The sequence below is a fragment of the Streptomyces sp. NPDC002817 genome, assembly GCF_053592055.1.
In genome coordinates, this window is the sequence record NZ_JBSFUY010000040.1 from 1 (window position 1) to 56,138 (window position 56,138).

The 56,138-nt window shown below is 71.6% G+C and carries 50 protein-coding genes (1 of these 50 running past the window's edge); 20 read left to right on the forward strand and 30 right to left on the reverse strand.

The window, feature by feature from the left end; genetic code table 11:
• Window positions 1-295: 295 nt before the first annotated feature.
• The 10 genes from ACWD3I_RS42470 to ACWD3I_RS42515 form a co-directional block, all read right to left on the reverse strand.
• Window positions 296-2,524, reverse strand: a complete 2,229-nt coding sequence (locus tag ACWD3I_RS42470; RefSeq protein ID WP_365412868.1) for a glycoside hydrolase family 95 protein — start codon at window positions 2,522-2,524, stop codon at window positions 296-298.
• 208 nt (window positions 2,525-2,732) lie between these two features.
• Entirely contained in the window at window positions 2,733-3,230 is a 498-nt protein-coding gene (locus ACWD3I_RS42475; RefSeq protein ID WP_365412866.1) for a hypothetical protein, read from the reverse strand.
• A gap of 127 nt (window positions 3,231-3,357) precedes the next feature.
• A complete protein-coding gene (locus ACWD3I_RS42480; RefSeq protein WP_365412864.1) occupies window positions 3,358-6,240 on the reverse strand; it encodes a helix-turn-helix transcriptional regulator in 2,883 nt (960 codons plus the stop codon).
• A gap of 172 nt (window positions 6,241-6,412) precedes the next feature.
• On the reverse strand, window positions 6,413-7,012 hold the full coding sequence (locus tag ACWD3I_RS42485; protein WP_365412862.1) for a CGNR zinc finger domain-containing protein: 600 nt from the start codon (window positions 7,010-7,012) through the stop codon (window positions 6,413-6,415).
• Window positions 7,013-7,042: 30 nt separating this feature from the next.
• Complete coding sequence (locus ACWD3I_RS42490; RefSeq protein WP_365412860.1) at window positions 7,043-7,945, reverse strand: universal stress protein; 903 nt, start codon at window positions 7,943-7,945, stop codon at window positions 7,043-7,045.
• Between the two features lie 129 nt (window positions 7,946-8,074).
• Window positions 8,075-8,317: a DUF397 domain-containing protein gene (locus ACWD3I_RS42495; RefSeq protein ID WP_266896638.1), complete on the reverse strand. Its 243-nt coding sequence runs from the start codon at window positions 8,315-8,317 to the stop codon at window positions 8,075-8,077.
• Window positions 8,318-8,423: 106 nt separating this feature from the next.
• Window positions 8,424-9,590 (reverse strand): thiolase domain-containing protein, encoded by a 1,167-nt coding sequence (locus tag ACWD3I_RS42500; RefSeq protein WP_365412858.1) that lies wholly within the window; start codon window positions 9,588-9,590, stop codon window positions 8,424-8,426.
• Window positions 9,587-10,630 (reverse strand): thiolase domain-containing protein, encoded by a 1,044-nt coding sequence (locus ACWD3I_RS42505; RefSeq protein WP_365412856.1) that lies wholly within the window; start codon window positions 10,628-10,630, stop codon window positions 9,587-9,589. The genes ACWD3I_RS42500 and ACWD3I_RS42505 overlap by 4 nt, the downstream gene beginning before the upstream one ends.
• A complete protein-coding gene (locus ACWD3I_RS42510; RefSeq protein ID WP_365412854.1) occupies window positions 10,627-11,568 on the reverse strand; it encodes a Zn-ribbon domain-containing OB-fold protein in 942 nt (313 codons plus the stop codon). The genes ACWD3I_RS42505 and ACWD3I_RS42510 overlap by 4 nt, the downstream gene beginning before the upstream one ends.
• A gap of 115 nt (window positions 11,569-11,683) precedes the next feature.
• Window positions 11,684-12,484, reverse strand: a complete 801-nt coding sequence (locus tag ACWD3I_RS42515) for a crotonase/enoyl-CoA hydratase family protein (protein ID WP_365412852.1) — start codon at window positions 12,482-12,484, stop codon at window positions 11,684-11,686.
• A gap of 165 nt (window positions 12,485-12,649) precedes the next feature.
• On the opposite strand from ACWD3I_RS42515, the gene ACWD3I_RS42520 reads away from it, so the two are divergent.
• Together ACWD3I_RS42520 and ACWD3I_RS42525 are read left to right on the forward strand one after the other, a co-directional pair.
• On the forward strand, window positions 12,650-14,260 hold the full coding sequence (locus ACWD3I_RS42520; RefSeq protein WP_451084341.1) for an acyl-CoA synthetase: 1,611 nt from the start codon (window positions 12,650-12,652) through the stop codon (window positions 14,258-14,260).
• Window positions 14,261-14,406: 146 nt separating this feature from the next.
• Window positions 14,407-16,161, forward strand: a complete 1,755-nt coding sequence (locus ACWD3I_RS42525; protein ID WP_365414171.1) for an alkaline phosphatase family protein — start codon at window positions 14,407-14,409, stop codon at window positions 16,159-16,161.
• Window positions 16,162-16,166: 5 nt separating this feature from the next.
• Here ACWD3I_RS42525 and ACWD3I_RS42530 read toward each other — a convergent pair whose 3' ends face one another.
• Entirely contained in the window at window positions 16,167-17,021 is an 855-nt protein-coding gene (locus tag ACWD3I_RS42530) for an alpha/beta fold hydrolase (protein WP_451084342.1), read from the reverse strand.
• Window positions 17,022-17,218: 197 nt separating this feature from the next.
• On the opposite strand from ACWD3I_RS42530, the gene paaK reads away from it, so the two are divergent.
• Window positions 17,219-18,514: a phenylacetate--CoA ligase PaaK gene (gene paaK / locus ACWD3I_RS42535; protein WP_365413971.1), complete on the forward strand. Its 1,296-nt coding sequence runs from the start codon at window positions 17,219-17,221 to the stop codon at window positions 18,512-18,514.
• Here the strand turns inward: paaK and ACWD3I_RS42540 are convergent.
• Window positions 18,511-20,010: an acyl-CoA synthetase gene (locus ACWD3I_RS42540; RefSeq protein ID WP_365413969.1), complete on the reverse strand. Its 1,500-nt coding sequence runs from the start codon at window positions 20,008-20,010 to the stop codon at window positions 18,511-18,513. The genes paaK and ACWD3I_RS42540 overlap by 4 nt on opposite strands.
• 107 nt (window positions 20,011-20,117) lie before the next feature.
• Here ACWD3I_RS42540 and ACWD3I_RS42545 point away from each other — a divergent pair, with 107 nt between their 5' ends.
• Window positions 20,118-22,511: a penicillin acylase family protein gene (locus ACWD3I_RS42545; RefSeq protein ID WP_451084343.1), complete on the forward strand. Its 2,394-nt coding sequence runs from the start codon at window positions 20,118-20,120 to the stop codon at window positions 22,509-22,511.
• A gap of 101 nt (window positions 22,512-22,612) precedes the next feature.
• On the opposite strand, the gene ACWD3I_RS42550 is transcribed toward ACWD3I_RS42545, so the two are convergent.
• Both ACWD3I_RS42550 and ACWD3I_RS42555 read right to left on the reverse strand, forming a co-directional pair.
• Window positions 22,613-24,166 carry an acyl-CoA synthetase gene (locus ACWD3I_RS42550; protein WP_365409416.1) on the reverse strand — a complete coding sequence of 518 codons (1,554 nt, stop codon included), beginning with the start codon at window positions 24,164-24,166 and terminating at the stop codon, window positions 22,613-22,615.
• Window positions 24,163-25,272, reverse strand: coding sequence for an NAD(P)H-dependent flavin oxidoreductase (locus ACWD3I_RS42555; protein ID WP_365409419.1), 1,110 nt, complete (start codon window positions 25,270-25,272; stop codon window positions 24,163-24,165). The genes ACWD3I_RS42550 and ACWD3I_RS42555 overlap by 4 nt, the downstream gene beginning before the upstream one ends.
• A gap of 85 nt (window positions 25,273-25,357) precedes the next feature.
• Between ACWD3I_RS42555 and ACWD3I_RS42560 the strand changes: the two genes are divergently transcribed.
• The gene (locus ACWD3I_RS42560) at window positions 25,358-27,115 is read left to right on the forward strand and encodes a serine hydrolase (RefSeq protein ID WP_365409422.1); all 1,758 of its coding nucleotides are present in this window, start codon (window positions 25,358-25,360) and stop codon (window positions 27,113-27,115) included.
• Window positions 27,116-27,146: 31 nt separating this feature from the next.
• Here ACWD3I_RS42560 and ACWD3I_RS42565 read toward each other — a convergent pair whose 3' ends face one another.
• A complete protein-coding gene (locus tag ACWD3I_RS42565) occupies window positions 27,147-28,283 on the reverse strand; it encodes an aminotransferase-like domain-containing protein (RefSeq protein ID WP_365409425.1) in 1,137 nt (378 codons plus the stop codon).
• Here ACWD3I_RS42565 and ACWD3I_RS42570 point away from each other — a divergent pair.
• A complete protein-coding gene (locus ACWD3I_RS42570; protein ID WP_365409428.1) occupies window positions 28,254-28,967 on the forward strand; it encodes a HEAT repeat domain-containing protein in 714 nt (237 codons plus the stop codon). The genes ACWD3I_RS42565 and ACWD3I_RS42570 overlap by 30 nt on opposite strands.
• An 11-nt stretch (window positions 28,968-28,978) precedes the next feature.
• Here the strand turns inward: ACWD3I_RS42570 and ACWD3I_RS42575 are convergent, their stop codons facing one another.
• The 6 genes from ACWD3I_RS42575 to ACWD3I_RS42600 all read right to left on the reverse strand — a co-directional run bounded on the left by ACWD3I_RS42575 (window position 28,979) and on the right by ACWD3I_RS42600 (window position 36,082).
• On the reverse strand, window positions 28,979-30,544 hold the full coding sequence (locus ACWD3I_RS42575; RefSeq protein ID WP_365409431.1) for a phytoene desaturase family protein: 1,566 nt from the start codon (window positions 30,542-30,544) through the stop codon (window positions 28,979-28,981).
• 62 nt (window positions 30,545-30,606) lie between these two features.
• Window positions 30,607-32,844 carry a serine/threonine-protein kinase gene (locus tag ACWD3I_RS42580; RefSeq protein WP_365409434.1) on the reverse strand — a complete coding sequence of 746 codons (2,238 nt, stop codon included), beginning with the start codon at window positions 32,842-32,844 and terminating at the stop codon, window positions 30,607-30,609.
• Window positions 32,845-32,901: 57 nt separating this feature from the next.
• Window positions 32,902-33,744 carry an oxygenase MpaB family protein gene (locus ACWD3I_RS42585; RefSeq protein WP_365409437.1) on the reverse strand — a complete coding sequence of 281 codons (843 nt, stop codon included), beginning with the start codon at window positions 33,742-33,744 and terminating at the stop codon, window positions 32,902-32,904.
• Window positions 33,745-33,754: 10 nt separating this feature from the next.
• Window positions 33,755-34,933: an acyl-CoA dehydrogenase family protein gene (locus ACWD3I_RS42590; RefSeq protein WP_365409440.1), complete on the reverse strand. Its 1,179-nt coding sequence runs from the start codon at window positions 34,931-34,933 to the stop codon at window positions 33,755-33,757.
• A 141-nt stretch (window positions 34,934-35,074) separates the two neighbouring features.
• Window positions 35,075-35,836, reverse strand: a complete 762-nt coding sequence (locus ACWD3I_RS42595) for a CbtA family protein (RefSeq protein ID WP_365409443.1) — start codon at window positions 35,834-35,836, stop codon at window positions 35,075-35,077.
• 24 nt (window positions 35,837-35,860) lie between these two features.
• The gene (locus tag ACWD3I_RS42600; RefSeq protein WP_365409446.1) at window positions 35,861-36,082 is read right to left on the reverse strand and encodes a CbtB domain-containing protein; all 222 of its coding nucleotides are present in this window, start codon (window positions 36,080-36,082) and stop codon (window positions 35,861-35,863) included.
• Window positions 36,083-36,369: 287 nt separating this feature from the next.
• Here ACWD3I_RS42600 and ACWD3I_RS42605 point away from each other — a divergent pair, with 287 nt between their 5' ends.
• Window positions 36,370-36,936 (forward strand): histidine phosphatase family protein, encoded by a 567-nt coding sequence (locus tag ACWD3I_RS42605; RefSeq protein WP_365409449.1) that lies wholly within the window; start codon window positions 36,370-36,372, stop codon window positions 36,934-36,936.
• 18 nt (window positions 36,937-36,954) lie between these two features.
• Here ACWD3I_RS42605 and ACWD3I_RS42610 read toward each other — a convergent pair whose 3' ends face one another.
• Window positions 36,955-37,326, reverse strand: a complete 372-nt coding sequence (locus ACWD3I_RS42610; RefSeq protein ID WP_365409452.1) for a ferredoxin — start codon at window positions 37,324-37,326, stop codon at window positions 36,955-36,957.
• 105 nt (window positions 37,327-37,431) lie between these two features.
• On the opposite strand from ACWD3I_RS42610, the gene ACWD3I_RS42615 reads away from it, so the two are divergent.
• The 4 genes from ACWD3I_RS42615 (at window position 37,432) to ACWD3I_RS42630 (ending at window position 39,944) form a co-directional block, all read left to right on the forward strand.
• Window positions 37,432-37,797, forward strand: coding sequence for a DUF6479 family protein (locus ACWD3I_RS42615; protein ID WP_365409455.1), 366 nt, complete (start codon window positions 37,432-37,434; stop codon window positions 37,795-37,797).
• A gap of 106 nt (window positions 37,798-37,903) precedes the next feature.
• A complete protein-coding gene (gene dhaK, locus ACWD3I_RS42620; protein ID WP_365409458.1) occupies window positions 37,904-38,896 on the forward strand; it encodes a dihydroxyacetone kinase subunit DhaK in 993 nt (330 codons plus the stop codon).
• A 45-nt stretch (window positions 38,897-38,941) separates the two neighbouring features.
• Complete coding sequence (gene dhaL, locus ACWD3I_RS42625; RefSeq protein WP_365409461.1) at window positions 38,942-39,541, forward strand: dihydroxyacetone kinase subunit DhaL; 600 nt, start codon at window positions 38,942-38,944, stop codon at window positions 39,539-39,541.
• Entirely contained in the window at window positions 39,534-39,944 is a 411-nt protein-coding gene (locus tag ACWD3I_RS42630) for a PTS-dependent dihydroxyacetone kinase phosphotransferase subunit DhaM (RefSeq protein ID WP_365409464.1), read from the forward strand. Before dhaL ends, ACWD3I_RS42630 begins: the two co-directional genes overlap by 8 nt.
• 58 nt (window positions 39,945-40,002) lie before the next feature.
• On the opposite strand, the gene ACWD3I_RS42635 is transcribed toward ACWD3I_RS42630, so the two are convergent.
• Entirely contained in the window at window positions 40,003-40,641 is a 639-nt protein-coding gene (locus ACWD3I_RS42635; protein ID WP_365409466.1) for a TetR/AcrR family transcriptional regulator, read from the reverse strand.
• Between the two features lie 131 nt (window positions 40,642-40,772).
• Here ACWD3I_RS42635 and ACWD3I_RS42640 point away from each other — a divergent pair, with 131 nt between their 5' ends.
• A complete protein-coding gene (locus ACWD3I_RS42640) occupies window positions 40,773-41,534 on the forward strand; it encodes an SDR family NAD(P)-dependent oxidoreductase (RefSeq protein WP_365409469.1) in 762 nt (253 codons plus the stop codon).
• Between the two features lie 12 nt (window positions 41,535-41,546).
• Here ACWD3I_RS42640 and ACWD3I_RS42645 read toward each other — a convergent pair whose 3' ends face one another.
• Window positions 41,547-42,248 (reverse strand): glycoside hydrolase family 75 protein, encoded by a 702-nt coding sequence (locus ACWD3I_RS42645; protein WP_365409472.1) that lies wholly within the window; start codon window positions 42,246-42,248, stop codon window positions 41,547-41,549.
• A gap of 380 nt (window positions 42,249-42,628) precedes the next feature.
• On the opposite strand from ACWD3I_RS42645, the gene ACWD3I_RS42650 reads away from it, so the two are divergent.
• Together ACWD3I_RS42650 and ACWD3I_RS42655 are read left to right on the forward strand one after the other, a co-directional pair.
• A complete protein-coding gene (locus ACWD3I_RS42650; protein ID WP_365409475.1) occupies window positions 42,629-43,606 on the forward strand; it encodes a fibronectin type III domain-containing protein in 978 nt (325 codons plus the stop codon).
• Window positions 43,607-43,772: 166 nt separating this feature from the next.
• A complete protein-coding gene (locus ACWD3I_RS42655) occupies window positions 43,773-44,297 on the forward strand; it encodes a hypothetical protein (protein WP_365409479.1) in 525 nt (174 codons plus the stop codon).
• On the opposite strand, the gene ACWD3I_RS42660 is transcribed toward ACWD3I_RS42655, so the two are convergent.
• Both ACWD3I_RS42660 and ACWD3I_RS42665 read right to left on the reverse strand, forming a co-directional pair.
• A complete protein-coding gene (locus tag ACWD3I_RS42660) occupies window positions 44,285-44,833 on the reverse strand; it encodes a PadR family transcriptional regulator (RefSeq protein WP_365409482.1) in 549 nt (182 codons plus the stop codon). The two genes, ACWD3I_RS42655 and ACWD3I_RS42660, sit on opposite strands and share 13 nt — an antisense overlap.
• A gap of 23 nt (window positions 44,834-44,856) precedes the next feature.
• Window positions 44,857-46,872, reverse strand: coding sequence for an NADPH-dependent 2,4-dienoyl-CoA reductase (locus ACWD3I_RS42665; protein ID WP_365409485.1), 2,016 nt, complete (start codon window positions 46,870-46,872; stop codon window positions 44,857-44,859).
• A gap of 117 nt (window positions 46,873-46,989) precedes the next feature.
• On the opposite strand from ACWD3I_RS42665, the gene ACWD3I_RS42670 reads away from it, so the two are divergent.
• Window positions 46,990-48,168, forward strand: coding sequence for a M20 family metallopeptidase (locus tag ACWD3I_RS42670; protein ID WP_365409488.1), 1,179 nt, complete (start codon window positions 46,990-46,992; stop codon window positions 48,166-48,168).
• 11 nt (window positions 48,169-48,179) lie between these two features.
• Here the strand turns inward: ACWD3I_RS42670 and ACWD3I_RS42675 are convergent, their stop codons facing one another.
• Complete coding sequence (locus tag ACWD3I_RS42675; protein WP_365409491.1) at window positions 48,180-48,542, reverse strand: hypothetical protein; 363 nt, start codon at window positions 48,540-48,542, stop codon at window positions 48,180-48,182.
• A 524-nt stretch (window positions 48,543-49,066) separates the two neighbouring features.
• Between ACWD3I_RS42675 and ACWD3I_RS42680 the strand changes: the two genes are divergently transcribed.
• The gene (locus tag ACWD3I_RS42680) at window positions 49,067-51,145 is read left to right on the forward strand and encodes a SpoIIE family protein phosphatase (RefSeq protein ID WP_365409494.1); all 2,079 of its coding nucleotides are present in this window, start codon (window positions 49,067-49,069) and stop codon (window positions 51,143-51,145) included.
• A 97-nt stretch (window positions 51,146-51,242) separates the two neighbouring features.
• Window positions 51,243-51,917: a hypothetical protein gene (locus tag ACWD3I_RS42685; RefSeq protein ID WP_365409497.1), complete on the forward strand. Its 675-nt coding sequence runs from the start codon at window positions 51,243-51,245 to the stop codon at window positions 51,915-51,917.
• On the opposite strand, the gene ACWD3I_RS42690 is transcribed toward ACWD3I_RS42685, so the two are convergent.
• Window positions 51,907-52,692, reverse strand: a complete 786-nt coding sequence (locus ACWD3I_RS42690; RefSeq protein ID WP_365409500.1) for a putative protein N(5)-glutamine methyltransferase — start codon at window positions 52,690-52,692, stop codon at window positions 51,907-51,909. The two genes, ACWD3I_RS42685 and ACWD3I_RS42690, sit on opposite strands and share 11 nt — an antisense overlap.
• A 133-nt stretch (window positions 52,693-52,825) precedes the next feature.
• Between ACWD3I_RS42690 and ACWD3I_RS42695 the strand changes: the two genes are divergently transcribed.
• Entirely contained in the window at window positions 52,826-53,221 is a 396-nt protein-coding gene (locus ACWD3I_RS42695; RefSeq protein WP_451084345.1) for a MarR family winged helix-turn-helix transcriptional regulator, read from the forward strand.
• A gap of 3 nt (window positions 53,222-53,224) precedes the next feature.
• Here ACWD3I_RS42695 and ACWD3I_RS42700 read toward each other — a convergent pair whose 3' ends face one another.
• Both ACWD3I_RS42700 and ACWD3I_RS42705 read right to left on the reverse strand, forming a co-directional pair.
• The gene (locus ACWD3I_RS42700; RefSeq protein WP_365409505.1) at window positions 53,225-53,962 is read right to left on the reverse strand and encodes a GNAT family N-acetyltransferase; all 738 of its coding nucleotides are present in this window, start codon (window positions 53,960-53,962) and stop codon (window positions 53,225-53,227) included.
• Entirely contained in the window at window positions 53,959-54,885 is a 927-nt protein-coding gene (locus tag ACWD3I_RS42705; protein WP_365409508.1) for an NADP-dependent oxidoreductase, read from the reverse strand. The genes ACWD3I_RS42700 and ACWD3I_RS42705 overlap by 4 nt, the downstream gene beginning before the upstream one ends.
• 151 nt (window positions 54,886-55,036) lie before the next feature.
• On the opposite strand from ACWD3I_RS42705, the gene ACWD3I_RS42710 reads away from it, so the two are divergent.
• Together ACWD3I_RS42710 and ACWD3I_RS42715 are read left to right on the forward strand one after the other, a co-directional pair.
• Entirely contained in the window at window positions 55,037-55,642 is a 606-nt protein-coding gene (locus ACWD3I_RS42710; protein WP_365409511.1) for a sulfite oxidase-like oxidoreductase, read from the forward strand.
• Window positions 55,643-55,649: 7 nt separating this feature from the next.
• Window positions 55,650-56,138: the 5' portion of a ferredoxin reductase gene (locus tag ACWD3I_RS42715; protein ID WP_365409514.1), read on the forward strand. 270 nt of this gene lie beyond the right edge of the window; 489 of the gene's 759 nt are visible here — the first part of the coding sequence; it begins with the start codon at window positions 55,650-55,652; its stop codon lies off the right edge, out of view.

Here is a 56,138-nt window from a genome sequence, read left to right on the forward strand (position 1 = left end):
CCTCGACCCCGAGTGGACCCCCCAGACCTCCACCAGCCCTTGCCTCCACCCCCGTTGACAACCGGGGATCCGCTCTAACTCCGTGGTCTTGGGGTAATTGTCCGGAGTGGCGAAAGGGGGCTGCCGGACAACTCCCCGCGCCGGAAGACTGAGATCACGGCACCCCGGGACGGCCGTCGCGGCGGACGGTACGGGGGAACCCCGGGTGCCGCCGTGGCGGGTGGGACGACCGTGCCGCGGGCGGGCTCCGGAGGGCCGAGCACGGGGGGCTACGGCCCTCCGGAGTCCACGAGGCTCAGGCCTCCCAGGTGTGTCGACGGCCCGCGACCGCCTTGAACGTCAGCTCCCCGCTTGTGAACAGGTCGCTGCGTAAGGTCAGTTCACGCGTCCGTGACGCCGTCAGCGCGATCCGGGTCGCCCGGCCACCGGCCCACTCGACGTCGACGGTGGCACCGCCGCGGGCACGCAGTCCCCGGACCGAGCCGTCGGGCCAGGCGGCGGGCAGGGCGGGCAGTATCTCGATCACGTCGTGCTGGCTCTGCAGGAGCATCTCCACGATCCCGGACGTGGCACCGAAGTTGCCGTCGATCTGGAACGGCGGGTGGGTGTCCCAGAGGTTGGGCAGGGTGGAGAGCTTGAGTTGTTCGCCGAGCATGAGGTGGGCGTGGTCGCCGTCGCGCAGCCGGGCCCAGAAGTTGACCTTCCACGCCTTGGACCAGCCGGTGCCGCCGTCGCCGCGCGCGGTGAGGGAGACCTTGGCCGCCTCGGCCCACCGGCTGCCGGGCTCGATCTGGCGTCCCGGGTGGAGGGCGAACAGGTGGGAGACATGCCGGTGTTCGTCGGTGGGGTCGTCCAGGTCGGCCTTCCACTCCTGGAGTTGCCCCCAGGAGCCGATGCGCAGGCCGGGGTCGAGCCGCCCGAGCGTCTCTTCCAGACGGCGGCGGAAGTCGGGCGAGTCACCGAGGATCCGCGCCGCTTCGAGGGTGTTGGTGAACAGGTCGTGCACGATCTGCTGCGACATGGCCGCACCGGCCGTGAAGTCCCCGTGCTCCGGCGAGTAGCTGGGCGTGACGACGAGGGTGCCGTCGCGCGGGTCGGTGCGCAGGTTGTCCAGCCAGAACTCGGTGGCCTCCTTCAGCACCGGGTACGCGGTGGTGCGGAGATAGGCCGTGGAGCCGCCGAACCGGTAGTGCTCGTACAGCTGTTGGGTGAGCCAGGCCGCCGCCTCGGGGAACCAGAAAGCGGTCGCCCAGTCGTGCACACCGGTGAAGCCGTACGGATTGGTCTCGTTGTGCACGACCCAGCCGCGCGAGCCGAACATCTCCTGTGCGCTGACGCGTCCCGGAGCGCGCAGCGCCTCGACGAAACGGTCGTAGGGCTCCGTCGTCTCGGCGAGGTTCGCGGCCTCGGCGAGCCAGTAGTTCATCTGCAGGTTGATGTTGACGTGGTAGTCGGCGGACCACGGGGGTGAGGTGCTCTGGTTCCAGACGCCCTGGAGGTTGGCGGGCAGGGAGCCGGGGCGTGAGGAGGCGATGAGGAGGTAGCGGCCGTACTGGAAGAAGAGGGCTTCCAGGGCGCGTTCGGCCGCGGTCGGGCCGGCGGTGTAGGTGGACAGCAGCCGGTCCGTGGGGACGTCCGCGGGCAGTTCCTGGCCGATGTCGAGGGCGACCCGGCGGAACAGGGCACGGTGGTCGCGCAGATGGCGGCGCAGGAGCGCCTGGTGGTCGGCGCCCGCCCGCTGGACGGTGCGGGTGACGACGGCATGCGGGTCCGCGCCTCGGTAGCCGGGGTGGGTGTCGGCGTAGTCGGTGCCCGCGGCCAGGACGAACCAGGCGCTGTCGGCGCCGGTCACGGTGATGGTGCCGTCGGTGTGGGTGCTGAGGGTGCCGCCCTTGCTGTGGACCCGGATCCGCGCCTCGAAGCGCAGACCGTTGTCGGCGAGCGCACCCCGCACCGTCAGGGTTCCGTCGGCCGCGGCGGTGGTGAAGTCGGCGCGCGGTGAGGTGTACCGGAGGGTGAAGGTGACGCTGCCGGGCCGGTCGGCGGTCAGCCGCCCCACGATCGCGCCGTCGGGGTGGGAGGCGAAGAACTCCCTTCGGTGGCGCACCCCTTGATGGGTGTACGTGACGGACGCGACGGCCTTGTCGAGGTCGAGCTCGCGGCGGTAGTCGTCCGGGGTGGTGGCCGGTGCGCCGGGGACGTCGAGGTGGAGGTCGCCGAGGGTCTGGTGGGCGCCGTAGCCGACGCGGCGCTGGCCGAGGCGGGCGGCGACCGCGTCGGGGTCGAGAGCGGTCCGGGCGTCGAGATCGTCCTGGACCGCGGTGACGGCACCGGGGCGGGCGTCGCGCCAGTTGCCGTGGTCGTAGCCCTGGGCCGAGCCGGGGCCGCCGGTCCACAGGGTCTTCTCGTTGAACTGGAGCCGTTCGGAGGCGAGGGTCCCGAAGATCATGGCGCCGAGTGCGCCGTTGCCGATGGGAAGTGCTTCGCGTTCCCAGTCGGCGGCGGGGGTGGCGTACCAGAGCACCAGGGGTTGCACCGATACATCGGAGGAATCGGCAGCCGCTTCGCTAGCACTGGCTCCTGACGCGAGTGCACCGACACCGCTTGCCGCAGCCTTCAACGTCGTTCTTCGAGTGATCTCATACGACATGACCTTGACGCTAGAGGTCCGATGACTTGGCGACAAGGGTCATGACAAGGCGTGCGGAATCCCGAACGGGGGCGGGTCGGGATCAGCCCTGCTGGAAGAGCTCCGCCGGCAGCGGCTTCAGGAGGGCGTACAGATCGTCGGTGATCGGACGGTCCCACGCGGCGATGGTCACCAGAACATTGTCGCTGCGGTCGAACTGCACGCAGGAGATCCGGCCCTCGGAGAGCTTCAGGCGCCGCACGATCAGGAGGTTGTCGCCCTGCATCACCGGCATGTCCTCGGCGCCGACGACGGTCACCTCCTCCTCGTTCTCCAGCGCGATCAGCAGCTGGGCCACCTCGAAGGGAATCTCGCCCTCGGCGAGGTCCCGAGCCGGGGAGCCCTCGGGGAGGTTACCGATGATCATCGCGGGGCCGCGGCCGCCGAACAGGTCGTAGCGCAGGAAGACACCCTGGCAGGTGCCGTCGGGGGCGGGCAGCAGACCGGCGCCGAGGTTGCCGGGCCAGTCGCCCGGGTCCATGGCCAGGACGTCGAAGTCGGGGCCGGCGGGAGTTGCGCTGCGGCGGCGGAGGAACGACATGCGCCAATGGTACGGGGTGCCGTTCGGCGATGGGCACGTGCGGTCCTGGGGTACTGAGGTCGTCGTCCGGGTGCGGGCCGGTGGGGGCTGGTCGCGCAGTTCCCCGCGCCCCTGGGTGGGTGGGTGCCTACGTCGGTTTCAGAGCCTCTGCCAGTCCAGTGTTGTCCGTTCCCATCTTTCTGTAGACCGCCGAGAGCAGACGCGCCACCGTCGGCTCGTCGATGTTCAGTTCCTTGGCGATCTCGCTCTTGGTCCGGCCCTCGACCGACATCGTGGCTGCCGTGCGTTCGCGGGTCGTCAGGGTGTCCGTGTCCGTCGTATGCAGGCGCCGCGGCCGCAGGCCCGCCGCCGCCAGTTCGTCGCGAGCCGCCTCCACCAGTCCGTCCGCTCCGCACTGCACCGCCGCGTCCAGGCCCCGGTAGAGGTGCTCCGCCGCCTCCGTGGGGCGCCCGGTGCGCCGTAGCTCCGTGCCCAGCGCCACCAGCGCACATGCCAGCTCGTACGCGGCCGGGGAGCACTCCAGGTGGGCGACCGACTCCTCCAGGTACTTCACCCGGACCGTGCCCGAGGACACCTCGGCGGCCGTGCGCAGGGCCTGGCCGATGGCGGAGGGGGCGCCGAACTGGCGGGCGCGGGCCACCGCTTCGAGGGCGGTGGTGACCGCGCGTTCGGGGGCGTCGTGGCTCTCGGCGCGGGCGAGGTGCAGCTGCCAGGGGCACCAGGCGGGGTTGCGGATGCCACGGGGGTCGAGACGGCGGCCCGCCGCCGCCAGCTCGGCGGCCGCGTCCTTGGTGAGGCCGCGGGCGAGCAGCAGTTCGCCGTAGACGGTCTGGACGTCGGGGAAGACCACGGCGGCCGGGAAGGGTTCGTTGAAGGAATAGTCCTCGGCGGTCTGCGCGGCCTCCGTGACGCGCCCGCGGGCCAGCAGTACCTCGATCAGGATGCCCACGGCGTACCAGTGGGCGGGGGTGCCCGGCCCGACGCGCTCGGCCAGCCTGAGTCCCGCGCGCACGAAGTCCTCGGCCTCGGCGAGGCGGCCGCGGCGGAAGCGGAGGTAGGCGAGGAGCGTGTAGCCGAAGGAGAGGTGGGCGCCGCGCCAGCCCTGCCGTTCGAAGTCCGCGATCCCGGCGGCGAAGAGCTCTTCCGCACGGCCGGGGCGGTCCGCGTACATGAAGGCCATCGCCACCAGCACGGGCACCTCGAAACCACGGTCGGGTTCGGCCCAGCCGAGGCCGCCGGCCAAGGCGCGTTCGGCGTGGTGGAGGGCGACATGGGCGGGTTCGCCGCGCAGGGTCGCGTCCCAGGCCCGCAGGCCGATGATGTACCGCTCGGTGAGATCGCGGCCTTTGAGGCGGTCGGCGAGTTTGGTGAGACGGCGGGAGCGCGAGGGGTGGTCGGGCTCGTCGGCACGGAAGGCGTCCCACATGAACTGCTCGGCGACCATGCGCAGCTTGACGCGCGCGTCCTCGGTGACGCGGATCTCCCGGGCGAGGGTGTCGGAGGCCTCGGCGAGCCGGTCGCTGTGGGCGAGGACCTGGGAGAGCCGGTAGACGATGTGGTGCCGCAACTGCCGGTCGGCGATGGGCTCCTCCAGCGCGGCGCGCAGGTGGTTCACCGTGGTGGCCGGTTCGGTGAGCAGGGACGCGCTGCCCAGTTCGTACAGCACGGCGGCCCGGTCCTCGAAGAGCGGGGGTTCGCGCAGGGCACGGGCGAGGTAGCTGCGGGCGGCGTCGGGGGCTCCGGAGCGGACCGTCTCGCCGGCGGCGGCACGCAGTTGCTGGACGACCCAGGCGTCGCCGTCGGGGTGGGTCTCCAGGAGGTGGCGGGCTGCCACCGAGGGGCCCTGTCCGTCGTTGATGACGCACCAGGCGGCCTGGCCGTGCAGGGCGACGCGGACCCCCGGGGGGATGGCCCGGTAGACGGCGGTGGCGATGAGCGGGTGGACGAACTCCAGGGTGTCGGCACCGGTGAGGACACGGGCGCCGCGCAGGGCGTCCGCGGCGTCCGCGGCCTCCTCCTGGCCGAGCCCCGCGACGGCGGCGGCCAGCAGGGGGTGGATCTCGGTGCCGAGGACGGCACAGGCCCAGGCGAAGCGGACGGTGGAGGTGCCGAGCCGTTCGAGCCGGGCGATCAGTCCGCTGCCCTTGACCGCGGCGGCGAGGTCGCGCAGCAGATGGGCACCGGCCTCGGTGGGGGTCAGGCCGCGGTCGCGCACCTTGGCCGTGAGCTCGACGGTCTCGAAGGGGTTGCCCGCGGTGACGGCCCAGCACTCGCGGCAGAACGCGTCGTCGGCGTATGTGCCGAGTGCTTCGCGGACGAGACCGGCGACGGCGACCGCGCTGAGCGGCTCCAGGTCGATGGGCCGGCCACCGGCCCGCCCGGGCAGCCCCCGGAACGACTCGGCGTGATCGGGGAGTTCGTCGGGCCGGTACCCGACGACGAGCAGCAGCGGGAGCTCCTCGGCACGCGGTGCGAACGCGGCCAGCCAGCGCAGTGATTCAGGATCCGCCCAGTGGGCGTCGTCGAGGACCAGGACCATCGGGGCACGCTGCACGGCGAGATGGGTGAGCACCCAGTCCAGTCCGTCCCGCAGTCCCTGTTGATCGGGCGGGGCGCCGTCGGTGGGCGCGCACAGCCCGAGGGCCGGGCCCACGATGTCGTACCAACTGCCCAACCGGGCCCGGAGATCGGCCTCCGCCGCTCCGGCGAACTGGGGTTGCAGAAGTTGCCGGGCCACGTGGAAGGCGACGCGCTGCTCCTGGTCACCGCCGCGGGCGGAGAGCACGGTGCAGCCCCGTGCGGCAGCACGCCGACGGACCTCGGCCAGCAGGGTCGTCTTGCCGATCCCGGCCCTTCCGGCGAAGGCGAGCAGAGCACCGCGCGGCCGACCGGCCGACTCCGACCCGTCCGCACGCAAACCAGTGAGCTCACCCAACGCCTCGTCCACGGCGGCGAGTTCACTCTCACGCTCGAAAAGCGTCCTGCTGCTCCTGGTGCTGCGCCGGCCCATGGTGCACCCCCTGCCACGGTGGTACACCCACGCGGGGAGCGGGCGCGCACCGTGACCTACAGGCACCTCAGCGTACGCTTCCGGCGGGCGGTGCGGGCCCGTGTCGGCGGGCCCCGCTCGATTCACCTCGCACGCGTCGACCTCGAACGGTCCGACTCGGCACGGTGCGCGGCTAAGCGCTCCCCTTGTGCCGCTCATGATGCCGAGCCACCCGGGCCCGGTTCCCGCAAGACGGCTTGCACCACTCCTGTCGCGGGTGCTCCTTGATGAAGTACCGCACGCAGCGCGGCGCGTGGCACGCGCGCAACCGCTCCCGGTCCGGGCCGGCGAGGAAGCCGATCGCGGCCTGCGCGAGGACCGCCGTCAGTTCTTCCGCGCCGTGCGCCGCCCGACGCTCCACGGCGGGTTCGGCACCGTCGGCCCATCGCAGGACGGGGACGGTGGGGGTTCGGGCGGCAGCCGTGTTGAGCAGTTCGACGGCCTGCGGTGCGGGCAGCAGCCGCGCGGCATCGGCCGGGCTCGGCTCTCCGGGTCGTACCGCGCGGGCGAACAGGGCTCGGACGGCGGCGCGCAGCTCCCGTACGGCGGTCAGCTCCGGGTCGCCGGCCATGTACGCGGCGGCATTCGGCACGACGTCGGGGTGGGCCCGCACCCATGCGGTGAGCCCGGCGGGCTCACCCAGGTCATCGGCCACGCCCCCGTGTCCGTCATGGCGGATGGTGAGGGCGAGGTCGAGCGCGAGGCGGGTGTCCCTGTGGGTCGAGTCCTGCATGGACCTAATGATAGGCGGCGCTCTCATCCATTAGGCACTCCCGGGTTCCGGCGGTACCACCGCCACCGGGCTCGCCGCGTGGAGCAGGATCGCCTGGGTCACCGAACCCATCATGCGGGCGGGTGCCAGCAGCCGGCGCCGGTGGCGGCCGACGACGACCAGGTCGGCGTCCTTGGACGCGGCGACGAGGTGGCCGGCCGCGTCGCCCGGGGCGATGCAGGGGTCGACCTGCACGTCGGGGTGGTGTTTGCGGTGCGGCACGAGGAAGCCCTCGGTGAGCGTTCGGGTCTCGCTCTCGACGGCGTCCTGGTCGATCATCACCGGCACGAGTTCGCCCGGCATCGCCCAGCTCTGGAGCGGCCACTGGTAGGCGGCGACGACCTGGAGACGGGCGCCGCGCAGGGCGGCTTCGGCGAAGGCGAAGGCGAGCGTCGCCTCGTCCGGCCTGCCGACCTGGAGGCCGACGACCACGCGCGGCCCCGGCTCGGTCCGCATCCCCTCGTCCACCTCGCGCCCCGGCTTCGGTACCACGACGACCACGCACTCCGCGTCCCGTGCGGCGGCCATGCCGTTGGAGCCGAGCAGCAGACCGGCGAAGCCGCCACGGCCACGGGAACCGAGCACCAACAGCTGGGCGGTGGTCCCCAGTTCCGGCAGTACCGCACTGGGCGTGCCCTCCAGCGCGACGTACTCCGTCGTCGGCCGTTCGACGCGTCCCGCCAGATATCGGCGTACTTCGTCGAGGACCGTGTCGTCCTCCGCTTCGGGCCGCCCGGAGGGCAGGACGTCGGGCCCGGCCCAGGCGGGATAGTGGTGCACGTGCACCACCCGCAGTGGCGCCTCGCGCGCCAGCGCGGCCTCGAAGGCCCAGTCCAGTGCGACCAGACTGTCGTCCGAACCGTCGACCGCCGCGATGACCGGCAGGGTGCTCATGGGTTCCTCACCTCCGGAGTACGACCTTCCCCCCGGGAGCCAGCGTCGCTCAGACGCCGGCCCCGGCAGGCTGCTCAAGGTCGCGTGTCCGGAAAAACAGGTGAAACACCGCCGGATCGGCCCGTCACGTCACGTGAGGTCGAACTCCCCTTCCCGCGCGCCCGATACGAACGCGCCCCACTCGGCAGGTGTGAAGATCAGGGAAGGGCTCTCCGGGCGGCCGCTGTTGCGCATCGCGATGAAACCCTCGACAAAGGCGATCTGGACATCCCCCAGGCCACGGCTGCTGGAGTGCCAGTCGGCGCTGCTGAGGTCCAGCTGGGGCTTGTCCCAGCCCATGAGCGGCTGCTGCTGGATGGTGGTCTCGGCCACGTCCGTGCTCCTCCCGATTGCGTCGTCCGCGGTCAGCCTAGCGATCGACTCCGAGTGCCGACAGGCCACGTGAGGGGGACCTTTCGGTGACCTTCAGGGAGGCAATTCACGCATCAGGGGGTTCGGACCCCACGAGCCACATGGAGAAGAACTGGGATCCGCCGCCGTAGGCGTGCCCGAGCACCCGGCGGGCCCCGTCCACCTGGTGTTCCCCGGCCTGTCCGCGCACCTGCAGGGCGGCCTCCGCGAAGCGGATCATGCCGGAGGCGCCGATGGGATTGGTGGACAGGACACCGCCCGACATGTTGACGGGCAGATCGCCGTCCAGCTCCGTCACGCCTGCCTCGGTGAGCTTCCAGCCCTCGCCCTCGTCGGCGAAGCCCAGGTTCTCCAGCCACATGGGCTCGTACCAGGAGAACGGGACGTACATCTCCACGGCGTCGATGTCCCGGCGCGGATCGGCGATGCCCGCCTGCCGGTACACGTCGGCCGCGCAGTCCTTTCCGGCCTGCGGCGAGACGGCGTCCTTGCCCGCGAAGAGGGTCGGCTCGCTGCGCATGGCTCCGCCGAGCATCCAGGCGGGCGGGCGCGGCGCGCGGGCCGCCCCCGCCCGGTCGGTGAGCACCATCGCGCAGGCCCCGTCGGAGGAGGGGCAGGTCTCGGAGTAGCGGATCGGGTCCCAGAGCATGGGCGATGCCTGGACCTTCTCCAGGGTGATGTCGTGCTCGTGGAGATGCGCGTACGGGTTCTTGAGCGCGTTGCGCCGGTCCTTGTACGCCACCAGCGAGCCGACCGTGTCGGGCGCGCCGCTGCGCCGCATGTACGCGCGTACGTGCGGGGCGAAGAAGCCGCCCGCCCCTGCCAGCAGGGGCTGTTGGAAGGGGATCGGCAGGGACAGGCCCCACATGGCGTTGGACTCGGACTGCTTCTCGAAGGCCAGCGTCAGGACGGTGCCGTGCACGCGGGCCGCGACGAGCCCCGCGGCGACCAGTGCCGTCGAACCGCCCACCGAGCCCGCCGTGTGCACCCGCAGCATCGGCTTGCCCACCGCGCCGAGCGCGTCCGCGAGATACAGCTCCGGCATCATGACGCCCTCGAAGAAGTCGGGCGCCTTGCCGATGACGACGGCGTCGATGTCGGCCCAGCCCAACTCGGCGTCGTCGAGGGCCCGTCGCGCCGCCTCCCGGACGAGCCCGGCGATCGAGACGTCCCGCCGGGCCGCGACATGCTTGGTCTGACCGATGCCTGTGACGGCCACGGGCTCCTTGCTCATCGCGGATCTCCTTCCAGTACGGCGACCAGGTTCTGTTGCAGACAGGGACCGGAGGTGGCGTGCGCGAGGGCGCGGTCGGACTCGCCGCGATGGATACGGGCGGCGGCCTCACCGATACGGATCAGCCCGGCGGCCATCATCGGGTTGGCGGCGAGCGCCCCGCCGGACGGGTTGACCCGGACGTCGTCGTCCAGCCTCAGCGCCCTGCGCAGCACGACCTCCTGGGAACTGAACGGGGCATGCAACTCGGCGGTGTCGACGGGCCGTCGGAAGGCGCCCGCCTTCTCGGCGGCGAGGCGGGTGGAGGGCGAGTCGGTCAGGTCGCGGACGCCGAGGGCGTGTGCCTCGATGCGGTGGTCGATGCCGCGGATCCAGGCGGGGCGCGTGCACAGTTCGCGGGCCCGCTCCCCTGCCGCGAGCACCACCGCGGCCGCCCCGTCGCCGATCGGCGGGCAGTCGCCGGTGCGCAACGGCCGCACGACGTAATCCCCTTGCGGGACGGGTCCCTTGAGTTGGGCACGCGGGTTGTCGACCGCACGGCTGCGGGCACCGATCGCGGCCAGCGCCGGTTCGTCGGTGGCGCCCGTGTCGATGAGTGCCTGCGCCTGGAGGGCGGCGAGGGCGACCGAGTCGGGCCACAGGGGCGCGACGTAGTACGGGTCGAGCTGCCGGGTCAGCACATCGCGCAGCGACCCGGGCGAGGACTTGCCGTAGGAGTAGACGAGCGCGGTGTCCGCGTCCCCGGTGAGCAGTTTGGTCCAGGCCTCGTAGAGCGCCCACGCGCCGTCCATCTCGACGTGCGACTCGGAGATCGGCGGCCAGGCGCCGACACCGTCGAGGGCGAGGGTGAAGGAGAAGGCGCGGCCTGCGAGGTAGTCGCTGGAGCCGGAGCAGGTGAAGTCGATGTCCGCGGTCTTCAGGCCGGTCCGGTCGAGGACGTCGTGCAGGACCGGCATGAGCATCTCCACCTCGGACTGTTCCTCGGTGGTGCGCAGGACGTCGGACTGCGCGAACGCTACGACGGCGATGTCCCTGGTCACAGCAGCTCCTTGTACGTCTCGTAGTCCGCGTCGGGCTCTCCCGTGGGCCGGTAGTGGTCGGGGTAGCGGCCCCCTTCCGTCCACACCGGTTCGACGCGCAGGCCCATCCGCACCTGGTCGTACGGGATGCCGCCGATGCGTCCGTGCAGCGCGAGCCCGGCTCCGTCGAGCGCGATGTGGCCGTAGACGTAGGGGACTTCGATGTCGAGGTTCTTCGCCTTGATGTTGACGATGCAGAACGTGGTGACCGTGCCGGCCGGCCCCACCTCCACCTGTTCCGAGGTGGCGAGGCCGCAGGTGGGGCACGCGCCCCTGGGCGGCACGTACACCTTGCGGCAGGACGGGCAGCGTTCGCCGACGTTGCGCCGCTCCGAGAGGGCGTTGATGTAGGCGGTCTGGGCGCGGCCGGGCGAGTAGACGTAGTCGAGGCGGGCGGCCGCGACGATGCCGGTGATCGGGTCCTCGAACTCGCCGCTGTGGCCGGTCGGTTCGGCCGGGTCACCGTCGTACGGCTCGAAGCAGGCGATGTCGGTGATCGCGCCGACGCGGTCCTCGGCCCAGCGGACGCGCACGCGCATGCCGGTGTGCACGGCGTCGGGGCCGGGCGCGTCGAGGGCGTGGAGGAGAGCCGTGTCGGCGCCGTCGAGGCGGACCAGGACCCAGGCGAAGGGCGAGGAGAGGGGCTGGCCGCGGCGGGGTTCGTGGTTCCAGGCCCAGGTGGTGACCGTGCCGGTGGGGGCGACCTCGACGAGGTCGCGGATCTCCTCGGCGGTGACGGGGTCGTACTCGACGGGGGGTACGAGGGTGCGGCCGTCGCCGGTCTTCACACCGAGCACGACACGGTCGCGCAGACCGGTCAGGAACGCGCTCTGGACGGGGCCGAGGGAGCGGGTGAACGGGAACTCGACGATCAGGGGAGCTTTGAGGACTGCGGGCATCGGGGTTGCCTCCTTCGGAGCAAGGTGGGTGGATCGCGCCCGCGAGGGGCGCGAGGAACTGCGCGACCAGCCACTGACGGCCCGCGGTGTCCGAACCGCCGCACCCAGCCGAGCGCTACGCTCGCTTGTAGGTGGGCGGTCGTTTCTCCGCGAAGGCGCGAGCCCCTTCCTTGGCGTCGGCGGTGTCGAAGACGGGCCAGCCGCGCTTGAGTTCGGCGGCGAGGCCGTCGGTCTCGGTCATCTCGGCGGTCTCGTACACCGAGGCCTTGACGGCCTCGACCGCCAACGGGCCGCAGGCATTGATCAGTTCGGCGATCTCCAGGGCCTTGGTCAGTGCCGTGCCGTCGGGGACCACATGTCCGACCAGACCGATGTCCAGGGCCTCTCGGGCGCCGTACGGGCGACCGGTGAGCAGCATCTCCAGGGCATGGGTGCGCGGGATCTGGCGCTGGAGGCGGACCGTGGATCCGCCGATCGGGAACAGTCCGCGTCTGACCTCGAACAGACCGAAGGTCGCCGACTCACCCGCGACCCTGATGTCGGTGCCCTGGAGCATCTCGGTGCCGCCGGCGACGCAGTGTCCTTCCACGGCGGCGATCACCGGCTTGCGGGGGCGATGGTGGCGCAGCATCGCCTTCCAGTGCAGGTCGGGGTCGGCCTTGAGCCGGTCCCGGTACTGCTCTCCCTCCATACCCTTCCCGGCCAGGGCCTTGAGGTCCATGCCGGCGCAGAACGAGCCGCCCGCGCCGGTGAACACGATCGAGCGAACCGAGTCGTCGGCGTCGGCCTCGACCCAGCCGTCGTACAGACCGACGAGCATCGCCAGCGAGAGCGCGTTCTTGGCCTCCGGCCTGTTGAGTGTGAGCACCAGTGTGGCGCCTTCGCGCTGCACAGTGAGGTGTTCCGTCCCACCCATAGCCCATCTCCCCTCTGAAAGAACGAGAACAGGTTGCAGGAGCGGCCCGGGCTCTTCAAGAGTTTTCTGACAGTCAGTCAGATTTCTTCGCGCGGAGCCTTCACAGTTGGGGCGCCCTTTGCTCTGATGACCGGCAACCGGTGCGGAGCGAGGTCAGGAGGAGCGGTGGAGTACAACCTTGCCGACCTGTTCGAGTCGGTCGTCGACGTGGTCCCGGACCGCGAGGCGCTGGTGTACATCGACATCCCCGGCACGGGTGCGGAGCGCCGGCTGACGTACGCGGAGCTGGACGCGGCGGCCAACCGCATCGGTCACCATCTGATCGACAGCGGAATACGGCCGGGTGAGCACGTCGGGCTGCACATGTACAACGGCATCGAGTACCTGCAGGTCGCGCTCGGCTGCCTGAAGGCCCGGGCCGTGCCGGTGAACGTCAACTACCGCTACGTCGAGGACGAGTTGGTCTACCTCTACCGGGACGCCGATCTGGTGGGCCTGGTCTTCGACGCGGAGCTCACCGACCGGGTCGCCGCCGCGCTGCCGCTCACGGAGAAGCTGCGGCACCTGGTGCGCGTGGGTGACGCCGTGCCGGGTGTGGACGCCGTGGCGTTCGCGGACGCCGAGGCCGCCGGGTCCCCCGAGCGCGGGTTCCCGCAGCGCTCCGGCGACGACCAGTTCATCATCTACACCGGCGGCACCACCGGGATGCCCAAGGGTGTGATGTGGCGTCAGGAGGACCTGTTCTTCTCGGGGATGGGTGGCGGGGCGCCGACCGGTGAGCCGGTGAAGAAGCCCGAGGAGCTGGCCGAGCGTGTCGCGGCCGGCGGTTCGGGGATCACCTTCTTCCCCACGCCCCCGCTGATGCACGGCACCTCCACGCTCACCGCGTTCATCGGCTTCAACTTCGGCCAACGGGTCGTGCTGCACCGTAAGTTCTCACCCGAGGACGTACTGCGGACGATCGAGCAGGAGAAGGTCACCAGCATGTCCCTGGTCGGGGACGCGATGCTGCGGCCGCTGATCGACGCCCTCAAGGGCCCCATGAAAGGCACGGACACCTCGTCGATGTTCAGCGTGTCCTCGTCGGGGGCGATCATGTCGGACACCGTGCGGCGGCAGTTCCTGGAGCTCGTCCCGAACGTGATGCTGCTCAACAACTTCGGCTCCTCGGAGTCCGGCTTCAACGGCACGGCCACCGATGACTCCGGCCCCGAGCGCGGCTTCCGGGTGCGGGTCAACTCCCGTACACAGGTGGTCGATCCGGCCACGCACGAGCCGATCGCGGTGGGCGAGGTGGGCCGCGTCGCGCAGTGCGGCCATGTGCCACTGGGCTACTACAACGACCCGCGCAAAACCGCCGAGACCTTCTTCGAGAAGGACGGTGAGCGCTGGGTGCTGCTCGGCGACATGGCGACCGTGGACGAGGAGGGCGTCGTCATCGTCCTCGGCCGGGGCTCCCAGTGCATCAACACCGGCGGCGAGAAGGTGTACCCCGAAGAGGTCGAGCAGGCGCTCAAGTCCCATCCGGACGTGTACGACGCACTGGTGGCCGGGGTACCTGACACCAAGTGGGGCCACCACGTGGCAGCCGTCGTACAGCTCCGGGAGGGCGCACCCCGGCCGTCCCTCGACGACATCCGGACACACTGCCGCACCCAGCTGGCGGGCTACAAGATCCCGCGTCAGCTGGTGATCGAGGACTCCATCCAGCGGTCCCCCAGTGGGAAGGCCGACTACCGGTGGGCACGGGAGGTGGCGGTGCGGGCGGACGGGTGATTTCCCGGCCCCCTTCCTCGACTTTTCCTCGGTTTCGGCCCCGTGGGATTGAACCGAAGGTGACGTGCGGACGTACTGGTGGTGGCAGGCTCGGTCACAGGGCCCTGTTGGCATGCCATCGCAAGACCGTACGGAAGGACCGCCGGGTGTCGCTCTTCACACCTCGCTCTCGTCAGCTGCCGGAAGCCGCCGAGGGCGGTGCGGAGACGGACGACCAGGAGACGGGACAGGAGACGGTCGAGGAGGTCAGGGAGAAGTCCGGCTGGTTCGGCTGGCGGACCCGCTTCCCCCGTACCGCACGCGGCGTGACCATCGGCACGACCGTCCTCGCCGCCGCCCTTGTACTCGGCGCGCTGCTCATGCCCAACCGCCTCGACCGGATGAACCTCCAGGCGTTCCTGCGCCTGCCCGTGGAGGCGATCCTCCTCGCGGGCCTGCTCCTCGCGCTGCCGAGGCGGGGGCGGCGCATCACGGCCGTCGTCTCGGGCGTGCTCATCGGGCTGTTCACGATCGTCAAGTTCCTCGACATGGGGTTCCGCCAGACCCTTGCCCGACCCTTCGACCTGGTCTTCGACTGGATCCTGCTGGACGACGCGGCGGATTTCGTCAGGGAGTCGTTCGGCCGCTCGGGGCAGGTGCTCGCGGTGACCGGGGTGATCGTCCTGGCCATCACGGTTCTCGCGGTGTGCACGCTCGCGGTGGTGCGGCTGACGAACCTCCTGGTCCGGCACCGTCCGGTGGCTCTGCGCAGCACGCTCGTCCTCGGCATCGTGTGGATCGTCTGCTTCACGCTGGGCGTGCAGTTCGGCGGGGTCCCCTTCGCCACCAAGGGCAACACGCAGTTCGTCGCCAACCGGGTGCAGCAGGTGCGCGACGGCATCTTCGACGCCCAGGAGTTCGAGAAGCAGGCCGCCGTCGACGCCTTCGCCAAGACCCCGCCCGACCAGCTGCTGAACGGGCTGCGTGGCAAGGACGTCCTGTTCACCTTCATCGAGAGCTACGGCCGGGTGGCCATCGACGACCCGGCGATGGCCCCGCAGATCGACGCGGCCCTCCAGGAGGGCAACAGCAGGCTCAAGGCCGCGGGCTTCGCCTCGCGCAGCGCCTGGCTCCGCTCGCCCGTCACGGGCGCCGGCAGCTGGCTCGCCCACTCGACGTTCCTGTCCGGCCTGTGGGTCAAGAACCAGCAGCGCTACCGGAGCCTGACCGGTGGCGACCGCGCGACCCTGACCAGCTACTTCCAGAAGACCGGCGCCTGGCGCACGGTCGGCATCGTGCCGGGGGTGCGCAAGGCCTGGCCCGAGGGCAAGTACTTCGGTCTCGACCACATCTACGACTCCACACACCTCGGTTACAACGGCCCCTACTTCAGCTGGACGCCGGTGCCCGACCAGTTCAGCCTGGAGGCCTTCGAGCGCCTGGAGCACGGCAAGGAGAACCGCGACCCGATCATGGCGGAGATCATCCTGGCCTCCAGCCACAACCCCTGGTCCCCCATCGCCCGCATGGTCGACTGGGACCAGCTCGGTGACGGCTCGGTCTTCGAGCAGATCAAGAAGGAGGGCACGGACCCCGGGGAGGTCTGGAAGAGCTCCAAGTCCGTGCGCACCGAGTACCGCAAGGCGATCGAGTACTCGTTGCAGAGCCTGACCGAGTGGGTCGAGCGCTACGGCGACGACGACACGGTCCTCGTCTTCCTCGGCGACCACCAGCCCGTCCCGACCGTCACCGGGGGCGACACCAGCAAGGACGTGCCCATCACCATCGTGGCCCGCGACCCGAAGGTCCTCGACCGGATCGCCGACTGGGGCTGGACGGACGGGCTCAAGCCTGCCGGGAACGCGCCCGAGTGGGGCATGGACAAGTTCCGCGACCGGTTCATGACGGCGTACGCGAAGTAGCGTCCCTACCCTGCCGAGGGCAGCGGCGCCCCGAGGAACGTGACGATCCGTCGTACGAACCACTCCGGGTCGTCCAGCCACGGATAGTGCCCGGCACCGGGCTGCACCACGAGCTCGGCGTGCGGGAACACGTCCGCGGCGCGGCGGGCGTGCTCGGGCCGGGGGGCGTTGTCGACCTCCCCCGCGAGCACGAGCACCGGACGATCCAGCCGCCCGAGCGCCTCCCGGGTCGCGGGCGGGTCATAGGCGCCCGTCGATCCGTAGGCGTCCCCCGCCTCGTCGTTGAACTCCTCGTCCCCGCGTGCGTCGTGCGCCGCGGCGGCCTCGTCCCAGCGGCCGTAGAAGAGGGGCGCGAACACGGGGTCGTAACCGCCGGTCCCGTCGAGCGAGGCCGCGAACGCGGGGAACGCCTCCTCGAACCACGGCTCGTCCTTCCGCAGCACAGCCGCCGCCAGCCGGTCCTCGTCCGTCACCGGCATGCCCAGCGCCCAGGGAATGGCCGTGACCAGCGCCAGCCGCCGCACCCGCGCCGGGTACCGGGCGGCGTACAGCATGGCGAGACTGCCGCCGGCCGAGTGCGCGAGCAGATCCGTCTCCGCCAGCCCCAGGTGGACCCGCAGCGCCTCCACGTCGTCCACGAGCCGGTCGCAGCGGTACGTCGCCGGATCGGCCGGTGTCGCGGAGGCTCCCGTGCCCCGCAGATCGAGCAGGACGAGCTGCCGGTGGGCGCCGAGGCCGCCCAGGTCCCCGAGGTAGGCGGAGGCGCGCATGGGTCCGCCGGGCAGGACGACGAGCGGCGGCCCCTCACCCTTCAGGTGGTAGGCGAGTTCGGTCCCGTCGTACGAGGTGAAGGTCGGCATGGCGCCGATCCTCACCGTCATGCGCCCCCGTCGCAACGGAGTTCCCTCCGGGAGCCCGGTCGGTGTGGAACCGACGCGTCGAGAAAGTGCGGGCCGACCCCTTGCTTGATCGCCAGTGGCCTGGATTACTGATCCTCAGCACCTCGACCGAATGATCGGTCGCCCGTATTGCCTTGGTTGGTGAAGGAGACGTTCCGGTGGTGGACGCGACGGAGCTGTGGGACGCGGGGGAACGGCTCGACGAGGAGGGGCTGAGGGCGCTCCAGCTGGAGCGGCTGCGGAAGTCCCTGCGGCACGCGTACGACCATGTGCCGTTCTATCGGGAGTCCTTCGACAAGGCGGGGGTCGGCCCGGACGACTGCCGGTCCCTCGGCGATCTCGCCCGCTTCCCCTTCACCACCAAGGCGGACCTGCGCGAGAACTACCCGTACGGGATGTTCGCCGTGCCGCAGGACCGCATCCGCCGCATCCACGCGTCGAGCGGCACCACCGGACGCCCGACGGTCGTCGGCTACACGGACGGCGACCTCTCCCTGTGGTCCGACATGGTGGCCCGCTCCCTCCGGGCGGCGGGCGGCCGGCCGGGCGACATCGTCCATGTCGCCTACGGCTACGGCCTGTTCACCGGCGGTCTCGGCGCCCACTACGGCGCCGAACGGCTCGGCTGTACGGTCATCCCCGCGTCCGGCGGTATGACGGCCCGTCAAGTCCAGCTGATCCAGGACCTGAAGCCCGGCATCATCATGGTGACCCCGTCGTACATGCTGACGATCCTGGACGAGTTCGAACGCCAGGGCGTCGACCCGCGCGGCACCTCGCTCCGCGTCGGCGTCTTCGGTGCCGAGCCCTGGACGGAGCAGATGCGCCGGGAGATCGAGGAGCGGTTCGCGATCGACGCGGTCGACATATACGGGCTGTCCGAGGTGATCGGTCCGGGTGTGGCGCAGGAGTGCGTGGAGACCAAGGACGGGCTGCACATCTGGGAGGACCACTTCTTCCCGGAGGTCGTCGACCCGTTCACGGGCGAGGTGCTGCCGGACGGCGAGAAGGGCGAGCTGGTCTTCACCTCGCTCACCAAGGAGGCGATGCCCGTCATCCGGTACCGGACCCGGGACCTGACGCGGCTGCTGCCGGGCACGGCACGCGTGTTCCGCCGGATGGAGAAGGTCACCGGCCGCAGCGACGACATGGTGATCCTGCGCGGTGTGAACCTCTTCCCCACCCAGATCGAGGAGATCGTCCTGCGGACACCCGGCGTGGCACCGCACTTCCAGCTCCGCCTCACCCGCCAAGGCCGCCTCGACGCTCTCACCGTACGTGCCGAGGCCCGCCCCGGCGCCACCCCCGAGGCGAGGGAAGCGGCCGCGTCGGCGATCACCGCCGCCGTCAAGGACGGCATCGGCGTCTCCGTCACCGTCGAGATCGTCGAACCCGAGTCGCTGGAACGGTCGGTGGGCAAGATCCGCCGGATCGTGGACCTGCGCCCCCGCTAGGCGAACCGGTCCCTGAGCTCCCGCTTGAGGATCTTCCCGCTCGCGTTCCGCGGCAGCTCGTCCACGAACAGCACCCGCTTCGGCGCCTTGAAGTGGGCGAGCTTCTCGCGTGCGTGAGCGATGAGTTCGGCCTCCTCCACCCCTTTCCCTTCGCGGGGGACGACGACAGCCGTCACGGCCTCGATCCAGCGCTCGTCCGGCAGGCCGATCACCGCCACCTCGGCGACGGCGTCATGGGTGTAGAGCGCGTCCTCGACCTGGCGTGAAGCGACCAGTACGCCCCCGGAGTTGATGACGTCCTTCACTCGGTCGACGATCGTGAAGTAGCCGTGGGCGTCGCGGACCGCGAGGTCGCCGGAGTGGAACCAGCCGTCGCGGAAGGCGTCGGAGGTCTCCTCGGGCTTGTCCCAGTAGCCCTCGCACAACTGCGGCGAGCGGTAGACGATCTCGCCCGGTGTGCCGTCGGGGACCTCCTTGCCGTCCTCGTCGACCACGCGGGCGTCGACGAAGAGCACCGGGCGGCCGCAGGAGTCCATCCGGCCCTTGTGCTCGTCGGGGGCCAGGACCGTGGCCAGCGGGCCGATCTCGCTCTGCCCGAAGCAGTTGTAGAAGGCGAGCTTCGGGAGCCGTTCGCGCAGCCGCTCCAGCACGGGCACCGGCATGATCGACGCGCCGTAGTACGCCTTGCGCAGTCCGTCGAGATTGCGGGTGGTGAAGTCGGGGCGGTTCGACAGGCCGATCCACACCGTCGGCGGCGCGAAGAGGCTGTCCGCGCGGTCCGCCTCGATCAGGTCGAGGATCCGGTCGCCGTCGGGCGCGTCGAGGATGATGTTGGTCGCCCCGGCCGCCAGGTACGGCAGCAGGAACACATGCATCTGCGCCGAGTGGTAGAGCGGGAGGGCGTGCACGGGGCGGTCGCCCGCGCTCAGGTCCAGTGCCGTGATGGCGCTCAGGTACTCGTGCACCAGGGCGCGGTGCGTCATCATCGCGCCCTTCGGGAGCGCCGTCGTGCCCGAGGTGTAGAGCAGCTGGACCAGGTCCTCGCTGCGCGGTTCGGGCCCGTCGTACACGGGCGCCGACTCCAGCCGGGCCGCCAGTGAGTCGTCCGCGTCACGCAGGGGCAAGGTGCGTACGGCATCCGGGAGCCGGTCCGCCAGGTCCGGATCCGCGAGGACGAGTGCGCTGCCCGACTGGCCGACGATGTACGCCAGATCCTCGCCGGTCAGGTTCTGGTTCACCGGCACGTGGACCAGGCCCGCGCGGGCGCAGGCGAGGAAGGCGATGAGGTAGGCGTCGGAGTTGCGGCCGTAGGCTCCGACCCGGTCGCCCGGCGTCAGGCCTTCGGCCAGCAGGACGCTCGCCGCGCGCGAGACGGCCTCGTCGAGTTCCTCGTACGTCCAGGAGCGGTCGCCGTACTCGACCGCGACCCGTGCCGGGGTGCGCCGGGCGCTGCGCCGCAGCACCCCGTCAACCGTGCTGCCGTGTCCAGGCGTCATGACACATGATCCTCGGTCCCTCACAGCGGGAGGTCAAGCACGGGTCCAGGACACATACCCGTTGGTACGCTCAACCGCTCCTTCCCTCAATGACGTTGGGAGGCACGATGCGCACCCGCCTCAGACGAATACTCGTCGCGGCAGTCGCCCTGCTCACCGCCACGTCCGCGCTGCCGGCAGCCGCGGCCGAAGGCCAGAACCGTCAGCAGCACCCGTCGCACGGCGGCCTGTCCGCCACGATCCGCTACACCGAGTACGGCATCCCGCACATCCTCGCGAAGAACTACACGGACCTCGGCTTCGGCACCGGCTGGGCGCAGGCCGCCGACCAGGTGTGCACGCTCGCCGACGGCTTCGTGACCGTGCGCGGGGAACGCTCCCGTTTCTTCGGGCCCGACGCGGCACCCGACTTCTCGCTCTCCTCGGCCGCCAGGAACCTCTCCAGCGACCTCTACTTCCAGGGTGTCCGCGAGACGCGCACGGTGGAGAAGCTGCTCGCCGAACCGGCGCCGCGGGGACCGAGCCGCCGGACGAAGGACCTGATGCGGGGCTTCGCGGCCGGCTACAACGCCTGGCTCGAACAGAACCGCGTCACCGACCCCGCCTGCAAGGGCGCCGCCTGGGTCCGCCCGGTGACGGCCCTCGACGTGGCCGCGCGCGGCTTCGCGCTCGCCGTCCTCGGCGGGCAGGGGCGCGGCGTGGACGGCATCACCGCCGCCCAGCCGCCCACGACGACCTCCACGGCGGCGCCCGACGCCCAGGACACCGCCCGTGCGGCCCGGGAACTGCTGGCCGCCGACACCGCCGACATGGGCTCCAACGCCGTCGCCTTCAGCGGCACGACCACCGCCGGCGGCCGCGGGCTGCTGCTCGGCAACCCCCACTACCCCTGGCAGGGCGGCCGTCGCTTCTGGCAGTCGCAGCAGACGATCCCCGGTGAACTCAACGTCTCCGGCGGCTCCTTGCTCGGCTCCGCGACGGTCTCCATCGGCCACAACGCGAAGGTGGCCTGGAGCCACACCGTCGCGACCGGCGTCCCCCTCAACCTCCATCAGCTGACGCTGGATCCGGCCGACCCCACGGCCTACCTCGTGGACGGCAAGCCGGAGAAGATGACCAGGCGCACGGTGACCGTCCAGGTGAAGGACGGCGCCCCGGTGACACGGACGCAGTGGTGGACCCGGTACGGGCCCGTGGTCACCTCGTTCGGCGCCTCACTGCCCCTGCCCTGGTCCAGCACGACGGCGTACGCCCTCAACGATCCCAACTCCGCCAACCTGCGCGCCTCCGACACCGCCCTCGGCTTCAGCAAGGCCCGCTCCACGGCTGAGGTCCTCGGCTCGCTCGAGCGGACACAGGGCCTGCCGTGGGTGAACACGGTCGCCGCCGACTCGGGCGGCCACACGCTGTTCACCCAGTCCCAGGTACTCCCCCGCATCACCGACGAGCTGGCCCAGCGCTGCTCCACGCCCCTGGGCAAGGTCACCTATCCCTCCGCCGGGCTGGCGATCCTCGACGGCTCGCGTGGCGACTGCGCGCTCGGCTCCGATCCCGACGCCGTGCAGCCGGGTGTCTTCGGACCGGCGAAGATGCCGACCCTGAAGGACGCCGCGTACGCGGAGAACTCCAACGACAGCGCCTGGCTGGCCAACGCCGACCGGCCGCTGACCGGGTACGAGCGGGTCTTCGGCACCATCGGCACACAGCGGTCGCTGCGGACCCGGGGTGCGATCGAGGACGTGTCGGCGATGGCACAGCGCGGTCGGCTGACCGTACGGGATCTGCAGGCGCAGCAGTTCGCCAACCGGGTACCCGCGGGCGACCTGGCCGCGGCCGACGCGGCGAAGGCGTGCGCGGCGCTGCCGGGAGGTACCGCAACGGGCAGTGACGGCAAGGCCGTTGACGTGAGCGAGGCCTGTGGGGTGCTCGCGGCATGGGACCGTACGGTGAACACCGACAGCCGGGGCGCGCTGCTCTTCGACCGGCTGTGGCGCAAGATCCCGGCGGCCCAGCTGTGGAAGGTGCCGTTCTCGGCCGCCGACCCGGTGCACACACCGAACACCCTCAACACGGCGGCGCCCGCCTTCGCCACGGCCCTCGCGGACGCGGTCACCGAACTGCGGGCGGCCGGCATCGCGCTGAACTCCCGGCTGGGACAGCACCAGTTCGTCGTACGGAACGGTCAGCGCATCGCGGTCTCGGGCGGCACCGAGTCCCTGGGCATCTGGAACAAGGTCGAGCCGGTGTGGGACCCGGCCCAGGGGGGCTACACGGAGGTGACCACCGGCTCCAGCTACATCCAGGCGGTCGGCTGGGACGGCAGCCGCTGCCCGGTGGCCCGCACCCTCCTGTCGTACTCCCAGTCCTCGAACCCGAACTCGCCGCACCACAGCGACCAGACCCGGCTGTACTCCCAGGAGAAGTGGGTGACGTCCCGCTTCTGTGAGCGGGACATCCTGACGTCGCCGGGGCTGAAGGTGGTCCATGTGCGCGAACGCTGAGTCCCACGTGGCCAGGGCGTAGCCGGACCCGGCGTCGTCCAGCTCTCCGGCGAGAGCTGGACGACGCCGTCGGGTTCGGGGAACTTCCCTGCCACCGGGGTTCACACCGGGCGGACGCGGCCCTCCCAGTACGGGTCCCGCAGTCGTCGCTTGTAGAGCTTGCCGTTGGGGTCGCGGGGCATCTCGGTGATGAAGTCGACGGTCCTGGGGCACTTGTAGCCGGCGAGCCGGCCGGTGCAGTGGGCGAGGATGTCGGCGGCCAGGTCAGGTCCGGGTTCGTGGCCCGACGCCGGTTCCACGACGGCCTTGACCTCCTCGCCCCAGTCGTCGTGCGGGATGCCGAAGGCGGCCGCGTCGGCGACGGCGGGGTGCTGGAGCAGGACGGACTCGATCTCGGCGGGATAGATGTTGACCCCACCCGAGATGATCATGTCGATCTTACGGTCGCGGAGGAAGAGATAGCCGTCCTCGTCCAGGAGGCCGAGGTCACCGACAGTGAAGAAGTCACCGACGCGGTTCTTCTTCGTCTTGCTCTCGTCCTTGTGGTACGAGAATCCGCCGGTGTTCATCTTCAGGTACACGGTGCCGAGTTCACCGGGCGGCAGCCGGTTGCCGTCGTCGTCGAAGATGGCCAACTCGCTGATGGGCCAGGCCTTTCCGACCGTGCCGGGCTTCTTGAGCCAGTCCTCCGCGGTCGCGAAAGCACCGCCGCCCTCGCTGGCCGCGTAGTACTCCTCCACACAGGGGCCCCACCAGTCGAGCATCGCCCGCTTCACATGGTCGGGGCAGGGGGCGGCGCCGTGGATGGCGTGCCGCATGGCGGAGACGTCGTAGCGCGCCTTGATGCCCTCCGGCAGCGCCAGCAAGCGGTGGAACTGGGTCGGGACCATGTGCGTGTGGGTGCACCGCTCCCGGTCGATCAGCCGGAGCATCTCCTCGGGCGTCCACTTGTCCATCAGCACGAGGCGATGACCGATGTGCAGGGAAGCGCTGGCGAACTGGAGCACCGCCGTGTGGTAGAGCGGCGAGCAGACGAGGTGCACGTTGTCGTCGTGCGGCCTGATGCCGAAGATGCCGAGGAAGCCGCCGAGGTAGGCCTCCTCGGGGAGCTTGCCGGTCAGCGGGCGGCGGATGCCGCGGGGGCGGCCTGTGGTGCCCGAGGTGTAGTTCATGACCCAGCCGAGGGTGCGGTCCTCGGGCGGCGACTCCGGCTGTCCGTCGAGGAGTTCGGCGTACGGGCGGAAGCCCTCGACCTCGCCGATCGCATACCGGTGGGTGGCGGGCAGGCCCGCCTCGTCGGCGGCCTGGCGGGCCGGGCCGTCGAAGCGCTCGTGGGCGAGGAACACCTTGGCGCCGGAGTCGGCGACGATCCAGGCGATCTCCGGGCCCACGAAGTGGTGGTTGATCGGGACGAGATAGAACCCGGCCTGGGTGGCGGCGAGATGGGCGGTGAAGAACTCGACGCCGTTGGGCAGGACGACCGCGAAGGCGTCCCCGCGCTCCATACCGGCGGCGCGCAGACCGTGCACGAGACGGTTGGCGGCGGCGTGCAGCCGGCCGGCGGTCCACTTCTCGCCGTCCGGGGCGACGAGGACGGTGCGGTCGGGGTCGGCGGTGGCCTGGGCCCAGAAGCCCGCGGGGGGTGTGCTCGTCACTGGCCGCTCCTTCCGGCGATGCGGTTGACACGGTCGACGGCCTGCTCGAAGCCGCGCGTGAGGTCGTCGAAGACGGCCTGGACGCTGCGTTCGCTGTTCATCCGGCCGACGATCTGTCCGACGGGGGTGCCGAGCAGGGGCTCGACCTCGTACTTCTGGATGCGCGTGAGGGCATCGGCGACGAGCAGGCCCTGGAGGGGCATGGGCAGGGTGCCGGGGCCGTTCGGGTCGTCCCAGGCGTCCGTCCACTCGGTCCGCAGCTGACGTGCGGGTTTCCCGGTCAGGGCACGCGAGCGGACCGTGTCGCCGGAGCCGGCCTCCAGCAGCTTCCGTGTCACCGCGGGCGAGGACATCTCGGCCTCAGTGCAGGTGAGCCACAGCGAGCCCAGCCACACACCCTGGGCGCCGAGCGCCAGCGCGGCCGCCACCTGCCGTCCGCTGCCGATGCCGCCCGCGGCCAGTACCGGCAGCGGGCCGACGGCGTCGACGACCTCGGGGGTCAGCACCATCGAGGCGATCTCGCCGGTGTGGCCGCCGGCCTCGTAGCCCTGGGCGACGACGATGTCGATGCCGCCTTCCTGGTGCTTGACGGCGTGCCGGGCGCTGCCCGCGAGCGCGGCGACGAGCACGCCCCGGTCGTGGGCGCGTTCGACGACATCCGCGGGCGGCGAGCCGAGCGCGTTGGCGAGCAGCTTGATCGGGTAGTCGAAGGCGACGTCGAGCTGGGTGCGGGCGACCTGCTCCATCCACCCGGTGATCCGCCAGCCGGACACCTCCCCCTCGGCCAGTTCGGGTACGCCGTACTTGGCGAGGGTGTCCTTGACGTACTGCCGATGCCCCTCGGGGATCATGGCCTCGACCTCGGCCTCGGTCACCCCCTCGACCTTCTTGGCGGGCATGACGACGTCCAGCCCGTACGGCCTGCCCTCGACATGGGCCTCGATCCAGTCGAGGTCGCGCTTGAGATCGTCGGGGGCGGTGTAGCGGACCGCGCCGAGCACGCCGAAGCCGCCGGCCCGGCTGATGGCCGCAGCGACGGCGGGGAACGGCGTGAAGCCGAAGATGGCGTGCTCGACTCCCAGTTTCTTGCTCAGCTCCGTCTGCATGGGCGCAGGATGCCGCAGTCCTCCGGAGGACGGAAGGGGTTTTCTGATGCTCCGTCAGATTCGGTCGCCGGGTTAGAGTTCCACGATGACCGATGAGGTGTCCACCGGACTGACCCGCCGTCAAATCACCCGAAGAGCCCTCGCCCTGGGCGGCTCGCTGGCCATCGCCCCGTTCCCCGCCGGGCCCGCGGCCGCGTCCACCAGCCACAGCACACTGCGCCACGGCACCCCGGCGCAGGCCGGCCTCCTCGCCACTCACCTCCGCCAACTCGTCACCGACGCGGAGACGTTCCTCGCCCCCTCCCCTCAGCACCCCTGGTACGCGGGCGCCGTGCTGCTCGCCGGACGCGGCGACACCGTGGCGCTGCACCGCCCGATCGGCATGGCGGTGCGCTACTCGGCGTACGACGAGAAGACCGACTCCGGCGTCGAGTTCGCACCCGAGGACCAGATCCCCATGGCCGAGGACACCGTCTTCGACCTGGCCTCGGTGTCCAAGCTGTTCACCTCCGTCCTGGCGGTGCAGCAGATCGAGCGAGACGCGCTGGAGCTGGAGGACAAAGTCGCCGCGTACCTCCCGGAGTTCGCCGGCGCGGGCAAGCAGGACATCACGATCCGTCAGCTCCTCACGCACACCTCGGGGTTCCGTGCCTGGATCCCGCTGTACAACGCACCGACGTACGAGGAAAAGCTCCAGCTCATCTGGAACGAGGCACCCCTCAACCCCCCAGGCACCAGGTACCTCTACTCCGACCTCAACCTGATCTCCCTCCAACTGGTCCTGGAGAAGATCACCGGCCGCACCCTGGACACACTCCTCCACGACGAGATCACCGCGCCGCTCGGCATGCGTCGCACCCGCTACAACCCGCCCGCCTCCTGGAAACCGAGGATCGCGGCGACGGAGGACGCACGAAAGCCCTGGTCCGGCCTCGACCGAGGACTGGTGTGGGGTGAGGTGCACGACGAGAACGCGTTCAGCCTGGGCGGAGTCGCGGGCCACGCGGGTGTCTTCTCCTGCGCCTGGGACCTGGCAGTGCTCGGCAGGACGCTGCTCAACGGGGGCTCCTACGGCCGGGTCCGCATCCTGCGCCGGGAGTCCGTGGAGTTGATGTTCACCGACTTCAACACCGCGTTCCCGGGGGACGAACACGGGCTCGGCTTCGAGCTCTACCAGCACTGGTACATGGGCGCGATGGCGACACCGCGCACGGCCGGACACACGGGCTTCACCGGCACGTCGCTGGTCCTCGACCCGACGACGGACTCGTTCCTGATCGTGCTGGGCAACTCGGTGCACCCGGTGCGCAGTTGGCGCTCCGGCTCCGCGCCTCGGGTGGCCGCCGCGAACAACCTGGCGCGCGCTGTCCCGGTGCGCCCGAGGTACGGTCGCAGCGCCTGGTTCTCCGGCATGGCGAGCGCCACGACGGCCACGCTCACGTTGCCGGCCCTCGACACGTCGTCCGGCGGCGCTCGGCTGCGGTGCGCGCTGTGGTGGGACACCGAACCGCAGGCGGACGCCCTCGCGTTGGAGGCGACGACGGACGGCGGGGCGACGTGGGAGCCGGTCCCGTTCACGACCACACGCCCCGATGAGTCGCATCCGACGGGCACGGTCACCGGCTGGTCGGGCCGTGTGTGGCACCGGGCGGCGGCGGATCTGCCGGCGCACCCTCAACTGGCGCTGCGTTGGCGGTACACGACCGATCGGCTGTACGTGGGCCGTGGAGCGTACGTCGACGGGCTGCGCGTGGGCACGGCGGGCGGCGTCCTCTTCGACGAGGCGCGGGCGGGCGACGCCGAACGGATCGCCGCCGCGGGATGGGTGGCGGCCGCCGCCTGAAGGAGCTGTTCCCGTGCCGGACCTGCGAGGTTCAGGCGTAGGCGTCCTCGACAGCGACGCGTCGCACGGTGCGCAGCGACGACCGGAGTCGGTCCGGATCGGTGGAGCCCAGGGCGAGACGGAGCGCCTGTGGTGTGTGCGTGGTGGTGGTGAAGGGCTCCGCCGTGCTCACCGAGATGTGCTGACGCGCGAGGGTGGCGGTCAGGCGATCGGCGCGTGCGTCGTCGGGCAGCGGCAACCAGGTGAAGTAGGACGAGGGGTGACCGATGAGCGGCAGACCCGCCAGCTCCTGTCGGGCGAGTGTCTGACGGGCCGTGGCATCCTCTCGCTTCTGCCCTTCCCACTGGTCCACCGTGCCGTCCTCCAGCCAGCGGCAGGCGATGGCGGTCGTGAGGGCCGGGGTGTTCCACGCCGTCGCCCGAATCGCGCGTTCGAGCGACGGCACCCTGAACGGCGGGGCGGCGACGAAGCCGACCCGGAGGCCCGTGGCGACACTCTTCGACAGTCCCGACACATAGACGGTGATGTCCGGCGCGGTGGCAGCCAGCGGCGGTGGCGGGTCCTCGACGAGGAAGGCGTACGAGGCGTCTTCGATGATGAGCACGCCGTACCGCCGAGCGATCTCGATCGGACGGGTGCGCTCGACCGCCGGCATGACCCAGCCCAGAGGGTTGTGCAAGGTGGGCATGGTGTGGACAGCGCGCACGGGGCGGGTCGCGCACAGCTTCTCGAAGGCATCGAGATCCGGCCCGCCAGTAGTGGTGGGCAGGGGTTGCAGATCCAGCCGAAGGGCATGCGCGAGCACCTTGAAACCCGGGTACGTGAGTGCGTCGGCCGCGACGACCTCGCCGGCGTTGAGCGTGGCCATGACGGTGACGGCGAGGCCGTGCTCCGCACCGTTGACGACGAGGATCTGGTCCGCGTCAGGGGTGATGCCCCGACGCCTCAGATGCCGCGCGATCGTGGCTCTGTCCTGTGAACGTCCTCGGTGCGGCTGGTAGGACAGCAGCGATTCGAGATCACCGGAGCCGGCCACCTCGCGCAGGGCCTGCCGCAGGAGATCGGCCTGGCCGGGCAGCGATGGATAGTCGAAGTTGAGGTCGACCGCGTCGGTGGCGACGAATTGGAGATCGATCCCGTGACCGGCGGGCACCGCGATGTCACGCACGAACGTACCGCGGCCCTGTTCCCGGCTGACCAGACCCCCACCGGGGGCGTCCTGGACCCCGCCGTTGCACAGGCGCTCGGGCTCCTCGGCGACTCCCGGGCGGTGGAGCCCCTGCTCGGCACCCTGAGCGATGACCACGGCGTGCCGCACAGGTCCGTCGTCCAAGCACTGGGCCACTTGGGCGACCGCAAGGCTGTCGATCCTCTGCTGGCCGCGCTCAGGCGGGTCGACGGCGAAGCGCACCCGGACGACGACCTCCTTCTGACCATCGTCCAGGCGCTCGTCGGCATCGGCGATCCACGAGTGATCCAGACGCTGTCGAAACTTCGGGCGGCCGAGTACCAGGAAGTCCGTTCCCGGGTGGCGGCGGCGCGGGCGACGCTCGGAGACTCGGCGGCCCGTGACACGTTGCGCGAGGCCATGGCTCACAGCCTTGAGGAGACGAGGCGCGAGGCCCTGTGGTCCCTCGCGACCCTGGAGAGCGACGAGGTCGACCGAATGCTGCTCTCCAGAGACCACGACGGTGTCTCCCCCGGAATCGATCCCCAGGAGGAGATCAAGGAGTCGGGCCTGCCGAAGTACGCCACCGCCGCGCGTCTGCCGCTCCTGCAAGTCCGTTCCCGATACGAGGAGTTGGCGGAGCGCTACCCCCTCAGGCCGGCCTGGCGCCCACCGTCGACCTGACGGCCCGCCCTTCAGTCTCCGGACACCCCCAGCACCACCATCGCCGCATTGTGCCCCGGCACCCCGCTGACCCCACCCCCACGCACCGCACCCGCCCCGCACAGCAGCACATTCCCGTGCCGCGTCTCCACGCCCCAACGCCCGGCTCCTTCCCGGGCGTACGGCCAGGACAGATCCCGATGGAAGATGTTTCCCCCGGGCAGTCGCAGGTCCCGCTCCAGATCGAGCGGGGTCTTCGCCTCGATGCAGGGCCGGCCGTCCGCGTCGACGGCGAGACAGTCGGCCAGCGGCTCGGCGAGCTGGGCGTCGAGCTGGGCGAGCGTCGACTTCAGCAACTCCTCGCGGACAGCGTCGTTGTCGCCCTCGAAGAGCCGCGCGGGCGTGTGCAGGCCGAACAACGTCAGCGTCTGGTACCCCTGCTCCACCAGCTCCGGGCCGAGGATCGTCGGATCCGTCAGCGAGTGGCAGTAGATCTCCGACGGCGGGGCCGCGGGCAGCTCACCGGCCGCGGCCTGGGCGTAGGCGGCGGCGAGCTGCTCGTACCCCTCCGCGATGTGGAAGGTGCCGGAAAACGCCGCGCGCGGGTCGACGGAGCTGTCCCGCAGTCGGGGCAGCCGCTTGAGCAGCATGTTCACCTTGAGCTGCGCACCCTCCGCGGGGGCGGGCGGCTCGTCGCCGGTCAGGTCCGCCAGTGCCTGCGGGGAGGCGTTCACCAGGACGTGCCGGGCGGCCACCGTCCCCTCCCCCTCGGCCGTCCGAAACGCGACCTCCGCCATACGACCGTCCGTGGCGATCCGCACCGCCTCGTGCCCGGTGGCGATGACGGCACCCGCGTCGCGGGCGGCGGCGGCCAGGGCGTCGGTGAGGGCGCCCATGCCGCCGACGGGGACGTCCCAGTCACCGGTGCCGCCGCCGATCACGTGGTACAGGAAGCAGCGGTTCTGCTTCAGTGAAGGGTCATGCGCATCGGCGAACGTGCCGATCAGCGCGTCGGTGAGGACGACACCCCGGACCAGGTCGTCAGCGAAACGGTCCTCCACCGTCACGCCGATGGGCTCCTCGAACAACGCCCGCCAGGCCTCCTCGTCGTCCACCCGGCGCCGCAGCTCGTCCTGCGTGGGCAGCGGTTCGGTGAGGGTCGGGAAGACCCGTTCGGCGACGCGGCCGGTCATACCGTAGAAGCGCTGCCAGGCCTCGTACTCGTGCTTCCCGCCCGTCAGTCGCTCGAAGGCCTCGCGGGTGCGTCGCTCGCCGCCGCCCACCAGGAGGCCGGTGGGCTGTCCGTCGCGCTCGACGGGGGTGTACGAGGAGATGGTGCGCTTGCGGACCCGGAAGGTCAGGCCCAGATCCCGGACGATCTTCTTCGGGAGCAGGCTGACCAGGTACGAGTAGCGCGACAGCCGTGCGTCGACGCCGGCGAAGGGCCGGCTGGAGATCGCGGCGCCGCCGGTGTGGTCGAGGCGCTCCAGGACCAGGACGGAGCGTCCGGCCCGGGCCAGGTAGGCGGCGGCGACGAGGCCGTTGTGACCCCCGCCGACGATCACGGCGTCGTACGTGTGTCCCTCGAGTGCAGGCATGTCTCTTCGTAACACGCGATGATCGTCGGCGGCCAGGGGTGCACGGCGGTACGGCGACGGGGTCAGGGCCCCTGGGACGCCCGCTGCTGACGCAGCACCGCCACCCTCCGGTACAGCTCCACGGCCTCGGCGCCACGGCCGAGCTGTTCCAGGCAGTGGGCCTCGTCGTTGCGGCTGGCGAGGGTGTCGGGGTGGTCGCCGCCGAGGACGCGTTCGCGGGCGGCGGCGACTCTGCGGTACTCGGTGAGGGCGTCGGCCCAGCGGCCCAGCCAACCGAGGCCCACGGCGACCTCGCGGCGGCTGACCAGGGTGTCGGGGTGTTCCGGGCCGAGGACACGCTCGCGGATGGCGCACACGTCGCGGGACTCGGCGAGGGCCTCCTCCCAGCGGCCGAGGCGGCCGAGGTTGACACCGAGGCCGTGGCGGGCGCGGAGCGTCTCGGGGTGGGCGGGGCCGTGGACACGGGTGCGGTCGTCGATCAGGTCGCGGTAGAGCTGGAGCGCCTCCGTGCTGCGGCCGAGGCGGCCCAGGCTGATGCCGACCTCGTAGCGGGCGGCGAGGGTGTCGGGGTGGTCGGAGCCGAGGGCCTGGGCGCGGGCCTCGGCGACCTCGTGGTAGGTCTGCAGGGCCTCCGGCCAGCGCCCCAACTGGCCCAGCGCGTAGGCGACTTCGTAGCGGGTGACCAGGGTGTCGGGGTGGGCGGGCCCCAGGACGCGCGCGCGGGCCGCCGCGACGTCGCAGGCCATGCGGTAGGAGTCCTCCAGACGGCCGAGCCGGCTGAGGTTGAAGGCGAGGTTGTGGCGGCAGCGCAGGGTGTCGGGGTGGTCGGGGCCCATGGTGCGCTCACGGGCGGCGAGGACGGACGTGTAGACCTGGTGGGCGTCGAAGTGGCGGCCCAGCTGGCCCAGCACGTACGCCATCTCCTGGCGGGCGGCGAGGGTGTCGGGGTGGTCCGGGCCGAGGGAGAGACTGCGGCTGCGGGCGACGTGCTTGTACTCGCGCAGGGCGTCGGCGGCGCGGCCGGTGCGGCTGAGGGTGAAGGCGACCTCGTAGCGGCTGGCGAGGGTGTCCGGGTGGTCGGGGCCGAGCAGGTGCTCGCGCTCGGCGGCCACCGCGCGGTGCACCTCACCTGCCTCCGACCAGCGGCCCAGCCGGCCCAGGCTGAGCCCCGCGTTGTGCCGTCCGGTCAGGGCGGTGAGGGCCTCCGGCGTCGGGGCGGCCGATTCGTCGGGGCTGGATCCCCCGGCCTGTCGTCCGGTGGTGGGCCGCGGGATCCACTCGCCGGTGAGCCCCGCTCCGGCGTCCGGGGGCGTGGTGCCCAGGCCGGCGCCGGTGGCCTTGTGGCCGGTGGTCATGCCACGGGTCCAGGACGGCAGACGGGCCGCGCGGGCGGTGGGCTCGGGCCTGAGTGTCGGCTGGGGTGTCACCACGGTGGGCACGTACGTCGGTGTCGTACGCCCCAGGCTGATGCGGCGGCCCAACTCGCGGGCGTCGTGCGGGCGTTGTTCGGGCAGCTTGGCCAGCAGGTCCAGGATGATCTTCTCGAAGTACGCGGGCACCTCCGCGCGGTGGCTGCGCGGCGGGCGGGGCGGGGTGTCGCGGTGGCCGACGAGGATCGCCCAGGCGTCGTCGAGGTCGAACGGCGGTGCCCCGGTGGCGATCTCGTACAGCACGCACCCCAGCGAGTACAGGTCGCTGCGCTGGTCGACCTCGGATCCGCCGATCTGCTCGGGCGACATGTAGTGCGGGGTGCCCATGGCGATGCCGGTGCCGGTGAGCCGGGAGGTGAAGCCGATGTCGTGGCCGAGCCTGGCGATGCCGAAGTCGCAGATCTTCACCGTGCCGTCGGTCAGCCGCATGATGTTCGCGGGCTTCAAGTCGCGGTGCACGATGCCCTGTTGGTGGGTGTAGGCGAGGGCGGCCGCCACCTGGTCGGCGATCTCCACGACGTCCGCTACGGGCAGCGGGTGATGCTTGTTGTCCTCCAGGAGCTGGCTGAGGTTGCGGCCCTCCAGCAACTCCATGACGAGGTAGAGGATTCCGTCGGACTCTCCGAAGTCATGGACGACGGTGACCCCGCGGTGCTGGAGGGCGGCGGCCACCCGGGCCTCACGGCGGAACCGCTCGCGCAGCACCCGGGTGAAGGACTGGTCATGGGACGGGCCCAGCGGTTTGAGGCACTTCACGGCGACACGACGGCCCAGCGACTCGTCGCGCGCCCGCCACACCTCGCCCATGCCGCCGCGCCCGATCAGATCGAGCAGCCGGTAGCGGCCCTGGATCAGCTTGCTGTCCCCCATCTGCTGCGATCGCCCCCGATGGTCTCGCCCCGCCCCTGGCCCGTCCAGTATGGCGAGCTATCTACCCACTTTGTACGGGGCCGGGCGCGAGCCGGGGCCGAGCCGTGACATGGCCCGGAGGATGTGTTTGGGCGGGAGTTGCCAGCGAAGACGTGCGGGAACACCGCGCAAAAGGGTGCCTGTGGCACGCAACTGGCGGGTGACGGTGGCGGGTTTCGGGGCCGGCCTGCCGTAGAGCTCGTGGGCGTACGGCGGCAGAGCGGCGTACGCCAGGTGTGCCACGCGCCGCCACAGCAGCTCGCGCGCCGGGACGAGGAGGCGGTGCGTCGGCGGGCGGAGCAGGAAGTCGTCCACGGCGCGCGCCTCGGGTCCGACGGCGAGTTCGGGGCGCACCTTCTCGAAGTAGGCGGCCATCTCGGCCTGGTCGGCGGGTACGGCGTCCGGGTCGAGGCCCACCAGGCGGGCGCCGACCCGCTGTTCGGCTATGTAGCGGTCGGCCAGTTCGTCGGTGAGCCGGAATCCGGAGCGGCGCGCGACGTGCAGATAGGAATCGACCTCGGCGCAGTGCACCCACAGCAGCAGCTCGGGTTCGTCGACGCCGTACCGCTCCCCCGTGTCCGGGTCGACGGCCGACAGCATGGTGTGGATCTTCCGGACGCGAGCACCCGCCTTCTCCGCCGCCTCGGTGGTGCCGTAGCTGATGGTGCCGACGAAGTTCGCGGTACGCAGCAGCCGGCCCCAGGCGTCCTTGCGGAAGTCGGAGTTCTGTATGACCCCGCGCACCGCGCGCGGGTGCAGGGCCTGGAAATAGAGCGCGCGGACACCGGCGACCCACATCATCGGGTCGCCGTGCATCTGCCAGGTCACCGACTTCGGTGTGAACAGTCCGGGATCACCCATGTCTCGAAGGCTAACGCCGTACCCTCGGCATACCCAGACCGATCCACGAGATGATCTCCCGCTGGATCTCGTTGTTGCCGCCGCCGAAGGTGAAGATCACGGCCGAGCGGTAGCCGCGTTCCAGCTCTCCGTGGAGCACCGTGCCCGCCGAGCCCTCCTTCAGGGCGCCCGCCGCGCCGACGATCTCCATCAGCGAGGCGTAGGCGTCGCGGCGGGCCTCGGAGCCGTACACCTTGACCGCGGAGGCGTCCTGCGGGGTGAGCGTGCCGTCCTGGACCGCGCTGACCATCTGCCAGTTGAGGAGCTTGAGGGCTTCCAGCCTGGTGTGCGTCCGGGCGAGAAGCCTGCGCACCCAGGGCAGGTCGACGACGCGGCGGCCGTCGGCGAGCTTGGTCTCCGTGGCCCAGCGCTGGACGTCGTGCAGGGCGCGGATCGCCATGGTGCCGTGGGCGGCGAGGGTGACGCGTTCGTGGTTGAGCTGGTTGGTGATCAGCCGCCAGCCCTGGTTCTCGGCGCCGACGCGGCGGGTGACGGGGACGCGGATGTCCTCGTAGTAGCTGGCCGTGGTGTCGTGACCGGCGAGGGTGTTGATGACGGTGCAGGAGTAGCCGGGGTCGGTGGTCGGCACCAGCAGCATGCTGATGCCCTTGTGGGGCGGGGCGGCCGGGTCGGTACGGGTCGCGAGCCAGACCCAGTCGGCGGTGTCGCCGTTGGTCGTCCAGATCTTCTGGCCGTTGACGACATACTCGTCGCCCTCGCGCACCGCGCGCGTCTTCAGGGCCGCCAGGTCCGTGCCCGCGTCGGGCTCGCTGTAGCCGATCGCGAAGTCGATCTCGCCGGAGAGGATCTTGGGCAGGAAGTACGCCTTCTGTTCGTCCGTGCCGAACTGCATGATCGTCGGTCCGACGGTGTTCAGGGCCATGAGCGGCAGCGGCACGCCGGCCTGGGCGGCCTCGTCGAAGAAGATGAACTGCTCGATCGCGCTCAGCCCGCGTCCGCCGTACTCCTTGGGCCAGCCGACGCCGAGCCAGCGGTCGGCGCCGAGCCGCCGGATGATGTCGCGGTAGTAGCGCTTCTGCTCACGCCGGTCGCCGTGGCGGGCGAGCGAGTCCTCGGGCACCAGCTCGGCGAAGTAGGCGCGCAGTTCGGTGCGCAGCCGCTGCTGCTCGGGCGTGTATTCGAGATGCACGGCGCCTCCAGGCTCCCCGGGACCGGTCCTGTCGGCGCACACGGTAGAACGTGTTCCAGAAATTGGGAATGGCGAGGGCACACGAAAGGGCCCCCGGAGTACCGGGAGCCCTTTTCGTCGGTGCGGTGGCGCCTGAACCGCTCAGTGGGCCACGGGAGTCGGCCGCGCGGCGGCGGCCTTCTCCGTAGCCGTCCTGGGCGTCAGCAGCCGCTCCGCCAGCAGCCCGAAGACCAGCCCGAAGGAGGTCCACAGGGTCACCTGGACGGCGAGGGCGGCAAGCCGGTACTGCCACAGGAGGCCGGCCGGGAAGTGCTCCGGGACCTCGCTGAACGACGGCAGGAAGGCGTACGCCAGACCGACCGCGAGGACGAAGAACGCGCCCGCCGCGAGGGTGGCGTTCCAGTTGCCCAGGCGCGGCGCGAGGCGCTTGCCCAGGATGACGGTGCCGATCGCCAGCAGCACGCTGAGCACGATCATCAGGAAGAACAGCGCGGTGCGCTGGTTGAGGGTGTCGGGGTCGCCCACGGCCGGCGGATTGGCCGGGTACTTCAGGAACGGGACGACGTAGACGCAGACCAGTCCGGCTGCCGCCAGGAGCAGTGCGCTCGCGCGCGGCCCGAAGCGACCGATGCGGCCCAGCGCGAAGCAGTACGCGAGCGCCGCGATGCCGCCGAAGGCGACCCCGTAGACGAGGACGCCGGTGGACAGGCCGGCGGTGGACTGCAGGGTGCGGCTGACGAGTTCCTCGCCGCCGTGCTCGTGGGCGTGGGCCTCCTCGAAGGCGATGGCCTGGTCGACGCGCGGTTCACCCAGGAAGTACGCGACGACGAGAGCGGCCAAGCCCGCGGCGAGGCCCGCGAGCATGCCGCGGACCAGCAGGTTTCTGACAGTTGCGGAGTTCATGCGCAGGGGGCTTCCTCGTCGCTGTCAGTGGCAGGGGAAGCCGAGCAGGTGGCGGGCGTCGTGCACCCACTCATGGACACCCTCACCGGAGATGAGGGAGGTGGCACCCTGTTCGGCGCCGACGAAGTAGAGCAGGACCAGCATCAGAACGCCGAAGAAGGCCGCCCAGGGGGCGATGGCGCCGATCGGCAGTTTTGCGGGTACCGCGGTGGAACCGGTGGTCGGCGGGGCGACGGACTGCGCCATGGCAGGTACCTCCTGGGGGAACTCGCGTCCCGTGTCAGTGGTGCACAGGACGACGGGGCGGGTCTGACTCACCCGGCCCGCACCCGAAGGGCGTTCCCGGCATACAGTGGCGCGACCGTGCCGGAATCCCACCGGCTTCCACCGAACCGTCGTCGATATCGACGAGAAGGTACCGCGTGGGAGAGGCGCGGCCAAGAGCGCACGGGAGCACCCCGAGCGCCCGCGGAGGGCCGTTCGGCCCGTCAAGTACCGATCTTGGAGGGGCTGTTGAGCGGGGGAACGGGCGCATGACGAGCCGAGTGACGTTGATCTCACCGGCGATCACCAAGGCGCTCCGGGAGGCCCGATTCGATGACGGCTGCTCTCTCGACGCATCCGGCCGCCGCCTCGCCCAAGCCGCCGTGGGTTCGCTCCCGGTGGCGGACCAGGTCGTCTGCTCCCCCACCGTGCGCTGCCGCGAGACGGCCGCCGCGCTCGGACTCGACGCCACGGACGCCGTGTTGCTGGCGGCTCTGGACGCCGGACGGTGGCGCGGCTCGACGCTGGCCGGGGTGAGCGCCGAGGAGCCGGAATCGCTGGCGCGCTGGCTGTCCGACCCCGACTCCGCGCCGCACGGCGGCGAATCGGTGCGCGCGGTGTGCGACCGGGTCGGCTCGTGGCTGGACACGACGGCCCAGGAGGAGGGGCGCACCGTCGCCGTGGCCGAGCCCGAGATCGTGCGCGCGGCGGTCGTCCGGGCGCTCGGCGCACCGGAGTCGGCGTTCTGGCGTACGGACGTCCCGCCACTGACTGCGGTCGAGCTCAGCGGCAGGGCGGGGCGCTGGAACCTACGCCTGGGACACACCCTCGGCTGAGGCTGCGGCCGCCCCTGGTCAGTGCAGTGTGGCCATGAAGTCCGTGCAGGCCTGTGCGCACGTCCGGCAGGCCTTCGCGCCCTCTTCGCCGCCCGGCAGTCCGTCGAAGGCGTGCGCGGTCTCCAGGCACACCGTCCGGCACCACTCCAACTGGACGCGGATGCCGTTCTCGTCCAGGCGGTTCTGCTCGGACAGCAGTCGGCAGGTCGCGTCGCAGACCTCCGCGCACATGATGCCCTTGCGTCGTACGAGTTCCTGTTGCTCGGTCCCGTCCGGATCCACGAGGCTCGCCCGCAGCGCGCACGCCCGGGCGCACTCGGTGCACGCCTGCGCACACGCGAAGCGGTCCTCCAGGAATCGGAAGAGCTCCTGCTGCGTCGTCGTTGTCACACCGCGCGGGTAGCCCCGGTGGATCGTGTCAAACCCGGTGTTCCCGGGGGTGCGGCCCGTTTATCCGTTTCGGTTCATGCGGGACGCCAGGGGTACTCGCGTGCCATGACTACCGCATGGATGGACGTGGCCGCGGGCCGCGGCGCCCTCGGCGTCGGACTGATCGTCGCGGGTGTCGTGGTCGTGACGCTGCTGATCGGTGCCTTCTGGCTGGGTGCCCGCCTACGGCGCCGCGAGCTGCCCCCGCCGACCCCCGAGGAGCAGCCACGGCTGCCGGAGGGCGGCCCCGTCCGTGAGGTCGTGGAGAACCGGGAGCCCGACGAGGTGCCCCGGAGCGATCGCCGGACGACCCCGCACCAGTCGCCCGCGTTCGGCAATTCCCCCACCCGGACCGGCCCGGAGAAGGAACGGCCCCGGTGGAGCGAGGGGAGCGGCGGTTCCTTCGGCAGCGGCGGACCCGGCGGCCGCTGACCCCCGCACGCCGTATGACGCACCCGGGACCAGCCCGCCCCCGTGACCCGCGCCTTCTGAACACCGATACTGCCAGGAGCAGCCTTTCGGTCACCAGGAGGTCCTCATGAAGATGTTGATCAATGTCCCGGAGAGCGTTGTCGCGGACGCCCTGCGAGGCCTGGCGGCCGCCCATCCAGAACTCACCGTCGATGTCGAGAACCGCGTGATCGTACGGCGGGACGCCCCCGTGGCCGGCAAGGTCGGGCTGATCTCCGGCGGCGGCTCGGGGCACGAGCCGCTGCACGGTGGTTTCGTGGGCCCCGGCATGCTGTCGGCGGCGTGCCCCGGTGAGGTGTTCACGTCCCCGGTCCCGGACCAGATGGTGCGGGCGGCGGCCGCCGTGGACAGCGGGGCCGGCGTGCTGTTCATCGTGAAGAACTACACGGGTGACGTCCTCAACTTCGACATGGCCGCCGAACTCGCCGAGGACGAGGGCGTCCAGGTCGCCAAGGTGCTGGTCAACGATGACGTGGCGGTCACCGACAGCCTGTACACGGCCGGCCGGCGCGGCACGGGCGCCACCCTGTTCGTGGAGAAGATCGCGGGCGCCGCGGCGGAGGAGGGCCGGCCGCTGGAGCGGGTGGAGGCGATCGCCCGCCAGGTCAACGAGAACTCCCGCAGCTTCGGCGTCGCGCTGAGCGCGTGCACCACATACGCCAAGGGCAGCCCCACCTTCGACCTGCCCGACGGGGAGCTGGAGCTGGGCATCGGCATCCATGGCGAACCGGGCCGGGAGCGGCGGTCGATGATGACCTCGGGCGAGATCGCCGACTTCGCGGTGAACGCGATCCTGGAGGACATGAACCCGCGCAACCCGGTCCTGCTGCTGGTCAACGGCATGGGCGCGACCCCGCTGCTGGAGCTGTACGGGTTCAACGCCGAGGTGATGCGCGTGCTCACCGCCCGGGGCGTGGCCGTGGCCCGCACGCTGGTCGGCAACTACGTCACCTCCCTCGACATGGCGGGCGCCTCGGTCAGCCTGTGCCAGATCGACGAGGAGCTGCTGCGACTGTGGGACGAGCCGGTCAAGACCGCGGGGCTGCGCTGGGGCATGTGAGCGGGCGGCAACGCAGTCAACGTACCTACCACGCAAGGAGATCCAGTGCTCGACGCCGACTTCTTCCGCCGTTGGATGACAGCGACCGCCGCGTCCGTCGAACGTGAGGCGGAACGGCTGACGGACCTCGACTCGCCCATCGGGGACGCCGACCACGGCAGCAATCTGCTGCGGGGGTTCCGCGCCGTGACGGCGGTGCTGGAGAAGGAGACGCCGGGTACGCCGGGTGCGGTGCTGACGCTCGCCGGACGCCAGCTCATCTCCACGGTCGGCGGGGCGTCCGGGCCGCTGTACGGCACGCTGCTGCGGCGGACCGGCAAGGCGCTCGGGGAGGACGCGGAGGTGAGTGAGGACCGGTTCGCCGAGGCGCTGCGGGCCGGGGTGGACGCGGTGATGGCGCTGGGTGGTGCCTCGCCCGGCGACAAGACCATGATCGACGCGTTGGTGCCGGCTGTGGACGCGCTCGGCGACGGCTTCGTCGCGGCACGGGCCGCCGCCGAGGAGGGCGCGCTGGCGACGACGCCGTTGCAGGCACGCAAGGGGCGGGCGAGCTATCTCGGTGAGCGCAGCATCGGGCATCAGGATCCCGGGGCCACCTCGGCCTCACTGCTGATCGCCGGGCTCGTGGAGGCCGACGGTGAGTGACGGCGGGCTCGTCGGGATCGTGCTGGTCTCGCACAGCGCGGACGTGGCCGCTTCGGTGGCGGAGCTCGCCAAGGGGCTGGCGGGCCGTGGTGTCGCGGTACCCGTCGCCCCGGCGGGCGGCACCGAGGGCGGCGAGCTGGGCACGAGCTCGGAGCTCATCGCCGCGGCCGCCGCCTCGGTGGACCGCGGTGCCGGGGTCGCGGTCCTGACCGATCTCGGCAGCGCGGTGCTCACCGTGAAGGCGCTGCTCGCCGAGGGCGACGAGCTCCCGGACAACACCCGCCTGGTGGACGCTCCGTTCGTGGAGGGCGCGGTGGCGGCGGTGGTCACCGCGGCGACGGGCGCCGACCTGGCGACGGTGGAGGCGGCTGCCGCGGAAGCGTACACCTACCGCAAGACCTGAACCCACGCGTACCGCTACCGCAGCCCTGACTCAGGCGTACCTCTACCGCCGCCTGAACTCAGGCGAGCCCCTCCGCCACGACCGCGAGGGCGGAGCGCATCGTCGCCGCCAGGTCCGCCTCCGCCCTCGCCCGGTCGGCCTCCGCCTCCGCCGGACGCCAGGCGTAGTGCTCCACCGCCGACCGCAGGGCCGCGTTGAACATCGCGGCCTGGACGGTGGGCCGCAGATCGTCCGCCGGCAGCCCGGCCCGCTCGGCGAGGGCGCGGGCGAACGCCGGCTCGGCCTCGTCGTACGTCTGGAGCCATACGGCGCGCAGGCCCGGCTCGGTGCGGGTGAGGCGGACCAGTGAGCCCACCGTGGCCCGTTCCGGTCCCGCGACGAAGGCGGGGTCGGCCGCGAGGCGCCGGTCGAGGAGCTCCTCCAGGGGCTGCCCGGGGGGCCACTCCCGCAGACAGGCGGCGATGACGTCGATGCCGGCCGTGAACAGCGGCTGGACGCAGCTCTCCTTGCTCGGGAAGTAGCGCCAGACGGTGCGTGCCGAGACGCCGACCGCCTGGCCGATCTGCTCGCCGGTGGTCGCCGCGACGCCCTGGCCGACGAACAGCTCCACCGCGGCCCGGGCGATCTCCAGCCGGGTCTCGGCCTTGCGCTCCTCGGTGAGGGGCGGTCGTCCGGTACGTCCGCTGGCTGCGGTCATGTGGTCCTCCGGCTCCGGTGATCGGTCTCCCGGAATTCTCCACCACGAGTTTCTGTCACTCACAGACATTAAGTCGTAGAGTGAGCCCCCACCGGGTACACCGCCCTCGCACCGCACAGACAGGAACTGCCATGGCCACTGGACTCGACGGACGCAGCGTGATCGTCACCGGAGCGAGCTCGGGCATCGGGCGCGCCGCCGCCTTGGCCTTCGCCGCCGAGGGCGCCAAGGTCCTGGTCGCGGATCTCAACGCCGAGGGCGCTCGGACGGTCGTCAAGGAGATCGAGGAGGCGGGCGGCACCGCCGTGGCCGTCACCGGGGACCTGAGCGACCAGGCCGTCGTCGACCAGGTGGCCGCGACCGCGGTGGAGCGCTTCGGCGGCGTGGACGTGCTGGTGAACAACGCCGGGATCATGGACCGGATGTCGGCCCTTGCGGACGTGGACGACGCCGAGTGGGAGCGGGTCATCCGGGTCAACCTGACCGCCCCGTTCCTGCTCACGCGCGCGGTGCTGCCGCACATGCTGGCGGCGGGCAGGGGCGCGGTCGTCAACACCGCCTCCGAGGCAGGGCTGCGCGGCAGCGCGGCGGGCGCGGCGTACACCGCCTCGAAGCACGGCGTCGTCGGGCTGACCAAGTCCCTGGCCGTCATGTACCGCAAGCAGGGCATCCGGGCGAACGCCATCGCGCCGGGCGGCACCGCGACCGGGATCGTGGTGGACGCCGACCGCGAGGCGCACGGCCCCGCGGCGCTCGGCCCGCACTTCGTCAACGTCGGCAGACTCGCCCGGCCCGAGGAGCAGGCCGCCGCGATCGTCTTCCTCGCCTCGGACGCGGCGAGCAACATCAACGGCGTGGTCCTGCCGGTCGACGACGGCTGGTCGGCGGTCTGACGCTGCCGGAGCTCAGCTGCCGCGCACGAAGAGGCGCGCGAGCCGCTCCCCCGTGGCGATGGCGGCGGCATGGTCCTCGATGGGTTTCACCTGCGAGTCCTTGAAGACGATGTAGGTGACCCCGGAGGCAGTGCCGCCGCCGCGCGGGTCGGGGTCGATGCCGAGCGCCTCGGCGCTGGCGTAGGAGGCCTCACCGATGATGTTGCGCGGACCCACGTCGCCGACCACCGCGTACTGCACCCGGTCCCGGTAGATGACGGCGGCGACCGAGCCGCCGCGGACGCCGCTCGCGCGGTAGTCCCAGACGGTGCTCGGGGTGGGCACGACGATGTACGGGAGGCGTTCGGCGTTCAGCTGGCGGCCGTTGGACTGCTGGTAGGCGGTGGCGTCGGTGAAGGCCGGGTCGGTACCGCGGTTGCAGCGCAGGCCCCGCTGTCCGTCGCAGTCGATGTCCATGTCCGCCTTCCAGAAGACGGCCTCCCGGGTGCCGCAGACGGGGATGGTCGCGGGCCGGCCGTCGTCGCTGCGGTAGCGGCCGCGGGAGACCTGGGTGCAGTCACGCACCTTGGCCAGGAGGTCGGCGGCACGGACGTCGCCCTCGTGCCGAGCGGCCACCGGCTCCTGCCGGGCCGTCGGCTCGACAGCGGGCGACATCGTCGGAGCGGCGAGCAGGGCGGCGCCTGCCGCGGCCAGCGTCAGTGACTGGACACGCACGATGAGGGACCCTCTCCTGGGGGACATTGACGGACACTCAGCCAAATCTGCTGCTGTTCCGATCAAGCGGCCACCGATAGGGGGCCGGACGGTGCACACCCCATGGCCGGCGGCACATGTCCCCGAACTGCCGACAGGGGCCGGGCGCCTGAGCCCACGTCGGCTCCGGCCGCCCGGCCGCCCGCGTCCGGCGCGGGAACAGCGACGACAGCGGCCCGCGCCAACGGCACGAACTCCCGATCCCTCAAGGGGAGTTCGACCGTGAGGAGCTTCAGCATACGTAACCGTTCCGTCCGGTCACCCACGACGGCCCTCTTGATGTTCTCCCACCGACGGCGTCATATTGGTCCGGACCAATACCGTCCCGGGGAGGCCGTCCCATGCGCCGTGCCCTCGCCCTCCGCGGAATGCTCTGCGGGGTGCTCACGCTCCTCGCCTCCTGCGCCTGGAGCGGTGACGGCGAGACCCGCCGGCTCCCCGCGGCGCCCGTGGGCATCACCGCCGCGGCCGGCAGCGCGACCAGCGTGCACGTCATGTGGAACGCCGCCGACGGGGACGTCAAGGCCTACGAGGTGTATCGCGGCACCACGAAAGTGAAGGAGGTACCGGGTTCCCAGCACATGGTGGACGTCACCAGGCTCAGGCCGTCCACCACATACGTCTTCACCGTGCGGGCTCGGGACACCGACGGGCAGGTGGGCCCGAGCAGCCGGGAGGTCCGCACCACCACGCCGGCGGCCGTGACGGCGGACGGTTCGGCGCCGACGGCACCCGGGAGGCCGCGGGGCCGGGTGATCGGCAGCCGGGCCGTACAGCTGTCCTGGTCCGCGTCCTCGGACGACCGGCGTGTGCTGTCGTACGACATCCATCAGGGCGCCACGAAGATCCACAGCGTGGGCGGGAACCAGACGGCGACGGTGGTGACGGGGCTGCGGCCGGGTACCCGCTACGCCTTCACCGTGCGCGCCCGGGACGCGGCCGACAACGTCTCGCCGGCGAGCGACACCGTCCGCCTCACCACCGCGCCGGGCGCCGACGACGGTCGCGGCACGGCACCCACCGACTTCCGCGCGACGACGCGTCTCGGCGACGACGGGGCGTACTACCTCGACCTCTCCTGGATCCCGCCCCGCGCGGACGGCGTGGTCACGGAGTACCAGGTCCACCTGGACGGCCGTCCGGCCACCTCCCTGGTGTTCGGCGGGAACCCGCCGAGCGGCCGGGCGACGTACGACTTCTATGTGGGCCGGGATGCCGGGGTCACCCATCGGGTGCGGATCCGGGCCAGGCTGCCCGACGGGACCTGGGGCGGATTCTCGGCGGAGCGGACGGTGACGACCGCCGCCGGGAAGCCGTGACGGCACCTCACGTCTGGGCCGTACGAAGGAATCCGTCACCTGCCCGGAGGCGGTCCGGGTGCGCGCCGGGCCGCGGGCACATTGGCTGCCCCTGAGGCGCACGGGTGATTCCCGACCTCGGCGGCGCTACGGATGTACCGCCAACCGTGCCGCCGGAGGGCAGTCCATGCGTACTACTCAGCTTCTCCTCCGCTCCGGCCTGACCGCTGCCGCCGCCATCGCGCTGGCCGCCGTACCGGCGGTCGCGGCTTCGGGGATTTCCGTCAGCACCACCGGATCCACGGTGTCCGTCACGACCAGTGCCTGCACCCAGGTCAACGGGAGCTGGGGCACCGCCTCGCTCCTGAACAGCAGCCAGGCGAACTTCGCCCAGGGCCGTCAGGTGACGCTGTCGGGGACGACTTCCCTGCAGTCGGCCGCCTGGTCGAACGTGAGCCCCGGTACCTACACCGTCATCGTCATGTGCTCGAACAACAGCACGGCGGGCACCCAGTCGGTCATCGTCTCGACGACGACCACCCCCACGATCTCCGCCACCGCCTCCCCGTCGCGCGGCGTCATGGGCGGCCTCGGCGGTGCCGCCAAGGACTACGGTCCGCTCACCCTCGGTGCCGGCGCCGCCCTCGTCGGGATCGGCGGTATCGCGGCGGCCTGGTTCCTGCGCCGTCGCGCCAAGCCCTACCGGCTCTGATCGGGCAGCTCGGCGAACTCCTCCAGCGCGTGGGTGAGCCACCGCGTCCAGAAGGTCTCCAGATCGATCCCCGCCCGCAGGATCAGGTGCTGCAACCGGTCCTGCGGGCTGTCCTTCCCGGGCGGGAAGTCCCGCTTCTCGATCTTCTCGTACTCGGCCAGCAGCTTGCCGTGCACCTCCAGATGGCGGCGCAGATCGGCCTCGATGCCCTCGGTGCCGACCACGGCTGCCGACCGCAGCCGCAGAAACAGGCTGTCGCGGTACTGCTTGGGGTCCTGGGACGCGGCGGTCCAGCGGGCCAGTTCGTCCCGGCCCGCCGGCAGCACCTCGTACCGCTTCTTCTGCCCACGCGCCGGCTGCTCCGGTGCCAGGGCCCGGATGTGGCCCTCCGCCTCGAGTTTTCCCAGCTCGCGATAGATCTGCTGATGCGTCGCCGACCAGAAGTAGCCGATCGACTTGTCGAAACGGCGGGTCAGCTCCAGCCCCGAGGACGGCCGTTCCAGCAGGGCGGTGAGAATCGCGTGCGGGAGTGACATGGAGTCATCCTAGGGACGGCCCCCTAGAGGGCGGCCGCTACCTCGGTGCCCTGCTTGATGGCCCGCTTGGCGTCCAGTTCGGCGGCCACGTCGGCACCGCCGATGAGGTGGGCTCCGACACCGGCGGCGACCAGTGCCTCGTACAGGTCGCGGCGCGGCTCCTGTCCGGTGCACAGGACGATGGTGTCGACCTCCAGGACGGTGCTCTCCTCGCCGACGGTGACATGGAGTCCGGCGTCGTCGATCCGGTCGTAGCGCACGCCCGGGACCATGGTGACGCCGCGGTGCTTGAGTTCGGTCCGGTGGATCCAGCCGGTGGTCTTGCCGAGCCCCGCGCCGACCTTGGTGGTCTTGCGCTGGAGCAGATGCACGGTGCGCGGCGGGGCGGGGCGCTCGGGGGCGGCGAGTCCGCCGGGGCCGGTGTGGTCCATGTCGACGCCCCAGAGCCGGAAGTACGTCGCCGGGTCCTCGTGCGCCTTGTCGCCGCCGTCGGTGAGGAACTCGGCGACGTCGAAGCCGATGCCGCCCGCGCCGAGGACGGCGACCCGCCGGCCGACGGGAACGCGGTCGCGCAGGACGTCGAGGTAGCCGACGACGCTCGGGTGGTCGACACCGGGGATGTCGGGGGTGCGCGGGATGACGCCGGTGGCGACGACGACCTCGTCGAAGGCGGAGAGGTCCTCGGCGGCGACCCAGGTGTTCAGCCGTACGTCGATGTCGTGCCAGTCGAGCTGGTGGCGGAAGTAGCGGATGGTCTCGTCGAACTCCTGCTTGCCGGGGACCTGGCGGGCGACGTTGAGCTGGCCGCCGATCTCGCCCGCGGCGTCGAAGAGCGTCACGTCATGACCGCGCTCGGCCGCCGAGACGGCACAGGCCAGTCCCGCGGGGCCCGCGCCCACGACCGCGACCCGCTTGCGCAGCCGGGTCGGCGACAGCACCAGCTCGGTCTCGTGGCAGGCGCGCGGGTTGACCAGGCAGGAGGTGATCTGACCGCTGAAGGTGTGGTCGAGGCAGGCCTGGTTGCAGCCGATGCAGGTGTTGATGGCCTCGGGCTTGCCGGCCGCGGCCTTGGTGACGAAGTCGGGGTCGGCGAGCATCGGGCGGGCCATGGACACCATGTCCGCGTACCCGTCGGCGAGCAACTCCTCGGCGACTTCGGGAGTGTTGATGCGGTTGGTGGTGACGAGGGGGATGCCGACCTCGCCCATGAGCTTCTTGGTCACCCAGGTGTAGGCGCCGCGCGGCACCGACGTGGCGATGGTGGGGATACGGGCCTCGTGCCAGCCGATGCCGGTGTTGATGATGGTCGCGCCGACCGCCTCGACGGCCTTGGCGAGCGTGACGACCTCGTCGTGGGTGGAGCCACCGGGGACGAGATCCAGCATGGACAGGCGATAGATGATGATGAAGTCCTCGCCGACGGCCTCGCGCACCCGCCGCACGATCTCGACGGGGAACCGCATGCGGTTCTCGTACGACCCGCCCCAGCGGTCGGTGCGTCGGTTGGTCTGCGTGGCGATGAACTCGTTGATGAGGTAACCCTCGGAGCCCATGATCTCGACACCGTCGTAACCGGCCTGCTTGGCCAGAGTGGCGGCGCGGGCGTAGTCGTCGATGGTCTGCTCGATCTCGGCGTCGGTGAGCTCACGGGGCGGGAACCAGCTGATCGGCGCCTGGATCGGGCTCGGCGCGACGAGGCCCTCGTGGTAGGCGTACCGGCCGAAGTGCAGGATCTGCATCGCGATGCGGCCGCCCTCGCGGTGCACCGCCTCGGTGATCTCCCGGTGCTGCTCGGCCTCCGCCTCGGTGGTGAGCTTCGCGCCGCCGTCGTAGGGCCGTCCCGCCTCGTTGGGCGCGATACCGCCGGTGACGATCAGGCCCACTCCCCCACGCGCGCGTGCCGCGTAGAACGCCGCCATCCGCTCGAAGCCGCGCTCGGCCTCCTCAAGGCCGACGTGCATGGAGCCCATGAGGACCCGGTTGGGCAGCGTGGTGAAGCCCAGGTCCAGCGGGCTCAGCAGGTGCGGGTAACGGCTCATGGGGCCCTCCGTGCGCGGGTGTCGTGACTTCTGTTGTAGAGGACGGCGGGGGCTTTATGCAACTAGTTGCATAATCGAGGACGCGTGACACGGGACACCCTCGGGCACAGTGGCCCCATGACCGCGGAGATCGTCGAACTCGCCCAGCAGCTGATCCGCCGCCCGAGCCGCGGCGGAATCGACGACTACGCCCCTGTCCTGGGCGTTCTGGAGGACTGGCTGGCCACGCGGGAGCTGCCGCATCGGCGCCTGTACGACGACGGGGGCAGCCTCACCGGCCTGCTGGTGGAGGTCTCGGGCGGCCTGCCCGGACCGTGGTGGGCGCTGGACGCCTGCGTGGACACCGCCCCCTACGGCGACGAGGGCGCCTGGTCGTTCCCGCCGGACTGCGGGGACGTCGTGGACGGCTGGCTGCGGGGGCGGGGAGCGGCCGACTCCAAGCTCGCGGCGGCGATGTTCTGCGACATCGCGGCAAAGCTGCGCGGCCGTACGTTCCGCGGCGGGCTCGCGGTCCTGCTGGACGTCGACGAGCACACCGGCGGCTTCGGCGGCGCCCGCGCCTATCTGGCCGATCCGGCGGCGGTGCGTCCGGCGGGGGTGATGATCGGCTACCCCGGGCCGGATGAGGTGGTGGTCGGCGGGCGGGGGTTCTGGCGGGCGACGATCGCGGTGCACGCGGAGTCGGGGCACTCGGGGTCGAGGCGTACGACGCCGGGTGCGGTGTCCCTTGCGGCGCGGCTCGTACGGCTCCTGGAGGAGAGCGAACTACCGGGCGCCCACGGGGAGTTCCCGTTGCCGCCGAAGCTGACGGTGACCTCGATCCGGGGCGGCGAGGGCTTCTCGGTGGTGCCGGACCGCTGCGAGGTTGGCGTGGACATCCGCACGACGCCCACCTTCGACGCCCGGGCGGCGGAAGCCCTGGTGCGCGCGGCGGCGGCAGAGCTGGGCACACCGGCCACGGTCACTCCGGTGGCCTCCTGGCCACCCTTCCGTCTCGCCGAGCACGAGCAGCCCGCCGCCGCGCTCCTGGACGCGGCCACCCGTGCGGGGCTGACGGTCCGGGCGAAGACGGCGGGCCCGTCGAACATCGGCAACCTGCTGGCGGCGGAAGGCATCCCGGCCACGGCGGGTTTCGGCGTGCGGTACGAGGGCCTGCACGGCACGGACGAACGGGCCTGCCTGGCGGACCTGCGGACAGTTCACGCCGTGTACCGGGAGGCCGTACGGCACCTACTCGCGCCCCAAAGGGGCGCGGGGAACCGCGCGATCAGCCCTCACCGCCCCGCAGACAACTGACAACGCCACACTCAGCGGCTCTCCAGACGAACGTGCAGCTCCCGCTCCTGATCCCCGGACGCCGACGACAGATCACGCACCGTGAACATGGAGTCCAGCGTGGTGCGCAACCGCTCGATCGCCCAGTAGCCACCCTGCGCGTCGGCCTCGACGGAGGACGACAGCCTCGCGGGCGGCGGACACTCGTGCGTGTCGGTGACCTCGAACGTCCCGAGCCACACCATGGGCCGCGTCTCGTGAAGCTGCTGCGGCACCTCGTCGGCACCCCGGTCGGACTCGAAGCACGTGGACAGCGTGTCGAACACGATCCGGGCGTCCTCCTTGCTGCATCCGCTGATCTCGATGGAGACGGGCTCCTCATGCGATCGGTCCATCACGACGGCTCCTCTCGTGGCGGTGGCGCGGTACCCACGGGTTCCCCGCGAACCGCGCCACATCCCCAGAAAAGCACCACTGTGCCGACAGGACCAGTGAAGACTGGTGCCGATCCCGGTGTGGCGGCTGGCGCTGCCGGCCGGGACCTCGACCGAGGTCAGGCCCTGGCTCTCGGTGAGGGGGTCGGCGCGGTCCGAGCCGACCTCGGTCCAGGTGTCGGCGGCCGACGCGGGTGGGGCGGCGCAGAGGACGGCGTGACAACGTTGCCGGGCGCGCCGCCATGGCAGGCGACTCCTCTGTGGGGGTGGGCGTGCTCGGCGGACAGTCCGGCCGGGCTTCGTAGTCATGTACAGACCAAAAAGGGGAGGCGGCGTACTGCTAACGTCGCCGGACGCTCTCCGGCGTGTTGAGGGATGGTGGAAGAGGGCGCCAGAGGCGCTCCGGCGACGGTTGAGCGCGGTACAACAGGGGAGTCGGCACGGGGGACGACGTGCCGTGTGGACGGTCGAAGGCGGTGCGTGCGATGAGTGCAACCGGGTCTCCGGTCGCCGAGGGCGACGGGCCGGTGCGCGGGGCGGTGCGGCCCAGCGGGCTGCTCGACGTGCTCGGTGTGGCCTCGGTGGTCCTGGACGCGGAGGGGAAGATCGTGCTGTGGAGTCCGCAGGCCGAGGAGCTGTTCGGCTACTCGGCACGCGAGGCACTGGGGCAGTTCGCCGCCCGGATCATGGTTCATGAGCAGTACCTCGACCTGGTCGTCAAGCTGTTCGCCGACGTCATGGCCACGGGCGAGGGCTGGGCCGGTGCCTTTCCGATCCGGCGCAAGGACGGCAGCACGCGGCTGGTGGAGTTCCGCAACATGCGGCTCCTCGACGACCGCGGGGACGTGTACGCGCTGGGGCTCGCGGCCGACCAGAACACCGTGCGCGGCCTGGAACGGGACGTGGCGCTGTCGACGCGGATGATCTCCCAGTCCCCCATCGGGCTCGCCGTCCTGGACACCGATCTGCGGTACGTCTCGGTCAACCCGGCACTCGAACGGCTCAACGGCGTCACGGCCGAGGAGCACATCGGCCGGACCATGGGCGAGGTCCTGCCGCAGATCGACGTCGACGGCGTCGAGGCCGCGGCACGCGGGGTACTGGAGACCGGTCGCCCGCTCGTCGACCAGCACACCCTGGGCCGCACCCCGGCCGACCCGGACGAGGACCATGCCTGGTCGATCTCGCTGTACCGGCTGGAGGACGCGGTCGGCACCGTGCTGGGCGTCGCCGCCTCGGTCGTGGACATCACCGAGCAGCACCGGGCGGCCGAAGCCGCGGAGGCGGCCCGGCGGCGCCTGGCGGTCATCGCGGACGCCTCCGCCCGGATCGGCACCACTCTGGAGCTGGACCGCACGGCCCGTGAGCTGGCCGACGTCGCCGTGCCGGAGCTCGCCGACATCGCCGCCGTGGATCTGCTGGACGCGGTGGTGGAGGGCAGGCGCAGCATCCTCGGCCCCACCGAGCCGGCCGTGATCCGTGCCCTCGCCGTCCAGGCGGACCACCCCTCGGAGGCCCTCAGCGCCGCCGACCCGCCCGGACAGGTCGCCCGGTACGGCGCCGACCGTCTCGTCACCGAGTGCGTGCGCACGGGCCGGCCGGTCATGGTGGCCGAGGTCGAGGAGGCCGACCTGCCCCGCATCGCCCGCTCCCCCGAGGCGGCGGGACAGCTGGCCCGCGCGGGCGTCCACTCGTATCTGGCCGTGCCGCTGATCGCGCGCGGCGAGGTGCTCGGCGCCCTCGACCTCAAACGCACCCGCAACCCGCTGCCCTTCAGCGAGGACGACCTGCTGCTGGCCCGGGAGCTGGCGGCCCGCGCGGCCGTGCAGATCGACAACGCCCGCTGGTACCAGAACGCCCGCGACACCGCCCTGACCCTGCAGCGCAGTCTGCTGCCCAGCCATCCGCCGGTGACGGGCGGCCTGGAGGTCGCCTCCCGCTACCAGCCGGCGGGAGCGACCGCCGAGGTCGGGGGCGACTGGTTCGACGTGATCCCCCTCGACGGCTGCAAGACCGCGCTGGTCGTGGGCGACGTGATGGGCAGCGGCATCAACGCCGCCGCGACCATGGGCCGGCTGCGCACCGCGACGAACACCCTGGCCTCCCTGGACCTGGAACCGGCCCGGCTCCTGGAGCACCTCGACCGGATCACCCAGGACCTCAAGGACTCCATCGCCACCTGCGTCTACGCCATCCACGACCCGCATCTGCGCCAGTGCCGGATCGCCAACGCCGGCCACCTGCCGCCCGTCCGCCTGCGCGCGGGGCGCAAGCCGGAACTCCTCGACCTGCCCACCGGGGCCCCGCTGGGCGTGGGCGGGGTCGCCTTCTCCACCACGACCGTCGACCTGGAACCCGGCGACCGGCTGGTGTTCTACACGGACGGTCTCGTCGAGACCCGCCAACACCCCCTCGACGAACGCCTGGACGCGCTCCTGGACCTGCTCGACGGCCCCGACCGCCCGCTGGAGGAGGTGTGCGACCTGCTGCTGCGCACGCTGCACCAGCCGGACAACTCCGACGACGTGGCACTGCTCATCGCCCGCGCCCAGACGCCGAGTTGACCTTCCCGATTCACAGGAACTCGTTACCCGCCTCTTATCGGCCGCCCATCACAATCTCAGCAAGGCGTGGCATCGGAATGCCGGGTGGGAGCGAGCCATGACGCACGGTCCGGATCAGGAAGCGACACCGCCCGAGGTACTCGTCGGGCCGGGCGAGGACACTCCGCTACGAGACCGCTGGCGACGTCGGTCCGTGCGCGCACGGGCGGTGACCGCGGCGGCCGCGGTCGCGGCCCTCACCCTCGGCGGCACGGTGGTCGCCTACGCCGCCACCTCGTCGGGTTCGGACGGCGGGGCGACGCCCGCCGCCTCCGGCTCGCCGTCCTCCTCCCCGCACGCACCGGGTGAACGGCGCGGGCCCGGCTGGAGGTTCGGCGCCGGTGGCGAGGCCGTGCACGGCGAGACGACCGTCAAGGACCGGGACACCGGCGAGTGGGTCGTCCGGGTGTGGCAGCGCGGCACCGTCGAGAAGGTGGACGGCGACGAGGTGACCGTCAAGAGCGAGGACGGGGCCGAGTGGACGTGGACCGTGAACGCGGACACGACCGTCCTGCGTGAGGGCGCCAAGGGTTCCGGGGCCGACGACCTGAAGCGGGACGAGACGGTCTACGTGGCCGGTACGCGGTCCGACGGCGGCACCCGGACGGCCTCCCGTGCCGTCGCCGGCACCTGGGAGCGCAAGGGTCCCGAGAACTGGCGCGACGGGCTCCCGGGCCACGGCCACCGCGAGCGGCCCGAGCCGAGCCCTTCCGGCGACGGCGCTACGACCTGACGCCGATCACGACGTTGGCGTACCACTCCTCGGAGACGACCACCCGCGCTGTCAGTCCACCGCGGGCGAAGGCGTCGACGGCCGTGGAGGCCTGTCGTTCGCTCGTCTCGACGAGCAGACAGCCGCCGGGCGCAAGCCACTTGGGCGCCTCGGCGGCGACCCTGCGCAGCACGTCCAGACCGTCGCTGCCCCCGTCCAGGGCGACCAGCGGCTCGTGTTCGCGTGCCTCGGCGGGCAGCAACGCGACCTCGTCGGAGGGGACGTACGGCACGTTCGCCGCGAGGATGTCGACGCGGCCGCGCAGTCGCTCGGGCAGCGCCTCGTAGAGGTCGCCCGCGTGGACATGGCCACCGAAGGGGGCGATGTTGCGGCCCGCGCAGTCCACCGCGGCCGGGTCGATGTCGGCGGCGTGCAGTTCGGCGCCGCCGAGCGCGTCGGCGAGGGCCGCTCCCACGGCGCCCGAGCCACAGCACAGGTCCACGACGACGGAGGCGTCCGGGGCGTGGGCCAGGGCCTGTTCGACCAGGAACTCGGTGCGGCGGCGGGGCACGAAGACCCCGGGTTCCACGGCGATCCGCAGCCCGCGGAACTCGGCCCAGCCGACGACGAGTTCGAGGGGGGCGCCGCCGGCGCGGCGGTCCACCATCGCCGTGAGTTCGTCCGGGGTGCGGGCGGCGGCGAGGAGCAACCGGGCCTCGTCCTCGGCGAAGACACAGCCCGCGGCGCGCAGTGCCGCCACGACGGAGTCGCGCGAGGAGGCAGAAGTGGAAGTCATGGAAGCAGCAACCCTACCCGCTCACGATCTCCCATGGTCGGCATGCACAACTCCCCAAGTTGTACTATGCAACCAGAACCGTGGAGGAGGTCCCGTGGACGCAACCGAGGCCGTCGAGAGCATCCAGCGCGAGATGACGATCTTCGCCCGGCGGGCCCGGGCCTCGGCGGGCCGTATGCACCCCGAGCTGTCGCTGGTCTCGTACACGCTGCTCGGGCACCTGGAGGAGCGCGACGGCTGCCGGGCCACCGACCTCGCCGCGCACTACGCCCTCGACAAGTCCACCGTCAGCCGCCAGGTGGCCGCGCTGGAACGCGCCGCGCTCGTCGAGCGGCGCCAGGACCCGGAGGACCACCGTGTCCAGGTACTGCATCTGACGGAGACCGGCAGGCAGATCCTCGCCCAGGTCACCGTGAGCCGCCGGGCCGCGTTCCGGGAGCGGCTCGCGAACTGGCCGGAGGAGGATCTCGCGCGGTTCGCCGACTACCTCGTGCGGTACAACGCCTGGACGGGCCCGCAGGAGGACTGAACGCTAGGACACGGCCACCAGCCGTTCCGGGGCCCGTGCGGCGGCGAACGCGGTCTGACGACGGAGCCGGAAGCCCAGGGACTGGTACAGCCGGATCGCGCCGGTGTTCCCCGCAGCCGTGTGCAGGAACGGCGTCTCACCGCGCTCCCTGATGCCGTACGCGACGGCGTGGATCAGCCGGGTCGCCAGGCCCTCGCCGCGGAAGGCGGGGTCGGTGCAGACCGCGCTGATCTCGGTCCACCCGGGCGGGTGGAGCCGCTCCCCCGCCATGGCCACGAGGGCACCCTCCCGACGTATGCCCAGGTAGGTACCCATCTCGATGGTGCGCGGCAGGAAGGGGCCGGGCCGGGTGCGCTCGACCAGGTCGAGGATCTCGGGCACGTCGGCGGGGCCGAGACGCAGGGCTTCCGGTTCCGGTGCGGCGGCCACCCCGTCGTCGACGAGCTGTACGCCGTCGATGCGGGCCGTGATCTCCCAGCCGTCCGGCACCTCGCCCCGGTAGCCGGGCAGCGGGACCTCGGCGCCGGGACCCGCGAGCGCCGCGAGATCGGCCCAGTCGTCGGCGTCCGGCTCGTCGGGCAGCGCCAGCCAGGGCGACACGTCCAGCGGGTAGCGCACGACGCGTCCGCGACGCTCGGCGAAGTGCGCGTGCGGCCCCGTCAGGGAGGCGAGCGCGGGGTTGTCGAGGATGTGGGGTATGCCGGGACGGGGCGTGCCCGCCGACCTCGTGCCGTGGCTCATCCGGCGACCTCGATCACGACCTTGCCGCGCGCATGACCGTCCTCGACGGTGCGCAACGCATCCCCGGCCTCGGCGAGCGGGAACCGCTGCACGACCTGCGGGTCCAGATCGCCCTTCACCACCAACCGCGCCACGGCGTCCAGTACGGCGGAGCTACGGGCCCGGGTCACCCGGGCGCCGCCCAGCCGCTCCACGTCCTGCTCCGACGCCCCCGCGGTGATCAGTTTCGTCCGGTCGGTCAGCAGCTTCGCCGCCTCGGTCAGCACCTCGCCGCCGACGAGGTCGTAGACCCCGTCGATGCGGTCCGGAGCCGCCGCCCGCGCCCGGTCGGACCAGCCCGGTCCCGACGGGACGTGGACGGCGCCCAGCGACTCGACGAAGTCCTTCTTGCCCGCGCTCGCGACGCCCACCACGCGGATTCCGAGCGCCCGGGCGATCTGTACGGCCGCGGCACCGACCCCGCCGCCCGCGCCGGTGACCAGCAGGGTCGCCCCCGCGGGCAGGTCCAGTTGGCGCACCCCGTCGTACGCCGTCGCGGCGGCCACGGGCAGGGTCGCGGCGTCGGCGAAGGCCAGCCCGGCGGGTTTGCGCGCGGCCAGGGCGACGGGCAGCAGCGTGTACTCGGCGTAGCCGCCGGTCAGGGTGTTGCCGAAGACCTCGTCCCCGGCGGCGAATCCGTCGACGCCGTCACCGACCGCCTCGACGACACCGGAGACCTCGCTGCCGAGGACGGCGGGGAACACGCGCTCGCCGGTGTCGGTGGGCCGGCGGTATCCGGTCCGCAGCTTCCAGTCGACCGGATTCACACCTGCGACACGCACGGCGACCAGCAGCTGTCCGGGGCCGGGCACGGGCCGCTCGACCTCGACGAGTGCCTCGGTCTCCGGACCGCCGTACCGCGTGAACACGTACGCCTTGGGCATGGCTCCCACTCTCCTTCGCTCGCGCCGGGCACCAGTCGGAAGGAAGATCGGCGAACAGCTATTCCCAGGGCGGCGGAGTGTTCATACGGCCGCAATGATCGCTGCCCTGACCAGGGACGGAGCACCGCCGGCCACAGCGTACGGTTGAACCATGAACGTCACCCGAGGCTTCACCGGACGCCCCCGCGTCCACAACACCGGGCTGCCTCCCGGCCAGTACGACGCGGGCGACGACTGGCCCGTGCTGTCCGCGGAGGTCACACCGGAGCTGTCGCCGGCCGAGTGGTCCTTCCGCGTCGACGGGCTGGTCGAGGAACCGCACACCTGGGACTGGGACGAGGCGCACGCGCTGCCGGGTTCGGTGTACGAGGGTGACATCCACTGTGTGACGAGCTGGTCGAAGTTCGGGGTGCGGTTCGGGGGCGTGTCACTGGACGCGTTCCTGGACGCGGTGCGCCCCCATGGGTCCGCCACCCATGTCGTGGCCTACTCCCACACCGGCTACACCACCAACCTGCCGCTGGCCGACGTGACCGGCGGCAAGGCGTGGATCGCGTGGGAGTTCGACGGGCAGCCGCTGTCCCCCGAGCACGGAGGGCCGGCGCGGCTGCTCGTACCGCACCTGTACTTCTGGAAGAGCGCCAAGTGGATCGCGGGCCTGCGGCTCCTCGACCGGGACGAGCCGGGGTTCTGGGAGCAGAACGGCTATCACGCGCGGGGCAACCCGTGGGAGGAGCAGAGGTACTCCGGTGACTGAGCGGGCCATGGAAGCGCCTTCCTTCACTCCGCCGACGCGGTTCGCCGTGCCCGGGCGCATCGCCGTGAGCAACCGGGCCGCCGCGCTGTGGCAGACCGCCACGCTCACCGAGATCCGCCGGGAGACTCCGCACGCCGCCACCTTCCGGTTCGCGGTGCCCGCCTGGGCGGGGCATCTGCCCGGTCAGCATCTGATGCTGCGGCTGACCGCCGAGGACGGCTATGTGGCCCAGCGCCACTACTCGATCGCGTCCGCGCCCGAGGATGCGGGGCACATCGAACTGACCCTGGACCTTGTCGAGGGCGGCGAGGTGTCGGGCTGGTTCCACACGGTCGCCAAGCCCGGTGACGAGGTCGAGGTGCGCGGCCCCCTCAGCGGCTTCTTCGCCTGGCCCGGCGACCGGCCCGCGCTGCTGATCGGCGCCGGCTCCGGGGTCGTCCCGCTGATGTCGATGGTGCGGCACCACCGGGCACAGGGCCTGTCCGTACCGCTGCGG

Excerpts from the sequence above, each read along its gene's own strand:
- ACWD3I_RS42475 (WP_365412866.1), bottom strand. The coding sequence starts at position 3,230 with ATGTCGTTCCTCCGCCGCCGCAGCGCAACTCCCGCCGGCCCCGACTTC.
- ACWD3I_RS42480 (WP_365412864.1), bottom strand. The coding sequence starts at position 6,240 with ATGGGCCGGCGCAGCACCAGGAGCAGCAGGACGCTTTTCGAGCGTGAG.
- ACWD3I_RS42485 (WP_365412862.1), bottom strand. The coding sequence starts at position 7,012 with ATGCAGGACTCGACCCACAGGGACACCCGCCTCGCGCTCGACCTCGCC.
- ACWD3I_RS42490 (WP_365412860.1), bottom strand. The coding sequence starts at position 7,945 with ATGAGCACCCTGCCGGTCATCGCGGCGGTCGACGGTTCGGACGACAGT.
- ACWD3I_RS42500 (WP_365412858.1), bottom strand. The coding sequence starts at position 9,590 with ATGAGCAAGGAGCCCGTGGCCGTCACAGGCATCGGTCAGACCAAGCAT.
- ACWD3I_RS42510 (WP_365412854.1), bottom strand. The coding sequence starts at position 11,568 with ATGCCCGCAGTCCTCAAAGCTCCCCTGATCGTCGAGTTCCCGTTCACC.
- ACWD3I_RS42515 (WP_365412852.1), bottom strand. The coding sequence starts at position 12,484 with ATGGGTGGGACGGAACACCTCACTGTGCAGCGCGAAGGCGCCACACTG.
- ACWD3I_RS42530 (WP_451084342.1), bottom strand. The coding sequence starts at position 17,021 with ATGCCGACCTTCACCTCGTACGACGGGACCGAACTCGCCTACCACCTG.
- ACWD3I_RS42540 (WP_365413969.1), bottom strand. The coding sequence starts at position 20,010 with ATGACGCCTGGACACGGCAGCACGGTTGACGGGGTGCTGCGGCGCAGC.
- ACWD3I_RS42545 (WP_451084343.1), top strand. The coding sequence starts at position 20,118 with ATGCGCACCCGCCTCAGACGAATACTCGTCGCGGCAGTCGCCCTGCTC.
- ACWD3I_RS42555 (WP_365409419.1), bottom strand. The coding sequence starts at position 25,272 with ATGCAGACGGAGCTGAGCAAGAAACTGGGAGTCGAGCACGCCATCTTC.
- ACWD3I_RS42560 (WP_365409422.1), top strand. The coding sequence starts at position 25,358 with ATGACCGATGAGGTGTCCACCGGACTGACCCGCCGTCAAATCACCCGA.
- ACWD3I_RS42575 (WP_365409431.1), bottom strand. The coding sequence starts at position 30,544 with ATGCCTGCACTCGAGGGACACACGTACGACGCCGTGATCGTCGGCGGG.
- ACWD3I_RS42580 (WP_365409434.1), bottom strand. The coding sequence starts at position 32,844 with ATGGGGGACAGCAAGCTGATCCAGGGCCGCTACCGGCTGCTCGATCTG.
- ACWD3I_RS42585 (WP_365409437.1), bottom strand. The coding sequence starts at position 33,744 with ATGGGTGATCCCGGACTGTTCACACCGAAGTCGGTGACCTGGCAGATG.
- ACWD3I_RS42595 (WP_365409443.1), bottom strand. The coding sequence starts at position 35,836 with ATGAACTCCGCAACTGTCAGAAACCTGCTGGTCCGCGGCATGCTCGCG.
- ACWD3I_RS42600 (WP_365409446.1), bottom strand. The coding sequence starts at position 36,082 with ATGGCGCAGTCCGTCGCCCCGCCGACCACCGGTTCCACCGCGGTACCC.
- ACWD3I_RS42605 (WP_365409449.1), top strand. The coding sequence starts at position 36,370 with ATGACGAGCCGAGTGACGTTGATCTCACCGGCGATCACCAAGGCGCTC.
- ACWD3I_RS42615 (WP_365409455.1), top strand. The coding sequence starts at position 37,432 with ATGACTACCGCATGGATGGACGTGGCCGCGGGCCGCGGCGCCCTCGGC.
- dhaK (WP_365409458.1), top strand. The coding sequence starts at position 37,904 with ATGAAGATGTTGATCAATGTCCCGGAGAGCGTTGTCGCGGACGCCCTG.
- ACWD3I_RS42635 (WP_365409466.1), bottom strand. The coding sequence starts at position 40,641 with ATGACCGCAGCCAGCGGACGTACCGGACGACCGCCCCTCACCGAGGAG.
- ACWD3I_RS42640 (WP_365409469.1), top strand. The coding sequence starts at position 40,773 with ATGGCCACTGGACTCGACGGACGCAGCGTGATCGTCACCGGAGCGAGC.
- ACWD3I_RS42650 (WP_365409475.1), top strand. The coding sequence starts at position 42,629 with ATGCGCCGTGCCCTCGCCCTCCGCGGAATGCTCTGCGGGGTGCTCACG.
- ACWD3I_RS42655 (WP_365409479.1), top strand. The coding sequence starts at position 43,773 with ATGCGTACTACTCAGCTTCTCCTCCGCTCCGGCCTGACCGCTGCCGCC.
- ACWD3I_RS42660 (WP_365409482.1), bottom strand. The coding sequence starts at position 44,833 with ATGTCACTCCCGCACGCGATTCTCACCGCCCTGCTGGAACGGCCGTCC.
- ACWD3I_RS42665 (WP_365409485.1), bottom strand. The coding sequence starts at position 46,872 with ATGAGCCGTTACCCGCACCTGCTGAGCCCGCTGGACCTGGGCTTCACC.
- ACWD3I_RS42670 (WP_365409488.1), top strand. The coding sequence starts at position 46,990 with ATGACCGCGGAGATCGTCGAACTCGCCCAGCAGCTGATCCGCCGCCCG.
- ACWD3I_RS42675 (WP_365409491.1), bottom strand. The coding sequence starts at position 48,542 with ATGGACCGATCGCATGAGGAGCCCGTCTCCATCGAGATCAGCGGATGC.
- ACWD3I_RS42680 (WP_365409494.1), top strand. The coding sequence starts at position 49,067 with ATGAGTGCAACCGGGTCTCCGGTCGCCGAGGGCGACGGGCCGGTGCGC.
- ACWD3I_RS42685 (WP_365409497.1), top strand. The coding sequence starts at position 51,243 with ATGACGCACGGTCCGGATCAGGAAGCGACACCGCCCGAGGTACTCGTC.
- ACWD3I_RS42690 (WP_365409500.1), bottom strand. The coding sequence starts at position 52,692 with ATGACTTCCACTTCTGCCTCCTCGCGCGACTCCGTCGTGGCGGCACTG.
- ACWD3I_RS42695 (WP_451084345.1), top strand. The coding sequence starts at position 52,826 with ATGACGATCTTCGCCCGGCGGGCCCGGGCCTCGGCGGGCCGTATGCAC.
- ACWD3I_RS42700 (WP_365409505.1), bottom strand. The coding sequence starts at position 53,962 with ATGAGCCACGGCACGAGGTCGGCGGGCACGCCCCGTCCCGGCATACCC.
- ACWD3I_RS42705 (WP_365409508.1), bottom strand. The coding sequence starts at position 54,885 with ATGCCCAAGGCGTACGTGTTCACGCGGTACGGCGGTCCGGAGACCGAG.
- ACWD3I_RS42710 (WP_365409511.1), top strand. The coding sequence starts at position 55,037 with ATGAACGTCACCCGAGGCTTCACCGGACGCCCCCGCGTCCACAACACC.